Here is a 57,671-nt window from a genome sequence, read left to right on the forward strand (position 1 = left end):
GCAGGTCCAGCAGCGCGAGTCGATCTGGATCTACCAGTGCCCGATGAGCCCGGTACTGGGCACCGCGCGCTGGCTCTCGCGCGCCCATCAACTGCGCAATCCCTTCTTCGGGTCGGCCATGCCCGGGTGTGGGGACGAGGTCAAGTGAGAGGACGAAGACTATTTAGCCGCAAATGAACGCAAAGGAACGCAAATAGGGAATGCTTATCGCGTCGTTGTCGTTGTCGTTGTCGTGGTCGTGGTCGTAATCGAGGTTATCGTAACGCCCCAGATGCTCTCGCACGCCAAATAGCATCGCTTCTCCGACAACGACAACGATCGTGTTGTGTTTAACTTGTTCGTGACTCGTTACCGAGAGGCTTATTCGCGTTCATTTGCGTTCATTTGCGGCTAAACCCTCTTCTTTGAAGCAGCGCCATTCATGATTAACCGCATCATCCACTGGTCCCTGCACCACCGCTTCCTGGTCATCGGCGCACTGGTCGCCCTGTGCGCCTGGGGCGTTCTGGCGCTCGGGCGGGTGCCGATCGATGCCCTCCCCGACCTGTCGGAGAATCAGGTCATCGTCTACGCCGACTGGCCGGGCCGCTCGCCCCAGGAGGTCGAGGACCAGATCACCTATCCACTGTCGGTCTCCCTGCAGGGGCTCGCCGGGGTCCGCACGGTGCGGGCCAGTTCCATGTTCGGCTTCTCCTTTCTCACGGTCATCTTCGCCGACGAGATCGACCCCTATTTTGCCCGCACCCGGGTGCTGGAGCGGTTGAATTCACTGGGCGAGCTGCTGCCCCAGGGCGTGACGGCGCGGCTCGGACCGGACGCCACCGGGCTCGGCTGGGTCTATCAGTATTACCTCAAGGACGCCTCCGGTACCCAGGACCTGGGAATGCTGCGCACGCTGCAAGACACCTATATCCGCTATCAACTGGCCGCCGTGCCGGGGGTGGCCGAGGTCGCGAGCATCGGCGGCTTCGTGCGCCAGTATCAGATCGAGGTCTCATCGCTCAAGCTCAAACAATACGGCGCCACCCTGGGCGAGGTGATGGACGCGGTGACCGCGAGCAACCTCAATGTCGGCGGCAAGACCATCGAGGAGAACGGCGCCGAGTTCATCGTGCGCGGGGTCGGCCTGGTGCAGGGGGTGGCGGACCTGGAGCAGGTCCCGGTGCTGCCGCGCGACGGCGCGCCGCTGTATCTGCGCGATGTGGCGACCATCCGGATCGGCGGTGACTTCCGCCGCGGGGCACTGGATGTCGATGGGCGCGAGGTGGTCGGCGGCATCGTGGTGATGCGCTATGGTGAGAACGCCTACCGGGTCATTAAGGACGTCAAGGCCCGGCTCGCCGCCCTGGCCCCCGGCCTGCCCCCGGGCGTCACCCTGGTCTCCTTCTATGATCGCAGCGACCTGATCGGGCGCGCCATCGGGACCCTGAAGGAGACCTTGGCCGAGGAGATCGCGCTTGTCATCCTGATGCATGTCCTGTTCCTGTGGCATTTCCGCAGCATCCTGATCGTCACCCTGCCGCTGCCGGCCTCCATCCTGATCGCCTTCATCCTGATGGACCAGTTCGGCATCGCCGCCAACATCATGTCGCTGACCGGCATCGCCATCTCCATCGGGGTCCTGGTGGATGCCGGTATCGTCATGACCGAGAACGTCATTCGCCACTGCGAGCGGGCCGAGGCGGCGCTCAAACGCCGGCTCAATGCGGCCGAGGTCTTCGCGCAGACCCTCACCGCCGCCACCCAGGTGGGTCGACCCCTGGTCTATTCGATGATGATCATCATCCTCGCCTTCGTGCCGGTGTTCCTGCTGACCGGGCAGGAGGGCAAGCTCTTTCATCCGCTCGCCTATACCAAGACCTTCGCCCTGCTCGGGGCGACGCTGTTGGCGGTGACCGCGGTGCCGGTCTTCTGCACCATGCTCGTCCGCGGTCCGTTGAAACCGGAGGCGGAGAACTGGCTGATGAAGGGCCTGCTGCGCCTCTATGAGCCGGTACTCGACTGGGCGCTGGGGCACCGCAAGTCGGTGCTGGGGCTCGCCGCCGGCCTGCTGGCGGTCTGCATCGTCATTGCGCTCGGGCTGCCGCGGGCGGTCAACGACCGGCTCCCGGAGTCCGTCGCGCGTCATACACAGGGGTTCGGCAGCGAGTTCATGCCCACCCTGGAGGAGGGCTCCCTGCTCTTCATGCCGGTGCTGCTGCCCGCTACCTCACTCACCGAGGGCAAGCGCATCATGGCCTGGCAGGACCAGGTGATCCGCGCCCATCCCGCGGTCGCCGCGGCGGCCGGCAAGCTCGGGCGCGCCACCACCGCGACCGACCCGGCCCCGGTCGAGATGATCGAGACCACCATCACGCTCAAGCCGCGCGACCAGTGGCCGCCCGGGACCACCAAGGCCTCGATCGTCAGTGACCTCTCGGCGCGCCTGATGGATCTGCCGGGCTCGGTCCCCGGCTTCCTCCAGCCGATCGAGAACCGCATCCTGATGACCAGCACCGGCATCCGTGCCCAGGTCGGGGTCAAGGTCTTCGGCGATGATCTCGACGCGCTCCAGCAACAGGCCTTCGCGATCGAGCGCGTCATCCAGCGGGTGCCGGGGGCGGTGGGCGTGGCCCCGTCACGGGTGCAGGGCAAGCCCTATGTGGAGATCGAGGTGCGGCGTGACCTGCTCGGGCGCTATGGGCTCAGCGTCGCCGAGGTCTTCCGTCAGGTGGAGGCGGGGATCGGCGGGGTGACGGTCGGCACCACCATCAAGGGCCGCGAGCGCTGGCCGCTCCAGGTGCGGCTCGCGCAGGAGGAGCGCGGTGACATCGACCGGCTCGGCGAGATTCCGCTCTCCACCCCCGCCGGGGCCCGGGTCCAGTTGCGTCAGGTGGCCGACGTGAAGCGGGTGGTCGGCCCCAACGAGATCCAGAGCGAGAATGGCCGGCTGAGGGTCTTCGTCCAGGCCAATGTCCGCGACCGGGACCTGGGCAGTTTCGTCGAAGACATCAAAGGGCGCATCGCCAAAGAGATCACCCTGGCCCCCGGCATGACCATCGAATACTCGGGCCAATACGAACAGCAATTGCGCGCCCGCCAGACGCTGCTCTATGTCTTCCCCACCGTGATCCTCATCATCTTTGCGACCCTGGTGATGACCTTCCGCTCCATCGGGGAGGCGGCGCATGTGATCCTGGCGGTGCCCTTCGCACTCACCGGCGGCGTGCTGCTCCAGGCCTTCCTGGGCTTCAACTTCAGCGTCGCCGTCTGGGTCGGTTATATCGCCCTCTTCGGCACCGCCATCCAGACCGGCATCATCATGGTGACCTACCTGGAGGAATCGGTGCAGGAGGCCGGCGCACGCCTGGGGCGGGAACTGACCCGCCCTGAGTTGATCGCTGCCGTCAAGGCCGGCGCCCGGCTGCGGCTGCGCCCCAAGGTCATGACGGTCGCCACCACCATCGCCGCCCTGTCCCCGATCTTCTGGCTCCAGCGCACCGGGGTGGAGATCATGCAGCCGCTCGCGACCCCGGTCGTCGGCGGCATGATCTCCAGCCTGGTGCATATACTGATCGTCACGCCGGTGATTTTTTTGTGGCTACGGGAGCGCGGGCGTCCCGCCCGCGCGGGGTTGGCTGCAACCGGGGCATGAACGGGAGGGCCGCCGGGCCGTCAGGCGAGGACCCGGTGGGAGCGGCTTCAGCCGCGACCCGACCTCGCAAGCTGTCGCAGCGTCGCGGGTTGCCCTGGTTACCGAGCGGGGCTTGGTAACGAGGGGAAGTCCCGTAGGGTCCGCTGCGCGGACCGCTCGGCGCGCGCGGGTGGTTGCGACGTCTGGGGACTCTTACCGATCCGGGTCCGCGCAGCGGAACCTACGGGACTCCGCGCGGGCGGGACGCTCGCGCTCCCTGGTCACGCTACCCGTGCGGTTGCGCGGATATGCATATCCACATGGATGTCCCCAAAGGGCACAGTACTCCGCCGCGATCCGAACGCTCGACCAAGCCCAATTCAGCCAGAACCGCAATGTCCTCATGGACGCGCTTCACGTCGCGCCCCAGGTGTCGTGCCAGTTCCCGCAACGGCATCTCTCCGGCCCCTAACAGTGTCTGCACCAGCGCCCATCGGCGCGCGGAAAGCCGACCCAGAAAGGTGCCCGGCGACTCGAAATTCAGGGTCTCGCCCTGGTAGTGCTCCGCGCTGGCCAGGCGCCCCGCCTCCCTCAGGGCACCGCGCCAATCCGGCGAAACCGTGATGGTCAGCGTGCGTTTTTCCATCGCTTTGCCTCCGCAATGACACTCCATCTTGGTAATGAGGGTAAATTAGGCAAACTGCCCCTGGAACTTGCGATGCAGCATGCCGCCCTGCAACAGGACCTCATGGGCCGACCTTGCGCGATCCCCTCCTTTTGAGCGACCCGCTCGAAGCTGGCAAGATAATGCATACGTCTTTCCTCCTCAAAATTCTGGATTTCGGTCCACAACTGGTCTTCCAGACCGGCCGGTAAGGTCAGGACCCAGTCGATGAACCGGAGCAGTTCCAGTATATCTGCGCGTTGGTATCCGCGCCGATAGAGGCTGCGGATCAGGGCCAGTTTAGCCCGGTAACGCGCGGTGTCGGAGTCGGCGGTGTCCTGGGCCTGGAGGTGGGCCTGGGTGATGACCGCGAAGGGGTTGGGCGAGGCCTCGAGGGCCGCCAAGTCCTTCCGATAGGCGCCGAGGCTGACGACCGGATAGCGCAGGCCCATGCGGCAGCCCCAGCGTTCATAGGCGAACTCACCGAAGCCAGCGGAAAACGGGTCGGCGAGCACGGTGAGGCTGACCACCGGGCGGTCGTGGACATCGTAGATCCGGTAGTTGTAGACAAACATTCGTTTCGGGAAATCCGGTTGGTTCTGGCCCTGGATCTCGACATGGGCCAGAATCCAGTCTTCCTTGCCATCCCGGGCGGTGACCCGCACCAGTGAGTCGGCCCAGCGGCGGCCCAGGGTCGCGTCCCGGACCGCCTTCTGCAACTCCTTGTCCAGCATCGTGTAGCCCTTCGTCCAGTCGATCCCGGCGTGGGCGGCGGGAAAGAAGAAGGCGAGGAAGTCGGGGAAGTAGCGCTTGAGTGCGTTTTTCCAGGGGGAGTCGTAGTCGGTCATGGCGCCTCCGGGGGTGGGTCGTGCAGCGGTCAGGTCGCGCTCGCGGCGCAGAGCGCCTGACACCTGCGTGACATCGGCTGGACACCGGGCAAGTAGTCGCCCGGGACCGGCTCCACGCCGGATCTTTATCGGCGCCGTCGGTGGGCGCAAATGATGGGTTTCGCTGCGCTCTACCCATCCTACGGGGTGCCGCGGGCGCTTGGGCTTTCCCGGACCTGGTGCCCCGTTATTTCGCGGCGTCGCGCGCTGCCTGGTCCAGGGCGCGCAGGCGCTCCAGCTTTTCGCGGATACGGATCTCCAATCCCCGGTCGGTGGGCTCGTAGTAGCGCCGCTCGCCCAGTTCTTCGGGGAAGTAGCGTTCGCCGGCGGCATAGCCGCCCGGCTCGTCGTGGGCGTAGCGGTAGGCGCGGCCATGGCCCAGGGCCTTCATGAGGCGGGTGGGGGCGTTGCGCAGGTGGGGCGGGACTGGCGCGGTGCCGCCGCGGCGGGCGTCGGCCAGGGCGGCGTTCCAGGCGAGATAGACGGCGTTGCTCTTGGCGGCGCAGGCCAGGTAGACGGCCGCCTGGGCGAGGGCCAGTTCGCCCTCGGGTGAGCCCAGACGCTCCTGGGTGTCCCAGGCGTCGACCGCCAGGGCCAGGGCGCGGGGGTCGGCGTTGCCGATGTCCTCGCTCGCCATGCGCACCAGGCGGCGGGCGATATAGAGGGGGTCGCAGCCGCCGTCGATCATGCGCGCCAGCCAGTACAGCGCGGCGTCCGGGGCCGAGCCGCGGATGGACTTGTGCAGGGCCGAGATCTGGTCGTGGAAGAGGTCCCCGCCCTTGTCGAAGCGGCGCAGGGCCCCGGCCATCACCGCGGCTACGGTCTCGGCCCCGATCACCCCGCCGGGGCTCAAGTTGGCGGCCAGTTCCAGCAGGTTGAGCGCGCGGCGGGCGTCGCCGTCGGCGGCTTCGGCGAGCAACCCGGCGCCCTCGGCGGAGAGTGCCAGGTCGCGGGCGCCGAGCCCGTGGACGGGATCGGCCAGGGCGCGCCGCAGGACGGCAGTGAGGTCGTCGAGGCTCAATGGCTTGAGGACATAGACCCGGGCGCGGGAGAGGAGCGCGTTGTTGAGTTCGAAGGAGGGGTTTTCGGTGGTGGCGCCGATGAAGGTCAGGGTGCCGTCCTCGACATGGGGTAGGAAGGCGTCCTGCTGGCCCTTGTTGAAGCGGTGCACCTCGTCGATGAAGAGCACGGTGGCGCGGTCCTCGACCGAGCGCCGGGCGCGCGCCTCGGTCACCGCCTCGCGGATGTCCTTGACCCCGGCGAGCACCGCGGAGAGGTTGATGAAATGGGCCCCGGAGCGCGCCGCCACCAGCCGCGCCAGGGTGGTCTTGCCGGTCCCGGGCGGGCCCCAGAAGATCATGGAGTGCAGCCGGCCGGTGTCGATCGCCTGGCGCAGGGGCTTGCCGGGGGCGAGCAGGTGCACCTGGCCGGCAAAGCCGTCGAGCCCGCCGGGGCGCATGCGGTCCGCGAGCGGGGTCTCGCTGGCGTCGGCGCCCATCAGTCGAAGGACAGGAAGTCGCCGCCGGCCTTCTCGTCCAGCTTGAACAGGCTAAGGTCGAGGATCGGGTTGCGCTTGGTCTGGCCGAAGTTCAGCCGCGTCTCCTGCCCGAAGCTGTCCTCCATGATCATGCTCTCCAGGCCCGTGGACCCGAAGCCCAGTTCGATTCGCACGATGTCGGTGTCCTTGGCCTTGGGGGTCAGTTCCACCCAGTCGCGCCCGTCGGTGCTCTCGATCGGGCGGGTATTGAAGTCCCGCTCGATCGGGGCATCGTTCGCCAGCAGCAGGGCCGGGGTGCCGCGCAGGGCCTTCTCCTCGCTCTGGTGGGAGACCTGATCGAGATCCAGGTCGTGGAGATAGACCCGCTTGCCGTCGGCGATGATCACCTGCTTGTTCGGGGCGTCGTACTCCCAGCGGAAGCGCCCCGGGCGTTGCAGGTAAAGGGTGCCACGCCCCTGCGTCACGCGGGTGCGGTCGGCATTGAAGGTGGTCTGCTCGAAGCTCGACTGGAGGCTGGTCAGGCCCTTCAGGAAGGTCTCCAGGCGCGCCCGCCCGTCGGCGGCGGCGGAGTCCAGGCCGAGCCCAAGGCCGATGAGGCCGGCCAGCAGCAGGAGGGTGAAAGGACGCCGGCGTCGGCCTGAGGGCGCGGCGCCGCGGTGGGTCTGGGGCATGGGGATCATTCCTCGCGGGGTGGGGGTGCCAGCACCTCGCGGTTGCCGTTGGTCTCCGCGGGGCCGACGATGCCGATGCGCTCCATCTCCTCGATCATGCGCGCGGCGCGGTTGTAACCGATCTTGAGTCGGCGCTGTACCCCCGAGATGGAGGCGCGGCGCCCTTCCACAACGATCTGTACCGCCTCGTCGAACAGTGGGTCGGTGTCCTCCACGTCGCCGCGGGGTTCCGGATCGATCCCCGGCAGGACCTCCTGGGGCTCGCGCAGGACGTCCTCCAGATAGTCCGGGCCGCCCTGGGCCTTGAGGAAGTTCACCACGTTGTGGACCTCGTGGTCGTCCACGAAGGCGCCGTGTACCCGCTGCGGTATGTTGCCGCCGGGCGGCAGATAGAGCATGTCGCCGTGGCCGAGCAGGGTCTCGGCGCCCATCTGATCCAGGACCGTGCGCGAGTCGATGCGCGAACTGACCTGGAAGGAGATGCGGGTGGGGATGTTGGCCTTGATGAGCCCGGTGAGGACGTCCACCGAGGGCCGCTGGGTGGCGAGCATCAGATGAATGCCGGAGGCGCGCGCCTTCTGGGCCAGGCGGGCGATGAGTTCCTCCACCTTCTTGCCCACCACCATCATCATGTCCGCCAGTTCGTCGATGATGACCACGATGTAGGGCAGGTGACCGATGGTCGGCACCTCGACCCCCGGCTCGGCGGCGAAGGCCGCGGCCAGGAGGGGGTCGCGCAGCGGGGTCCCGGCGGCCTCGGCCTCCGCGACCTTGCGGTTGTAGCCGCCGATGTTGCGCACCCCGAGCGCGGCCATCAGCCGATAGCGGCGCTCCATCTCCCCGACACACCAGCGCAGGGCATTGGCCGCCTCCTTCATGTCGGTCACGACGGGGGTCAGCAGGTGGGGGATGCCCTCGTAGATGGAGAGCTCCAGCATCTTGGGGTCCACCATGATCAGGCGCACGTCGCGCGGGCCGTCCTTGTAGAGCAGGCTCAGGATCATTGCGTTGATGGCCACCGACTTGCCGGAGCCGGTGGTGCCCGCGATCAGGGCGTGGGGCATCTTCGCGAGATCCACCACCACCGGCTCACCGGAGATATTGCTGCCCAAGGCCAGGCTCAGCGGCGACTTGGCGTCCTGGTACTCGGGGGCGCCCAGGATCTCGCTCAGGAACACGGTCTCCCGCTCCTCGTTGGGGATCTCGATGCCGATCACCGACTTGCCCGGGATCACCTCCACCACCCGCACGCTGATCTTGGACAGGGCGCGGGCCAGGTCCTTGGACAGGCCGGAGATCTTGCTGGACTTGGTACCGGGGGCCAGTTGCAGCTCAAACAGCGTCACCACCGGCCCGGGATAGGCCGCCACCACCTCGGCGACGACGCCGAAGTCCTTTAGTTTCACCTCCACCAGGCGCGACAGGTCCTCGATCTGGGCGTCCGAGTAGCCCTTGCCGGTCTTGCGCGCCGGGTCCAGGAGGGAGAGCGGCGGGCGAGCGAGCGCCGCGGTTTCGGCATCGAGCGCGTCCCGCGCGTCGGCCGGGTCCTGCGTATCCGCCAGGCGCAACGCATTCGGCACAAAGCGCGGGTCCGGCAGGGGCGCCGGGTCCGGGTCCGAGGCCGGCGCCGTTGGCGGGGCCACGGGGGGCGCTACAGGGCGGCGCAGCGCCTGGACCCGGGGCGCATCCTTGGGGACCGGCCGCTGGTGCATCATCAGATCGGAGAGGGTCATGAGGTGATCGGATGCTTGCGGCGCGGGCGCGGGGTCGGTGCCGGGGTCGGACGCCGGGTCGAAGTGGGCGTCGCACTGGGGTTCGAGATGGTGCGCGGGTGTCGACGCGGACAAGGGCTCGGCCGCGGGCTCCGGCCAGTCGTCCCGCGCATCCGCCGCGGCGCGCTCCTGCGCCAGGTCGGCGGGGTCGATCAGGTTGAGGTCGGCGGGCAGTTCGCCGCCGCGGGAGCCGCCCCGCCGCCGGCGCAGGGACTGACCAAGGGACGACAGGGCGCCGGTGCTCAGGGTCCCCAGGTTACGCGCACCCTGCAACAGACCGTCCCCCAGCCAATACAGGATGGTGAGCCAGGAAACGCCGGAGAACAGGGTGACGCCCACCAGGAGGACCCCGGCCAGCAACACCTCGGTCCCGGGGCCGAAGCGCTCCTGCATCAGGCCGCTGACCGCGTGCCCGAGACCGCCGCCGGGGCCGTTGGCCAAGTCGGCGCCCAGGGCCGTCAAGTGCATGGCGGCGAAGCCGCAGCCGGCCGCCAGGGTGAGCAGGAAGCCGATCCAGCGCAGCGCCAACAGCCAGGCGCGGGGCCGCTCGTCGTCTGCGCGTCCGCGAAACACCACCCAGGCGCTGAAGGCGACCATCAGGGGCAGCAGATAGGCAAAATAGCCGAAGAGATAAAGACCGGCATCGGCAAACCAGGCCCCGGTGCGTCCGCCCGCATTGGTCACGCCGTCCGTCTCGCCGACATAGGACCAGCCGGCATCCTGTGGGCTGTAGCTGGCGAGCGACAACACCAGGTAGAGGGCGACGCACATCAGCGCCCACATGGCCCCCTCACGGAGCGCCCGCTCGACATAGTCGCTGAAGGTCAACTGTCCGCTACGCGTCGCCTGAGCCATAAGCACCTTCCGGAAATCTGTTCGACAAACTTGCTCGACATTATAGCCTTACGAAAAGTTTCTCGGGTACTTTACTAGGGTTCGGCAGGGGTGTAGCGGCCGCCGTAACGCAGGCGCGCGCCCGGTCCGGCCCGGCGCTGTCCGGATCAGGCGTACTTACAACAGGCTTGACCGCCGTGCGCCCGAACCGGCGCAATCAGGTGCCGACGAAAAATTTTTCGGTGCAATTAGGATACATGTGCTAATTTTGCACTGCGTGCCTGGCCGCACCCGAAGATCGCCGCCCGGCATTTGCGCATCGATCGTGTTTTTCCCATCCCACCTCGGGGGAGTAATTTTCCATGAAAACCTTAGCAATCAGCACTCTGTCGGCACTCGTTCTCGCCGCACCCCTCACCGCGATCGCCCAGGCCGACTACCAGGCCGCCGGGCCCGGCTTCGACGACCGCTGGTACATCGCGCCCTTCGCCATGTACACCTGGGCCGACAACGACCGCGAGGTCAACAACGGCTGGGGCGGCGGTCTGGCCGTCGGCAAGCCGCTGAGCCAATGGTTCAACCTGGAACTGCGTGCGACCTACACGGACCTGTCCAACAGTTGGTACTACACGCACGCGGACAACAACATTACGAAGATCGACGGTACGAACAAGATCTTCGACATCGGCGTGGATGGGCTGTTCTTCTTCAGCCGCGGCAAATTCCAGCCCTTCCTCCTGGCCGGCATCGGTGCCATCCAGGACAAGGTCGAACTCTGCGCCCACGGCTACTACAATAACGGGCTCTGTATTTCCGAGAGCCAGTGGAGCTTTATGGGCGAGGTCGGCGCCGGCTTCATCGTCCCGATCACCGACTGGATCTCGTTCCGCATGGACGCCCGCTACCGGATCGATGCCGGCTTTGACTACAACGACGTGACCGACCGGGTGGTCAACAACAAGACCCTCGGCGACACGATTGTGACCGCCGGCGTGGTGATCCCGTTGGGTTCGCGCGCGGTCACCAAGGTGAACCGCACCGTGGAGCTGTCCGCGGATACCCTGTTCGCCTTCAACCGGTCGGACCTCTCGCCCACCGGCGTGAGCACGATCAACAACTTCGCCCGCGACCTGGATCAGTCCAACTACGACGGTGTCCGGGTCGCCGGCCACACCGATCCGATCGGCTCGGAGGAGTTCAACCTGGCCCTGTCGGACCGCCGCGCCAACACCGTGCGCCAGCAACTGATCACCGATGGTGTCGCCGGTGATCGCATCACGGCCCAAGGCTTCGGCAAGACCCAGCTCAAGGTGACCCCGGCCGACTGCGCCGCCGCCAAGTCCAGGGAGGCCCTGATTGCGTGCTACGGACCCAACCGTCGGGTCGAGGTCACGGTGGAAGGGATTACCCCGAAGGAGTGATGGATCGGCATCGGCGGGCCGGATGACCCATAACGTCGTCCGGCCCAATCCGCGGCGGTCGTGCCGTCGTTGTCGTGGTCGTAATCGCAATCGAAGAATCGCTGCAATTTGGCGTAGGTAGGGAATCCGGGGCGCTACGATAACCTCGACAACGACAACGACAACGACAACGACAACGACAACCACCGGCAACCCGCTCTCAGTCCACCGTCGGCCACAGTGCGTCATACAGGCCGGAGGAGCGCTGCACCTGCCGGTGCACCGCCGCCGCCAGACGTTGCGCACCGGCCACCAGGGTCACCTGGCGACGCGCCCGCGTCACCCCAGTGTAGATCAACTCCCGGGTCAGTACCCGGCTGTCATGGGGCGGCAGCACCAACACCACCTCATCGAATTCAGACCCCTGGCTCTTGTGCACCGTCATCGCGAACAGCGTCTCGAGCGTCGGCAGGCGATGGGGTGAGAGCCGCCGCAGGCCCTCCGCGGTCTCGAACCAGGCGCGCAGTTCGCCCCCGGCCGCGGGGTCCGGCAGCAGTATCCCCACATCGCCGTTGTAGAGCCGCAGGTCATAGTCGTTGGCGGTCACCAGGAGCGGTTGGCCGGCGTAGAGTCCGCCCGTGGGCCGGATGAGACCGGCGGCGGCCAAGGCCTGCTCGGCGATCCGATTGAGCCTTTGCAGTCCCGCTGGTCCGTCATGCACCGCGCACAGGACCCGATAGCGGCCGAGCGCGGCCAGGGCCGCGGTCGGGTCGGCGGCGGCCATCACCAGGCGGTGCCGGGGCACCACGAATCCGGCAATGAAGGCCGCGAGATCGGCGCCGTCCAGGTCCAGGCGTCGGGCGTCGGCGTGGTCGGCCGCGCAGGCCGCCACAACCCCGGCACCATCGCCCCGCTGGATGGCGGCGGAGACGGCATGGATTCCACTGCCGGGCAGGAACCGGTAGCCGCGACGCAGCAGGGCGATGGCGTCGCCCAGACCCGGGTGGCAGCACGGGTCAGGGTTGGCCAAGTGCCCGGCGCCGACGCTCCCCGCGGTCGGTGTGGCACCCACCTCGGCCAGGGCCGCGGCCAAGGTCGCGGACCACCCGGGCTCGCGCCCCCGCCCGCAGAGGTCGGCCAGCACCGCCCCGGCCTGGACCGAGGCGAGTTGCTCCCGATCACCCAGCAGAATCAGGCGGCAGGCCGCGGGCAGGGCGGCCAGGAGCCGGGCGGCGAGCGGCAGGTCGAGCATGGACGCCTCGTCCACCACCAGCAGGTCCAGGTGCAGCGGGTTGTCCGGCCCGTGACGCGGCGCGGCGCGGCCCGGCCTGGTACCGAGCAGCCGATGCAGGGTCGTCGCCGCCTCGGGGATGGCGTCCGCGCTCCCCGCGTCCAGTGCGCCGTCGCCCAGCAGCGCCGCCTTGGCCTGGCGGATGGACTGCGTCAAGCGGGTCGCCGCCTTGCCGGTGGGTGCCGCGAGTCCGATCCGCAGGGTCTCGCCGCGGGCGCGGGCCTGGTCGATCAGGAGCGCCAGACAGGCGGTGACGGTGCGGGTCTTGCCGGTGCCGGGACCGCCGGAGATCACACATAGGGGCCGCAACACGGCCATGGCCGCCGCCACCCGCTGCCGGTCGAGGGTGCCGTGCGGCGCGGCCGGGAACAGGCGCGCGAGCCCCGCCGCCAGGCGTTCGCGATCCACCCCCGCCGCCAGGCCCGCGGCGCGCGCCCCGATGGCCTGTGCCACCCCCCGCTCGAAGTGCCAGTAGCGCCCCAGATAGAGCCGGTCCGCGGCGTCCAGGATCAGGGGCGAGTGCGCGCCCCCTGCCAGGGCATCCGCGGCGCCCTGCACCGCCGGCCAGGCCAGCAGCTCGGCCCGCCACTGCGCAAGCGGCGGGGCCAGCAGCCACGGCAACTCCGGGAAGGGCGGGCGCCCCGCCAGCCCCGGCAGGTCCAGACACAGGTCCCCCGCGCCCACCTGCCGGCTGACCAGGGCCGCGGCCAGCAGGCGCGGTCCGGTCGCCTCACCGACCAACTCCGCCACTTGGCGGGCGAAGTGCAAGTCGAGTGCCCGCAGCCGCCGCAGCGCCACCGCCTGGCGCAGGCTGTCGATAAAGGCCCGTTGTGCCGGGTCCGTAAGGGCGTGGGGGAGGGGGCAAGCGTCCGGGCAGTCTGGATTCATCAGCATTGTCTTCTCCGGTCACACAACATGCCGCGCCGCCGTGATAGGCCGGACGATAATGCGCTCGCTCTGCATCTATGCGTCAGTCATCTCAGCAATATCTCACGCAGGGGCGCGCAGACGCGGCCCCCCCTTCATCCTTCATCCTTCATCCTTCATCCTTCAGACGCGGTCCCTGGCTCAAGGGCGGCGCGCAGCGCGTCCAGCAGGGCGCCCAGGGTCTCCTCCAGGCGCTCGATCAAGGGCTCCAGCTCGGCGCGCGAGCGCGCCTCGCGCAGTGCCAGTTCCAGGTCCAGCGCCTGGGCCTGGATGGCGGTGGCGCCCAGGGTGGCGGCGGCGCCCTTGAGGCCGTGGGCAATGCGGCGGGCGCCGTCGCCGTCGCCGCAGTCCAGGCGCTCGCGCAGGCGGGCCGGGGCCTCACGGTGGCTGTCGGCGAAGACCCGCAGCAGGTGCGCGAGGCGCTCGACCCGGCCGGCGAGGTGGCGCAGTGCCAGGGCGGTGTCCAGGCCGGGGATCGCGGCGAGGCGGGCCAGTGGCGCGGTGCGCTGCGGCGTCGTGTCGGCCGCCGCTCTGGGCCCGGCCGCCGGGTCCGCGCCGGCGTCCGCTGCCGGGATTGGCGGGGCCGCCCCGGGCGGCAGCCAGCGCAGCAGGGCGGCGAACAGCACGGCCGGGTCCACCGGCTTACCCACATGGTCGTTCATCCCCGCGGCCAGACAGCGGGCGCGGTCTTCGCCGAAGGCGTTGGCGGTCAGGGCCAGGATCGGGGTGGCGGCGTAGCCGGGGAGGGCGCGGATCAGCGCGGTCGCCTCCAGGCCGTCCAGAACCGGCATCTGCATGTCCATGAGGATCAGGTCATAGGGGGCTGCCCGCGCCAGCGCCACGGCCTGCGCGCCGTCGGCCGCCAAGTCGGCATGGAGCCCGGCCCCGCGCAACAGTTCCAGGGCGACCTCCTGGTTGATGGGGTTGTCCTCGGCGAGCAGCACGCGCGCCCCCGGGTGCGCGCGGCGCAGGGCCAGCTCCGCCGCGTCCGTGGCCTGTGCCGCGGCGGCGCTCGGCTGGTCCCCGGCGCCGCCCGACGCCCGCGCCCCCCGCCCCAGCCGGGCGGTGAACCAGAAGGTACTGCCCGCCCCGGGCCGGCTCTGGACCCCGACGGCCCCGCCCATGCGTTCGGCCAGGCGCCGGTTGATGGCGAGCCCCAGCCCGGTGCCGCCATGGCGGCGGGTGGTCGAGGGGTCCAACTGCTCGAAGGCGTCGAACAGGCGCCCCTGGTCCGCCGGGTCGATGCCGGGTCCGGTGTCGCGCACGGCGCAGCGCACCAGGCGCGCGTCCGGGCCCTCCGTGATGATCCCGGCCTCCAGGGCGATGGTCCCCCGCTCGGTGAACTTCACCGCATTGACGAGATAATTGAGCACCAGTTGGGTGAGCCGGGTGGGGTCCCCGCGCAGCATCGGGTCGGCCGTCAGGGCGGGGTCCAGATGCACCGCCAACTCCAGACCCTTGGCGCGCGCCTCATCCGCCACCAGCGCGGCGGCGTGCGCGAGCACCGCGGCCAGGTCGACCTCGCACTCCTCCAACTCGAGCTTGCCCGCCTCGATCTTGGAGAAGTCCAGGATGTCGTTGAGGATGGCGAGCAGATGGTTGGCCGCCTTGGCGATCTTGCCGAGCTTGTCGTGCTGGTCCGGGTCCCGGGTGCCCCGGTGCAGCAGGTGGGCGAGCCCCAGGATGGCGTTCATGGGGGTGCGGATCTCGTGGCTCATGTTGGCCAGAAAGAGGCTCTTGACTTGGGCCAGGTGCTCGGCCGTGGCGCGCGCCTCGGTGAGGCGGGCGATGAGATCCAGGTTGGCGAGCCCCACCGCCGTCGCGTCCGCCAGGGCTTGGGCCAGGTCCACCGCCTCGTCGCGGGTACGATGGGGTTGCGCCCAATAGCAACCGATGGCGCCCAGGGGTTGGGTGCGGCCGACCGGGACCACACAGAGGCCCCGCACGAAGGTCCCTTCATAGAGGTCCGGCGGGACCCGCGGGTCCTCGGCGATGTCGTCCAGGGTGAGGGGCGCGGCGTGGCGGATGACCCAGCCGGCGGCGCTGGCGTCCAGGGGGAAGCGGCGGCCGGCCCAGAGTGGGCCGATGGCGTCCTCGCCGACATAGTGGCAGGTTTCCCCGTCGCGCAGCACCAGGCAGGCCCCGTCGGCCCCGGTGAGCCGACGCGCCGCGGCGCACACGATGCCCGCCAGCCCGGCCAGGTCCCGGACCCCGGCGATGCCCTCCACCGCGCCGGCCAACCGGCGCAGCCGCTCCTCCAGGCGCCGCCGCTCGGTGATGTCGAGAAAGCTCACCACGGCGCCGACGGTCACGGTGTCCCGGACCATCGGGTGGGCGGAGTAGATGACCGGGATCGCCTGACCGTCCGCCCGCCAGAAGACCTCGTCGTCGACCCTGACCGTGTGGCCGTCGCGCAGGGTGGCACCCATCGGGCACTGCGCCGCCGGGTAGGGGCTGCCGTCCGGCCGGGAATGATGGACCAGGTCGTGGAGTGCGGCGCCGACCAACGCCTCCGCCGGGTAACCCAGGAGGCGGCAGGCGGCCGGATTGGCGAAGCTGATGGTGCCGTCCGGGGCGAGACCGCAGAGGCCGCTCGCGCTGGACTCCAGGATCAGGCGTTGTTCCTCCTGCGCGGCGCGCAGGGCCGCGGTGCGGGCGGTGACGGTCGCCTCCAACTGGTCGCGCTGTTGCGCCAGGGCCAACTCCGCCGTGTGTTCCGCGGTGATGTCCCTGACGGTGCAGATCATCCCCAGGTAGCCCGCGGCCCCGAACCTGGGCAGCAGCCAGCCGGCCTGCCAGGCGTCCCGGCCCTGCGGGGTCACGAGTTGCAGGGCCCAGGGCGTGGGCGTGCGCGCTTCCATGGCCTGGAGAAACAGGGGGCGCAGTTCACCCACCGTCTCCGGCGCAAATCCGTCCAGGGCGTGGCGCCCGAGAAAGGCCGCGGCCGACACCCCCGCGATCCGGGTCATGGCCGGGTTCGTGTAGGTGACGCGCTGCTGCGCGTCGGTCGCCAGGATGCCCTCCTGGACCCGCCCCAGGATGTCCTCGTAGAAGGCCTTCTGGGCCGCGATCAGTGCGTGCGACTCGGCCAGGGCGCGGGAGCGGTCCAGGTTGTCCAGGGCGTAGGAGAGGTCCTGGGCCATCTCCTCGAGCAGGGCCATGACCTCGGCGTCGAAATAGCCCGGACCCGCGGCGCCGACCTCCAGTACCCCGACCGGCTGCCCGCCGCGCCGCAGGGGCAGGCAGGCGACCGCGCCCAGGCCGGTCGGCGCGGACGCTTCCCCGCCGCCCCCAGGCCCCTGGTCGGCCGCCCAATCGTTGCTGACCAGGCTCGCGCCGGCCGCGAGCACGGCGGCGGCCAGGGTGGTGCCCGGCGGCGGGGGCGGGTCGAGCGGGATCGCGAGCGTGCGCAGTGACTGCGCCGCCGCGCCTGCCGCCGCGACCGGGAGCACGCGGTTGTGCGCGCGGTCCGCGAGCCCGATCCACACCAGCCCGAAGCCCGCCAGGCGCAGTGCGATGTCGCACACCTGCCGGAACAGTTCGGTCTCGTCCGGAGTCCGCACGATCGCCTGACTGGTGTCGCTCAAGGTCTGGTAAAGCCGCGAGAGGCGCGCGATCCGCTCCTCCGACTCCTTGCGCCCGGTGATATCGAGCAGGGTGCCGGCCCCGCGTCGCGGCTCGCCGTCCGCGTCCCAGTCGAAGGCGTGGCCGCGGTCGAGTACCCAGAGCCAGTGTCCGGCCCGGTGGCGCACCCGGTACTCGGCCTCGAAACGTGCCCGGGTCCGCCGCGATTGCGTTGCCGACTGTTCCACCCGCGAGCGGTCCGCCGGGTGGATCAACTCCAACCACCCCGCTGCCGTCAACTGCAACTGCCCGGGGGCGTAGCCCAGGAGGTGTTCGTAGCACTCGTTGAAGCGCACCGTGCCGGTCCTGAAGTCCGCGTCGTAGAGCCCCAGATTGGCCCCCTGCACGGCCAGATCGAGCCGCTCCTGCGCCTGGCGCAGGGCCGCCTCGGCACGCCGGGCGCGCAACGTCGCCAGGGTCAGCACCAGGAGCGCAAACGACAGGGACGCGAGCACCGTCAACGCGCCCAGGACCAGTCCGCGGTACTGGGCATAGAGGGTCACGGGGCGATTGATGACCCGGCTGTCCGGCGGCAGGGCGGTCGCGGCGATGCGCAGCCGGCGCAGCTCATCGTCGTCGAACTCCGGGTAGGAGCGGCTCAATTCTACCGGGACCCGCGTCGGGTCCTCCCCGGCCAGCACCCGCCGCGCCAGGGCCGCCGCCTGGGCGCCGTGCTCCCGGCCGTCGAGCAGCAGGCCGCCGACGATGCCGTGGCCCAGGCGGGTCGCATGCATGGCATAGACCGGGACCGGGCTCGCGGCGGCGATCAGGTGGGTGCTTTCTTCGCGGGAAAAGACCCGGTCCGCCGCATCGGTCACATAGGTCAGGATGAGCACCAGGCTGTCCGGGGGCAGGGCGGCGAGTTGCCCCGCCAGTTCCGCAAAGGGGACCGCGGGGGCGAAGTCGACCGCCACGCGCCCGCCCAAATCCGGCACCATGGCCTGCATCGCGCGGCGCATCGCGCGACCGCTGGCGGTGTCGTCGTCGATCACCAGTACCCGCCGGGTGCCCGGATGCAGGCGCAGCGCCAGTTCCAGGGTCCCAGCGATGTCCTCGACCTCGGCGACCCCGGTCGTTGCCGGGCGCTCGTGCAGCCACTCCGGGTGAAAGCCGTTGACCCCGGCAAAGACCACGGGGACACCGGGAAACAGGTCTTGGGGATAGGTCCGCAGCAGGTCGAAGGCGGGGTTGTCGAGGGCGATGACCAGGGCCGGGGGGCGCTCCCGGTACTTGCGCGCCAGGGTTTCCTGCAGGAACGCCAGGTGTCCGGGGTCGGGGAAGCGCTTGGTGTCCAGGTACTCGACCATCGGCACCAGGGCCGGGTCGGCGGACTTCAGGCCCGCCAGGAGACCGGCGACTTCCTGGTCCGTCCAGGCGTCGCCCTGGTGGTAGGAGGCCAGCACCACCACCAGGGGGGCGGGCGCCGCGACCGCGGCGGTACCGGTTTCGGCCTGGGCCGCGCCGGTACCGGTCAAGACACCCGCCAGAGCGCTGGAGAGGCCGATGAGCGCACTGAGCAGGACCGCTGCCGCGAGCCGTAGTAACACCGTCGAAATTCCCCCTGGGCCAAGGGCGCGCGCCTAAAATGCAGCCAGGCGCCCGCTGCTAGTATGGCAGAAGCGGCGCCGCGGCACGTCGGCGTTGCGACCATCCGGGATGCCGGTGGTCCCGATCATCCCGCCGCCGGGCGCGGGCGCCGGGCCGCGGCACACCTCGTTGCGAACGCCGATAGCGATGGTCCAGCCGCGCCTAACCTCCTCAAGATCCGGGCGCCCGCTGCCGTTGCCCGCCCCGGCCGCGGGTTGCTTTCCGCGGGGCCAGGCGCACCTTCTTTCTAAAGGTTGGTGCCGTCCTGACCGGAGGCTATGTGTCTCGTGTACTGCTGAACTTTGTCGCCTATCAGATTGCCTGGTTCGCCTGCGTCCTCGGGGGCGCCCATCAGCTGCCCTGGGTCGGCGTCGCCGTGACCGCGGTGGCGGTGGCGATTCACCTGGTCCTGGTGCCCGCGCCGGGGCGGGACGCGCTCCTGATCCTGACGGTCGCCGCGATCGGCGCACTGTGGGACGGGCTTCTGGTCGGACTCGGCATACTCGAATACCCATCGGGTGTCGTCCTGCCCTGGCTCGCCCCGGTGTGGATCATCGCCATGTGGGCGGGGTTCGCCACCACGCTGCATGTCTCCCTGCGGTGGCTGCTCGGACGCTGGCGCCTGGCGACCCTGTTCGGGGCCCTGGGCGGGCCGCTCGCCTACTACGCGGGGATGCGGCTCGGGGCGGTGAACTTTCCCGACCCCGTCGTGGCGCTCGCCGTGCTCGCGGGCGGCTGGTCGATCCTGATGCCGCTGGCCTGCTGGATCGCCATCAAGCTGGACTTCGACCCGCCCGGGCTGGGTGATGAGGTCGCGACAGGTCCGTAGGGCCCGCCCGGCGCCAGGGTACGGCGCCGTTGGTCGGCGTGAGGGAAAAGGGGCCGGGAGTGCCTGGGTTACGCGCCAGAGGACAGCTTGAGGCCGATGATGCCGCCGACGATAAGCCCCAGGCTGACCAAACGCCCGGGGCTCGCCGACTCGCCCAAGAGCATGATGCCAAGGATTGCAGTGCCCACCGCGCCCACCCCGACCCAGACGGCGTAGGAGGTGCCTACGGGCAAGGACTGCATAGCCACACCCAAAAGCCCGAGACTGATCATCATTGCGGCGATAGTGCCAACCGTGGGCCAGAGTCGCGTGAAGCCTTCTGTGTACTTGAGCCCGATGGCCCAGCCGATCTCGAAGAGGCCAGCCAAGACGAGAAGAAACCAAGCCATGGGCGCTACCGATGTTGTGGACGAGGGCATGATGGTCGCGGATATCGAGCCGTGATGACTCGCAAACCCGCGGATTAGGTCGGCCGCGTTCTTACCGAGGATAACGGGAGCCGGGTCGATAGAGGGATGGGCCATGACATGAATCTCGGCTCCTAAGGTAACGGGCTCGCATCTCTTTTCTTGCCTATTTCTCGTCATTGCGACGGGCTGCACCCGCCGGACGACTCATTGAAGGTCTGTGCGAACGGTTCGGTGGTGCTGGTAAACGTCGCGAGTACCTGGTTACCGTGCTGAGGGCTCACAAACCGGATCTTGAAATGCCGCTTGAAATCGTTGTACTCAGTGGTTACAGTACGAGTGAAACGAGTACCTTGAGGCGCGGTGTGGAGCCTGTTCGCATCTGTCGATTGCCTCGTGTCGGCTAGGGAGGTAGCGGGTTCCGGGGACAGTTTACTCGATCACGTCTGCCGCAGAGCGTGAAATAATTAAACTGCCCCCGAGGCCCCATAATGGGGTTCGTTTCGTTTCCTGGGTACAAGTCAAGACCTGCCCCTATCCTCTGCCGCCAATCCTACAAGGTTAGGGGCAACTCACCTTCTAAATCGGCTCATGATCGATTTCATACGCCTTCAAGAGATCACCAACCACGGAGACGAGCGAGTAAAGAGGGTGCCTGGGATCGTCTCGGATGACATCGAGCAAGTCATTGAGGAAAGGCGTGACCTGCTCATCATCAAGTTCTGACTCGATTTGAGAAATAGGGGCAGCCGAGTTCAGCGCTTGCCGGACGGGAATGAGCTTTTCAACATCGAGCGCCGCGTTCATTTCTTTCTCCAGGCATTGCTATCGTACTCCAAGCTGAGATGCGCCTGCGCTTCACCGGGATCGAGACCGGCCTTGCCTCGCTTGATCATCACCTAGCCGCGTTCCACGCAGTCGACGCCGCCCGCGCCGATGAGATCGCCGACCTGCGGCGCCGCCTGGAGCGCGTGGAACGGCGGCCGGAGTTGGGTGACGCCGTCGAGGCGTGGTCCGCGGGACCTGGGACAGTGTCCGCGACCACAAGCCACGGGATCAAGGCAGCGAAGGGTCGGGCAGGGAGCTAAGGTTCGGAACAAAGGGGGAAACCGGGGTACGCCCCCGACTTGCCATCCGGCTATAATCCGGCGCGCCTGCATTTTCAACGAACGTGGACGCGCTTCGATGCCACTGATCTCCATCGTTACGCCATGCTACAACGCAGAGCGTTATATCCAGGATACCATTGACTCAGTATTTGCCCAAACCGAGGGAAATTGGGAATGGATCATCACCGATGATCGATCGACGGATCGCTCGGTTGAGATTATCAGCGCGATCAGCGACTCTCGCGTCAAACTTATTACCTCCAAGATGCATCGGGGCGCGGCAGCGTCTTATAACACATGTCTCACTACTGCGCGGGGTCGCTTCGTCACCTTCATCGATAGCGACGACCTGTGGGAACCGGAATTTCTCCGAGTCATGTCGCGATTTTTATTAGAAAAAAGAGAAGAAGCTGCGTACTGCGGTTATCGCCGCACGGACCAGTACCTTGCGCCATTGCTCTCTGACTTCCGGGCAACGCGGGACGTAACGTTCCGCTCGCTTCTTTACACGAACCCGCTTTCCACTTTGAGCACCATGTACGACGCCCGACGAATCGGTAAGGTTTACTTTCCTTATGACAACAAACGCGAAGACCATGCGATGTGGCTCACCTTGATGCGGCAGGTCGCCGTGTGCCGCCCTGTCGATCGCGTCCTTGCGACCTATCGTATCCACCCTGGGAGTCTGTCGCGCAACAAATGGGAGATGCTCGGCTGCCAATACGCACTCTACCGGTTCTTTCTTGGATTTAATTACCTTTCTGCCGCTTATTACACCGCCGCGTGGGCAGCCAACGGGGTGCTGAAGTATGCTCGTTGACCGCGAGGAGCGGGTGGCATCGAAGGGAGATCAGCAGGTGATAAAGTGGCAGATGTTCGAGCTTGCAAACGGACAAATCGCGGCACTTTTCGGTACCGCTGTCGCAGCGCCTCCGCCGGGGTGGCGCGACAGAAGAGCGGAACCGGGAACAGGCCACGGTATACCACTCCAGCCCGATCTCGATCAATTCGACCCATCGATTCCAAATCGGAAATTTTTGTTCCTTCACGATTTCCGCCCGATTTCCACCTTCCCAGGTTTCCGCCCTTCAGCAACAGTCTTAGCATTCTTATCACGCGGTACCAGCACCCCGTTCAGGCTTTCATCTTGCGTACCGACCCCAACGGGATCGAACATACCAGCCCAAGGCAACGCCCTGGGACTTTAATCGGCCTAGGCTTCCTTATACCTCATACCCAGGGCGTTGCCCTGGGCTGGTATGTGACGCCCCTTCGGGGCTCAAGACAACCGCAAGATCAGGCGGAACAGGGTTCCAGAGAGGTAGCGCGTAGGTCGGGCTAGACGCGCGCGCCGGGCCTTGCTGTCATCCACGATAGCGGACGCGCCGCAACCCGACAGGCGGCAAGCGGCGCGTCGGGTTACGCTTCGCTAACCCGACCGACGGACTGGTGTTGAGGTGTTTGAGTTGGACCGGTATAAAAAAAAGGGGACGGTGCAAAACCGCCGGGCCGGCGATTTTGCACGTCGAACCTCCCTGTCCCCGATCTCCTTGTCCCGAACGTCCCTGCCCTGAGCGTCCCTGTCTCCAGCCTCCGTGTTTTCACCCTCCTCGTCCTGGACGTCCCTGCTTCCGGCGGATATACCTTGAACGCTTGTCGGTCCTTCTAACCATCCAAGGTGGTCTGGGTGCGGTGCGCGGCCTGTCCCGGGCTCAGCGACATGGACAAATTGTCATGGAACCCCCGTTGCGCGTAAATCCTATCCCGAATGTTTCATAAGGGCGCCGCGAGCCCCAGTACCCGAGTGCGGAACTTGGAGAATAACCCTAGCGACGAGCCCGGCAGCCACCAAAACGGCGCGCAGGAGATCAGCGGGAATCGCAGGCGAAGGCGTTTCGCTGCCGTTCGGTCCATCATTTCCGCCCAAAGTGGACCGACGCGCACAGGTCATCCTGCCCGGGTGAGCATCAGCAATACGAAGACCGAATGGATCGGTGGGGTCAGGAGATGAGCGGTCCCGGCGGCCGGGCCAAGAACAAGAGTTCGGTCACCCGATGCAACAGATCCTTGACCGGGCAGTGGGTCGGCAGCTGGAGGCGGATGCGGTCTTTGTATTGCACCACGCGCACGGCGATCTTGAACAATTTGATGATGACCGTGGCGGGCTGGGCCTGGGCCAGTTCGGTATGGACCAGGACCTCGGTGCGTAGCGCTTGGTGCAACACATAGGCGCCGCAGGAGAAGAACAGGCGCATATGATTGGCCAGAAAGCTGTGGTCGGAGGTGCGGTCGCTGGCCAAGTCGTTTTTCATCTTCTTGATGAAATTCTCATCCTGGCCGCGCGCGCAATAGAGATCGCGATAGAGGTTCTCCGGGGTGGGCAGGCGCAGGGAGGTGACGACGAAGCGGGGATTGTCGTCGAAACCCATGACCTCGGCCTTGAGCACGACCCGGAAGGGTTGCGGCCAGGAGCCGGCCGCATAGTCCAGTTCATGGTAGGTGCGGGTATGCACCGGCTCCGACTGGCCCAGGCGTTCGGCATTCTGACACCGGATGGCATGCGTGCGGCGATTGGCCTCCAGATACGGCTGTGCGAAGCGCGCTAACACCTTGTTATTACTGAGGCCGAAGATGAAGTCGGCGTGCGGGTCGTCAAGCGCCAGCTGCATCAGCTCCGGGTTGGAGAAATGCCCATCGCCGCGCAGCACGATGTGGGTCTGCGGCCAGGCCGCCCGCAAGCGTTTGAGCACGCGCCGGATGATCATGGCGTTTTCGGCCCCCGTCGGGCGCTTGCCGGGACGCAGGGCGGCGGTGATGAAGTTCCCGGAGAGTCCCTCGAAGAGAAACAACGGCAGGTAGCAATGACTGCCGTAGTGGTGGTTGTAGAAACTGAACTCCTGCTGACCGTGCGTGGCGTCCTCAGAGTGATCCATGTCGATCACGATGATGCTCGGCGGCGTGGCATAACTGGCGATGAATTGATCGACGTAGCCCTGGGCCATGCGGTAGATGTCTTTGGTGGTGGCCGCATTCTCCAGGCGTGAGATCGTCGGGGCGCTGGCCAGATCGTTCTCGCGGTCCAGGGGCCGACGCTCCAGTGCGAGCTTGAACATCGGATCACTCCGCAGCGCGTTGGCGTCGTTGCCATCCTCATAGGCGCAGGCGATCTGATACACGCGTTGGGCGATGAGGTCACGCGCTGGATGCGTGATGTAGCTGGGGTGACGCTGGTCGTCAAAGGCGGCGGCCAGGCGCTCGGTCAGCCCGATCTGGCGGTCGACACCGCGCAGGATCAGGGGGCCGAAATCCGACGACAGCGCTCCGCCATCGAAGTCCCCGCGCACGGTCAAGCCGTCGATGGGAGGAAAACGCAACTGGACTGGGGTAGACTCTGCCATGGGGCGACCTCGTTTAGCTTCTTCCGAAGCGTTATTGGCGTAACACCAATTATATCAATTGGTTGAACGAGTGTCGCCCCTCTTTGTGAATAATCCGGGCTATATTCATGGGTGAGGGCACCCCATCGTGGCAGGTGCGGCGCGTCACGCAGCCCTGAAGCATAACCGCGCCACCCCAGTCACGGCGCGGGCTGGCGGGGGTTAGAGAAAGTTAATGTTCGCACAAGGGGGTAGACACCGCGCGGCGACTCTGGCAGGATTAATGGCAGGGTAATCGGTCTGCCGTTCCGCCGGGGGGTGGCGATGGGTGCGATGAGTCCAGGACCGTGGGTGCACTGTGGTCGCGTCTTCAGCGTCGAGGAGATCGCCGGTATCCGCCAGACGGTGGCGTGGCTGCCGCGGTTGGGGCGGCGCGAGTTGGCGGCGACGCTGTGCGAGCATTTGCAGTGGTATACCGTGACGGGGGCGGCGAAGGTTCACGCCTGTCGGGAGTTTCTGGAACGTCTGGAGGCGGCCGGGTTGGTGGCGCTGCCCCCGTTGCAGGTCGCGCGGCGTCCCCGCCCGGTCCCCCCGGCGCCGGTGGTGGCGGCGCCGATGCCGATTCACGGCCCCTTGGCCGCGCTCGGCCCGGTGCGCCTGGCGCCGGTGCGCGCCGACGCCGCGGCGGTGGCGCAATGGAATGCGGCGGTCGCGCGTTGGCACCCCTTGGGCTACAAGGGTGCCTTCGGCTACCGGCTGCGCTACTTCATCACCGCGGGCGAGCAGCACCTGGGCTGCCTCCTGCTGGCGGGCGCGGCGCGCGCGCTGGCGGTGCGTGACCACTGGATCGGGTGGGACGCCCAGACGCGCCGGGCCAACCAGGTGCGGGTGCTCAACAACAGCCGCTTTCTGATCTTTCCCCACGTCCAGGTGCCGCACCTGGCCAGCCATGTGCTGGGACAACTGGCGCGGCGGGTGCGCGCCGATTGGCTCGAACACTGGGGGTTTGCGCCGCTGTTGCTGGAGACCTTCGTCGACCCGCGCCACTACGCCGGCACCTGTTACCGTGCCGCCGGGTGGGAACTGCTGGGGGAGACCAGCGGGAGCGGGCTGGCGCGACCGGGCCGGACCTATCACAGCGCCCCGCGCCAAGTCTGGGTCAAGCCCTTGAGTGCACAGTGGCGCGAGCGCTTGTGCGCCGCGTCCGGGGGGACGACGCCATGAGCAAACCCTGCCGCCGCCTGTCACGCGCGGCCATCAAGGAGCAACGCGCGCACAAGAAACAGCAGGAACAGGCGCTACGCCAACAGCAGCGCCAGGACGGACTGATCCCCCGCGTACCCGCGCCGTTACCCAATCGCTGCTCGGCGTACGCCACGCTCGCCGAGGAACAGCAGGCCCGCGAGGCGGCGGTCAGCGGCCAGGTGCGCGTCCTGCGCCGGGAACTGCCCGCGTTGCTCGCCGCCCTGGGACAGATTCCCGAGCCCCGCAACCCCAAGAAGTGTCGGCATCGGCTCACCGTGCTGCTGCTCTACGGGCTGCTGATGTTCGTCTTTCAGTTCGCCTCCCGGCGCGCGGTCAACCGCGAACTGACGCACCCCCAGTTCGAGGCCAACCTACGGCTCCTGTTCCCCGAACTGGAGACCCTCCCGCACGCCGACACCCTGTTTCGGCTGCTGCGCGACATCGACGTGACCCACCTCGAACAGGCGCACATCGACCTGGTACGCCGCCTGATCCGCGCCAAGACCTTCCGCCGCTACCTGATCAACCACGCCTATCCCATCGCCATCGACGGCTCCCAGAAATTCACCCGTGACCACCTCTGGGATGAGAATCTCCTGGAACGTCAGGTCGGGGCCGAGGACGCGCGCCACACCCAGTACTTCGTCTACGTCCTGGAGGCCAGTCTGGCCTTTCACAACGGGCTGGTGATCCCCTTGCTGAGCGAATTCCTCGAATATGCCAAGGGCGATACCAAGGCCGACAAACAAGACTGCGAACGGCGCGCCTTCACGCGGCTCAGCGCCCGGATCAAGACGCTGTTCCCGCGCCTGCCGATCTTGCTGTTGCTCGACGGTCTCTATGCCGACGGACCGGTGATGCAGTGCTGCCATCAGTACCACTGGCAGTTCATGATCGTTTTCAAGGACAAGGACTTGCCTACGGTCTGGGAGGAATTCCACGCGCTGCACGCGGTGCAGCCAGCGGGTTGTCAGCGCGACTGGGGGGAGCGCCACCAGCGCTTTTCCTGGGTCAACGCGATCGACTATGCCTTCTCAAACAACACGCGCCGCCACCTCAGTCTGCATGTGGTGGTCTGTGAGGAGACCTGGGAGACGATCGATGAACAAGGCGCGCGCCTGACCAAGACCGCGCGCCATGCCTGGCTCTCCAGCCAACCACTCAGCCGCGCTAATGCGCATGAGCGCTGCAACCTAGGGGCCCGTTACCGCTGGGGCATCGAGGCCGGCTTCCTGGTGGAGAAACATCAGGGTTACCACTACGAGCACGCCTTTGCCCTGAACTGGAACGCCATGAAGGGCTATCACTACCTGATGCGCCTGGCGCACCTGTTCAACACCCTGGCACGCTTTGCCCGCCATCTGCGCGAGCTTTATCGCACCCTGGGCGTGCGTGGCGCCATCGCCTTCATCCGCGCGTCCTGTGCCGGCCCCTGGCTCGACCCCGCGCGGATGCGCCGCCTGCTCGCCCAGCCGCTGCAGCTTCAGCTCGAATAACCGCCGCCGGGAACGGCGCCCGACCCCGGCACGCCGGCGACCACCGGTGCTGGCAACCGCTGGCCTGGCGAGCGTGACGCATGCCCGAGTACCGGTCCGACAACCCTCCCGGCACCTGCCAAACCTTCTGCCGCAACCCCCGGTCAGGGCCAACGCACCCCGCAGCGGCCAACGCCAGCGCCCAACGGCGCCGACGCCGCCCAATGTCAGCCGGCGGCAGGGTTATGCTTCAGGGCTGCGCGTCACGCTGGACGCTTGCCAGGCAATCACTGCCGTCCTATGATGAATAGCGTATGAACCAGGCCCCGGCGGCTGATCAGCTACGACCCCAATGAACCGGTGATACGGTATCCGGCGAGCACACAACCATGCCTTCAGCGATCCCCTTTTCCGCGTTGCGACAGGTATTGGTCGTCGAGGACGATCCTTACTTCCAACGCGCCGTCGGCGAGGCGGTCGTCCAGGTGGGGTCCCCCTGGCTGGTGCATGGTTGCAGCACCGGGACCGCGGCCCTGGCCTTCTGCAAGGCCCCCGCCGCGGGCCTGGACCTGGCCCTGGTCGATCTCGGGTTGCCGGATCTGGACGGCATCGAGGTCATCCGCGCCGTCCATGTCCGCTTTCCCGCCGTGCCGATCATGGTGATCTCGAGCGTCTGCGCCGAGACGCGGGTGCTCAGCGCCATTCGTGCCGGGGCGCTCGGCTATCTCCTGAAGGGCGACTCGGGCATGTCGATGACGCGTGCCATCGAGCAGATCCTGGCCGGCAACTATCCGATCAGCCCGAAGCTGGCGCGTTGTCTGTTCAAGCTCGCCGGGCAGGGGTCGGCCGCCGACGCGGGCGCGCTGCCCCGGCTGACGGGCAAGGAAACCGAGCTGCTGGGGCACCTGGCCGACGGCAAGTCCTATAGTCAGGCGGCGGAGCGGATGGACGTGGCGCTGTCGACCATTCAGTCCTATATCCGCAACCTCTATCGCAAACTCGATGTCCATTCGCAGACGCAGGCGCTGTTGCGGGCGCGCGAGCATGGACTTCTGTAGCAGGGTAACGAGTCAAGAATAGGCTAGACGCATTCGTTGTCGTTGTCGTTGTCGTTGTCGTAATCGGAGAAGCGATGCAATTTGGGCAGCGAAAGAATCCGGGGCACGACGACAATCTCGATTACGACAACGACAACGGCGCGGAGAGCATTCTCTAATGGACTTGTTTAATCTATCAGCCTAGAAAAAGAAGTTCTCACACAAAGACACAAAGATCACAAAGATCACAAAGATTTTCAAGGCGATATGTAGGTCAAGGAGATCACCCGGGCGGTGATCCGCCCAACGCCTTCAATGATCTGTTTTACTTTGTGTTCTTTGTGTCTTTGTGTGAGCAATTGCCGGTTCTTGGATCAGCGAACCGTTCCTCAGCCAAGGTCAAGGATACCCGCGTCCCCCGCGCCAGCCGGCTTACGGTCAGTTCGCCCCCCAACTCGCGCGCACGGCTTTGCATGTTGCCCAGGCCGCGCCCCTGCGCCACCGCTTCCGGGATGCCGATGCCGTCGTCCGTAACGGCGATATGCAATTGCCCGTCCGCGCGATAGATGGCCTGCAGCGCGATATGACCGGCGCGGGCATGTTTGAGCCCATTGCTCAATGCCTCCTGCATGATGCGCAGCAGCTGCAGGATCAGGCGTTGCGCAAGCGGCGGGCAGGCGTCCAACTCGATCTGCCAGTCGACGCGAATAGGCTGCTCGGCCAGGCGCCGCTCGCAGCGATAGCGCCAATCGACGATGGCGTTGCGCAGGCTGCCCGCCTCGTTGCTCATGGTGTCGACGACCAGATAGAGATCATCGAGGCATTCCTGCAGCAGGATTGCGACCTGCCCTTGGGTCAGCTCGCCGTGCTCGATGCGCAGGCGCGCCCCGGCCAGTTGCGAGCCGAAGCCGTCGTGCATGTCCTGCAACAGGCGTTCGCGCTCGGCCGTGCGCGAACGCTCCACCTCGGCGGCGGTGAGCCGCTCATACGCCTGTTTCAATGCCTGCTCGCGCTCGGCGACCCGCTCTTCGAGCGACTGGTAGAGTCGGGCGCTGTCGATGGAGATCGCCAGTTGACCGCACAGCAGCGACAGGGTTTCTACCTGGCCGACGGGAAAGGCGGCACGATATAACCGATTCTCCAGGATCAGGAAGGCGCCGATCCGACCGTGCAGCAGCACCGGCAGGCCCAGCAGCGAACACACAGGCAATGCGGCAAAGTGTGGATCAGCCTTGAACCGGCTGTCGATCACCGCGTCGTCGCAGATCACAGGCGCCTGGGTGCTGAGGCCCAGCCGCAGGACGCCGGCGGGCAGGACCTGCCGCTCCTTGGCCGTCTGCAGCGTTATCCGTTCCAGCCGCTCGGCGCCCCGCAGCCCGCCTTCCAGATACCAAGCACCCGTCTCGTCGCGCAGCAGCAGTTGGACATCGGTGGCCCCGGTCAGTTGGCCCAAGAGCGCCGTCACGCGGGCCACCAGTTGCGGCAGTGACCGTTCCGACGCCAGCGCCTGTGAGGCCCGCAGCAACGCCTCCTGGTTCAGGGCGTCGTGGCGTCGCTCCCCGGCGCCGACCGCGCGACTAGGCCCCAAGAAGGGCAGTTCGTCGAGCATCGCCCGGGCCTTGCAGGTGGCGCCCCACGCGCGATAGAGGGCCTGGGCCTGCGCGAGCAGCGCCCGCGCGGCGTGCTCCAGCCCGTGTCGCAGGTAGCAGTGTCCAGCCCGCTCGGTGATCAGGGCCTGGTGCCAGGGGCGCCGGTGGGCCTGCGCCTGGCGCATGGCCTGCTCGAAGGTCTCGAATGCCAGGGCGCTGTGCCCCAGCGCGTCCAGCCGTTCGGCCTCTACCAGGGCGTGAAGATGACCGAAATTCATGGGCGCCGCCGCGGCACGGGCCGCCAGCCAGGCCTGGTTGATGGCGAGCCGCTCGAGCAGGGGCGCACGCGCGGCGGCGCTCGTCTCCCGGACCCGCCGGGCGAGCGTCAGGGAGTGCAGCAGGTTGATCAGGGCCGTCGCATAATCAGGGTGGATCGCCAAACCGAGTTCCAGGGCCGTCTCCACATGGTGGGCCAGCGCCCCATGGTCATTGAAGAGACAGGCCGCCAGCGCCCGGTGAATATGGAAATAGGCGAGCGGGATCGGGTCGCCCCGCAGGGCCGTCTGGTGTGCCTGCTCATCGAACCCGGCGTCGTTGAAACTGCCCGGGGCAGTGGTCTCGCCCCTGAGCGTGCGGACCAGTTGTCGGTAAGGCAGATAGGATTTCTCGGCCGTGGTACTCCCGGTCTTGCGCGTGAAGCGCAACGCGGCGGCGGTCTCGGCCTCAAGCTCGGCGAGTTGGGCGCCGGTGTCCAGTAAGGCCGCCTGCGACGCATAGAAGGTGAACGAGGCAATTTCCAGGTCGCCGGCGCGCAGCAATTCCGCGAACGCCTGGTGCGCGTAGGCGACATCCTCTTCCAGCGGGTTGCACCAATGCCCGATATGATTCGTATAGACGAACAGGCCGCGCGCCGTTTCGCGGCTGCCTTCCCGTGTTGCGCCCACCTGCAAGGCGATCCCGGCCAGGCGCTCGGCGGTCGTGAAATCCCCGCGCAGGATAATGATGGCCACGCAGGCGCAGACCAGGCCGTAGATGTTCTCGGCACAATAGCCGTTTTCGATCCAGAGCCGCGCGACCCGCAGCGCCAACCAGGTGGTCAGGACCGGATGACTGGAACTGCAGTGGGCCGCGGGGATCATGTGGTTCAAGAGTTTGGCGGCACCCGCGAGGCGTTGATCCGTCAGGTCGCGACCTTGCAGCAGGTGCTCCAGCGCACCGGCGGCGACCTGCCGATAAAAGGACTCGAGCTCCCGCGTAAGCGCGCTCCCGGTGGCGGCGGGGGTTCCCGGGTCAGCGGTGCCCGCCCGGAAGATATCCGCCGGCAGGTCGCGGTAGTGCCGGAGGGTCTGCTCGAGGTCGGCGCGCGGGACCGGCATACCGAGTCTGGCCAAGAGTTCGCATCCCAGGGCGATGGCTTCATCGTAGAGTGCGCGATTGAGCAGATTCGCGATCTGGGTGGCGGTTGGATCGACCAGCAGCAGGGGGGACGAGGTATTGGCGGCGAGCTGGGCATAGATTGCGTCGGCCTCGCTCTGACGGGCTTGACTGAATAGCACGAGGTGTAACTCGGCATGGAGGCCGAAGGCGGCGCCATGCTCGCGCTGCCAGGCGTCCGCGGCCAGCAAGTCGACGCCTAAGCGCAGCAAGCGCTCGCCGGTGGCGTAGTCACCGGCCTGGCGGGCCCCGACGGCCGCCGCGAGCAACAGGTCCCGGGCGCGGGCCCGCTCCACGGGCTCGACGATCAGCGGCGCCGCGGCGGCATAGTGCAGGGCGGCGTCGAGGCGGCGGGGCGGGTCCTTGTCGGCCTGGGCAAAGCGCCGGGCCATGGCCAGATGCAGGCGGCTGCGCCAGGCGTCATCGCGCCTTTGCTGGACCGCCTGCTGCATCCGGTCGTGACAGAACCGCAGGGCCGCCGCGGGGTCGCCCCGCTGCACTGCGAGCGCGCTGGGCGTGATGAGAATCCCCCGTTCCAGCGCGGGCAGGAGCCGCCCGCTCAGGGTTTCCGGGTCGGTGCCGGTCGCCAGCGCGAGCCTGCCCAGGGTGCAATCGGTGCCCAGGCAGGCGGCGGCCACCAGCGACTCCGCGGTCGCGCTCGGCAGGTCGCTCAACCCGGCGGCGAGGAGGTCCACCACATTGTCGCTGACCGGGCGGGCCAGGAGGGTCGCGGCGTCCCAGTGCCACCGGCCGCGTCGCGGGTCGGGACGCAGGGCCCCGCCGCGGTGCAGTTCGTTCACCAAGGCGATGGTAAAGAAGGGGTTGCCGTTGGTCTTGGCGAACAGGGCGGTGGCCGGCGACCGCGCCTGCGCGGGTGCGATGTGCAGCATGTCGGCGAGCAGCGCGTCGAGGTCCGGCGCCGTCAGCCCGGCCAGGGTCAGCACCACCGGCGGCGTCCCCGCCGCGGTGGGTTGGCGCAGCCGGTGCCGCAGCGGATGGCTGCCATCCACCTCGTTGTCGCGATAGGCGCCGATCAGGAGCAGGCCCGCCAGGGCCGCGTCCTCCAGCAGGGCCCCGAGGAAGTCCAGCGACGGCGCATCGGCCCATTGCAGGTCGTCGAGAAACAGCACCAGCGGCCGCGTCGGCGCGGCCACCTGGCGCACCAGGGCCACCAGCAGGGCGCGCAGGCGCCCTTGCGCCTCCAGTGGGCCGATCCGCGGGGCGGGCGGTTGCGGACCAAGCAGGGCCTCCAGTTCCGGCAGGACCTCCAACAGCGCGCCCGCATCCGGGCCCAGGCCCGCCAGGATCCGCTCGCGCCACGCCGCCACCGCCGTCTCGGACCCGGCCAACAGCAACTGACACAGGTGACGCAGGCACTGGGAGGGGGCCAGCAAGGGCCGGTCCCGCTGGAACTGCTCGCACTTGCCGCTGATGAAGAGGCCGTTGGCCAGGGTCGCGGGGCGGTGCAGCTCACGGATCAGTGCCGTCTTGCCGACCCCCGCATAGCCCGCGACAAAGAGCCCCAGGGTAGCGCCGGCGACGACCCGGGCGAAGGCCGCGGTCAGCGTCGCCAACTCCGCGTCGCGTCCGTGCAGGCGCCGGGGCGGGCGCGGCGCCAGCGGCAGGTCGCGCGCGCGCAGCGGCACCGCGTCCAAATCCGCCCGCTCGCGCAACGCCCGGCGCAACCGCGCCAGATCGTCGGCGAGGCCCGCCGCACTCTGGTAGCGCTCCTCGGGCTCCTTGGCGAGCAAGGCCAGGATCAGTTCGGACAGACGCGGTGGCAGCCAGGCCGCCCGGTCCCGCGGCGGCGCCGGGGAGCGCGCCAGATGGGCATGGATCAGGCCCAGGGTGTCGGTCTGCGCGAATGGCGGGGCGCCGGTCGCCAGGGCGTACAGGACGGCGCCAAGCGAATAGAGGTCGGTGCGGTAATCCACCGGCCGGTTCATTCGCCCGGTCTGCTCGGGCGACAGGTAGGCGAGCGCTCCGGGCAGGCGATCCAAGGGATCGAACCCCGAGCGGTCCTCGGCAAAGGTGGCGGCCAAGTCGAAGCCGATGATCTGCACCCGCAGGTCATCGGCCCGAATCAGGATCTTGGCGGGGTTCAGATCATGGTGGATGACACCACGCCCATGGCACCGCGCCACGGCGCGCGCCAGGGCCAAGGCCAGCGTGAGAAAACGCCCCAGGTCGGGGTTTCCCATGAGGCCGGACCTTCCCAGCGGCACGCCGCCGAAGTCGGCGACCCTGGGTACCGGGGCACCCGGGTCGCCGGGCAGCAGGCGCGGACAGCCGGGCAGGCCTTGCAGCCGCTCCAGGATGCGCCACTCGTTCGGCCGCACTGGGCGGGCGGCGAGCGCTGCGCCGTGGCCCTGGCCGCCCTGGGTTCCCGGCGCGTCGGCCGGCGGCTCAAGCACGCGCGGCACCCGAGCCCGCGCCCGGCGCCCCCAGCAGGGTCCGATTGCGCCCGCGCATCGTGGCGCGGTAAAGGGCTTCAGGCAGCATTCTACTTCGGTGTCGGTTTACGAGCCGGGAGTGATACCAGCTCAGGCCCGCTATTGACCTGTTTAACCTGGAGGTCTCTGCAAATGGCGTCGAGATCGAAGCTAAATTGCCGAGCGTATTCTTCCGGTACCTTGTCGATCTCATCGACGATAGGGTCGCGCGTCACAACGAAGCCTCCAGGGGGAACAGGCGACAAACCATGTTGAATGGCTGGCCGACGCAGGCATCGGCCGCTCAGGTCGCAGGACAGGGACCCGGGGCAGGCTTCTTGAAATATCCGTAGACCGCCTCCCAGGCCGACTGCTTCAAGAGTTGTTTCTGTTCCGGCGTGAGATTGAAGTCGAGCTGCTCGATACCCTTCGGGTCGATGAAGACGGTCTGATCGATGCGCCGCTGATCATGGAAGAGCTGCATGGTCCCCTGGTTCAGCACCGCGTCGAACAAGGCGCCCAGCCAGTCCCAATGGCCATTGAGCGGTTTGGGACGCGGGTTTGCCACCGCGTCTTTCGTATTGAGCATCAGCCCCAGGGTATTGTTGGGGCGGAACGGGTTCGGCTTCTTCGGGTCGTCTCGGATCAGAAAGTCCATGTCGAGCGGCATGTCCTTGGTGGTGCCCCCGTCGAGGTAGGTCTTGCCGGCGACGCATCGCGGCGAGAAGATGAACGGGATCGACATGCTGGCGACCACCGCATCGACGACCCGCACGTCAGGGGTGTCATCGGGAGAAAAGACGGCGAATTTCCGCGTGTTGAGCTCGCAGCCGAGTACAAAGAGACCCTTGCCCGTTTTTTCCTTCAATTGCTTGAACGAGCACTCGGACCCCACGCCATACTTTTCTTTCAGCTTGTTGCTGACCACGCCCTCGAGCCACCGTTCCACGACGCGGCCCCGACAGATGCCGTCGAATATCCACACGCTCAGTGGAATCAATAGCCAGGGTATCGTATCGCACAGCCAATGGCACCTCCCGCGGCCACTGATCGTCTTGATCAGGTTGAACCGCAGCCAGGTGTCCAGCAGCTTGCGGAAGTCCATCTTCTGCATTTCCTGGTTCAGTTCGTCCGGGGTGTAATCGAGGGCGCCGAACAGCGCGTTGATGGCCCCGGCCGAGGCACCCGCATAATTTTCGATGTGCTGCCGGACGTGAAGTCCATCCAGCGCCATCATGGCCCCCACATAGGCGATACCCAGGATACCGCCGCCGGAGAACACCAGGTTTGTGATCTGATCCTCCTTCAGCGGGTTCTCATACGGGAGCGGATCGGTCGTAAACATGACTTGAACCTCACTCAAAAACAAGGGGCCGTGATGCCGCAATGCCGAAATGCCCGGAGACAGGGTGAAAAGCCTCGGCAGGTCCCGCTACGCGACAAGCATCGATCTTTCCGCACTCTCCCCTGACGGTCTCGGCAAGCGGGGGGATGCAATCGACGCGCGCGTTATTCTCCTGAGGCCAAGCGTCTGAATTGCCCTTGTAGCATAACAAAATTCGCGAGAATCTTCGTGATCCATCGCGTGTTTTTTGCACGGGCGGGTTCAGATTCTCATGTCGCCTGTCCGCCTGCAGGGCGCGGCGCACCCCGTCAGGATCGCGCGCAATCACGCTCAAGTAGGCCCGTGCCGGTTGATCCGGTTCCGAGCGGCCTTGCTCCCAATCGCGCAAGGTTCCAAGCGGTACCTGATAACGGGCCGCAACTTCTTCCAGTCTTGTTCATGTTTTTCCGCCCTTCCGGCCGAAATCACGCGGGTGCGATTGTCGCGCTCGGTATAGGTCACATGGAGAAGAACGCCCTCACACGGATCGTCCTGCATGACGGTACTGATTACCCGTGTTTCCGTCAACCTGGAAAGAGCGTTTATCCACAGATGAACACAGATGAACACAGATTATTCATTGACTTACACTTAGCTGGGAACTCACTTTGTCGGTGATTGTGACATGAGCGATAAGCGCATGACAAATGAAAGAAAATCTGTGTTCATCTGTGTTCATCTGTGTTCATCTGTGGATTCGTGTTCATCTGTGGATTTTCGGATCAATCACGCCGCACCCCCGCCCATACCCGGCGCCCCCAGCACGGTCCGATTGCGACCCTCGGCCTTGGCGCGGTACAGGGCCTCGTCCGCCAGGCGCAGCAGCGTCTCGGGCCGCGTCTCGGGCGTGGGCGCCAGCGCGGCGACCCCGATGCTGACGGTGACCCGGCCCAACGGCGCTGCGGCATGGGGCAGGGCCAGGGCCTCCAGGGCGGTGTGGATCGACTCGGCGAGGCGCAGCATGCCCACGGCGTCGGTGTCCGGGGCTATGACCGCGAATTCCTCGCCCCCGTAGCGCGCGGCCAGGTCGCTGATCCGCTGGACCTGGGCACCCAGCACTCCGGCGAGTGCGCGCAGACACTCGTCGCCGGCCTGGTGGCCGTAGCGGTCGTTGTAGTGCTTGAACCAATCCACGTCCAGCATCGCGAGCCCCAGGGGCCGCCGCGCGCGTGAGGCCCGCCGCCACTCGGCGGGCAGCGCCTCATCGAAGCGGCGGCGATTGGCGATGCCGGTCAGGCTGTCGGTGGTGCTCAGGGCCGCGAGTTTGCGGTTGGCGGCCTCGGCCAGGGCCCGGGCGCGGTGCAGTTCCTCGCGCGCGCGCCGGTTCGCGGTGATGTCCTGGGCGCTGGTGCGAAAACCGAGCGAACGGCCATCGGCATCGAGGATGGGTCGCCAGGAGACCGTCACCCAGAATTGCGAGCCGTCTTTGCGCAGACAGCGGATCTCCAGGTTGTCGCCGCGGCTACCCTGGAGCGCCTCGCGAAATCTCCGCAACACCGGGGGCCGGTCCTGCGGCGTGGTGAGCATGGCCAGGAAGTCGTCCGCGGCCAGATACTCTTGCGGCGTGAACCCGGTGAGTTCCAGCGACAAGGAATTCATCCACAGCAGCCGTCCCTGCGGACTGAACCAGGCCTCCCAACTGGCCGCGTAATTGGCGATGGCCTTGAATCTGGTCTCGCTCTCGCGCAGGGCCTCTTCTGCGCGCGCGCGCTCGTCCAGGGTGCGCGCCAGCTTGAGATTGCTGTAGCTCAGCGTCGAGATGAGCATGGCGAATCTTGAATAGAAGGTCATCACCCGCTCGATGGTCGCGCGGCTGAAGCGCGGCACCCGCTCCAGCGCCGCCAGGTAAGCGTCCTCGTCGAATCCGAAGGCCCGCGCCTGGCGGCGGAAGGTCTCATAATCGGGCACCTCCCCCTCATAAAAGAACTGCCCGAGGAAGATGTTGCCCAGGAGCTTGCCGCCCACCACGATCGGCGTGGCGATATCCCAGAGATGGTTCTTGCAATTGTAGGCTTTGAAGCTCCCCGGCTCGCCCCCCAAGGACAGCAGGGTATCGCTCTCGATACAATTGCGGCGGGTGTCCGGATGAACACGATGATACCTGACGCAGATGTCCTGCCAGCCGGTGGCGACCAGCACCTTGCCGGCGCGGTCGATCACCCCGACGCCGATCCCGGTCAGATAAAAGAAATCGTCCATCAACGCCTGAATCGCTTTGGTATCGATGATGTCGGCCAGTTCCAGGGTGCCGATGTCGCCCTCCGGCAAGAGGATCGCGGCCAGCTTTTCCCTGACCGCGGCCTCGCTCTCGCGTAGTGCCTCTTCCGCCCGTCGGCGCTCGGCGATTTCCGCCTCGGAACGCCGGATCGCCTCCGAGAGCAGCCGGTTGGCCTCCGACAACTCGCCGGTGCGCTGCGCGACCTTGTGTTCGAGTGACTGGTAGAGCCGGGCGTTTTCGAGCGAAATCGCCAACTGCCCGCACAGCATGGACAGGGCCTCGATGCGCCCCGCGGAAAAGGCGGCGCGCAACAGCCGATTCTCCAGGATCAGAAAGGCCGTGGCCCGCCCATGGACGGACACCGGCAGGGCCAGCAGCGAACAGAGCGTAAGACCCGCGAAGTGTGGATCGGCCGCAAAGCGGCTGTCGCTCACCGCATCGTCGGACACCACGGGCGCCAGCGTCTTCAGGCCCAGTCGCAGCACCGTCGCGGCAATGCCGCATTGCGCCTCGGCCGCGGCGCGCGTCATGCGCGCCAGCGGTGCGTCCCCTCGCAGTCCGCCCTCCAGCACCCAGCCGTCCGCCTCGTCCAGCACCATCAGTTGCACATCGGTGGCGCCGGTCAATTGGCCCATCAGGTCCACCACCCGCGCCCGCAAACTGGCCTCGGAGGTCTCCGCGGCGAGCGCCTGGGAGGCGCGCAGCAGGGCCTCGTGGTCCAAGGCATCACCCAGGCCGGCCCCGCGGCCGTCCGGCGCGCCCGGCGCACCGGCGTCGATGAAGGGCAGGGCCGAGCGCATGGCCCGCGCCTTACCCGCGGCGCCCCAGTGCCGATAGAGGTCGTGGGCACGCGCCAGGAGCGCCCGGCCGGCGTGCTCCTGCCCGTGCCGCATGGCGCACTGCCCGGCGCGTTCGGTGATGAGTGCATGGTGCCAGGGGCGCTGGTGGGCCTGGGCGGCGCGCATCGCCTGCTCGAAGGTCTGGAGCGCGGCCCAGGGTTGGCCCAGGGCGTCCAAGCGCTCGGCCGCTACCAGATCGAACAGGTGGCTGAAGTTCATGGGCGCATCGGCGGCGCGCCCGGCGAGCCAGGTCTGGTTCTGGTCCAACTGCCCGAGCAGCACTGAGCGCGCCGCCGCGTCGGCCGTCCGCAGGTGCGCGATCAGTGCGAGCGAATGCAGCAGGTTGGCCAGGGCGGTCGGGTAGAAACCGCTGATGTGCCGGGAGAGCGCGACCGCCGCCTCGGCATGACTCGACAGCGCCGCTTCATCGTTGAACAGACAGGCACCCAGCGCCCGGTAGGTATGGTAATAGGCCAGCGCCATGGCGTTGCCCTGGCTGGCCGCCAGGTGTGCCTGATCGTCGAAATCGGCATCCGCGAAGCCCCCGCGGTCGTGGGTTTGGCCCGCCAGGGCCCGCACCAACTGGCGATAGGGCAGGTACGCCTGCTCTGAATGGGTGCTCGCGCTCTTGTGCGCAAAGCCGATGGCGGCCGCGGTCTCGGTGTCCATCTGCGTGAGTTGCGTACAGGTATCGAACAGGGCCCCCAGCGTGGTGAAGGCGGTGAAGTTGGCAAATTCCAGATCGCCGGCCCGCACGAGCCCGGCGAACGCCGCCTGGGCGTGCCCCAGATCGTCCTCCAGCGGCTGAAACCAATGACAGGCGAAGAGCCCGAAACTGTGCTGGGCGCGGGCCGCCTCAAGGCTCCCTTGGTGGCGTGCGAGTGCGGTCTGAAGCGCCGCCCGGGCCGCCCGGTAACCGGTGGCATAGTCGTCGCGCAGGGCCACGGTTACCATCGTGATACAACACATCGGGTAGCTCAGGAACTCGCAGTAGCCGGCCTCGATCCACAGGCGGCTCATACGCGCCATCATCCAGAAGCCGAGCAGCGAACCGGAAAACAGCGCGGCCGGGATCAGGCGATTGAGCAATTGCGCGACCATCAGCAGGCGCGCGTCGTCCATGTCGGGCTGCGCGGGCAGGACCTCCAGCGCGCCCGCCGCCGCATGGCGGTAAAACAGATCGAGCTCCTGCTCCAGCCGCGCGCGGGTGTGCTCCACCGGCAAGGTGATGCCGAGCCGCTCCAGCAGGCCGCCCCCCAGACTCACGGCATCATTGTAACGGGTGCGGTTGGACAGACTGGCAATCTGGATGCAGATCGGTGCCAGCAATTGCCGCGGTGAGCGCGCCCGGGTGGCGAGCAGGGCGTAGACCTCGTCGGCCTCGCGGTTGCGCGACTGGCTATAGAGCACCAGGTGCAGTTCGGTATGCAGAATGAACGCCGCGTCGTGATCCTCCTCCCAGGCGTGCGCCGCCAATTGCCCGATGGCCAGCCGCAGGAACCGTTCGGCCATGGCAAAGGAACCGGCCTGGCGGGCCTGTACCGCGGCCTTGAGAAAGAGCGTGCGGGCGAGCAAGCGCTCGGCCGGTTCGATGATCAGCGGCGCGGCGATCGCATAGTGTTCGGCGGCGCGCAACGCATCAACCGGAGCGGCCCCGGCCTGGGCCAGGCGCCGGGCCATGGCCAGGTGCAACAGCCCACGCCAGGCATCGTCATGCAGCCGGTAGACCGCCTGCTGCATCCGGTCGTGGCAGAACGCCAGCGCGGCGCCGGGCTCGGCCCGATGCAGCGCCAGCGCGTTGGGCGTGACCAGGATCCCGCGCTCCAGGGCGGGCCGCAGCCCCAGGGCCAGGTCGCCGGGGTCCCGGTCGGTGACGAGCGCCAGGAGCCCCAGGGTGCAGGCGTTGCCCAGACAGGCCGCGGCGACCAGGGTGTCGGCGGTCTCGGGGTCCAGGTCGCACAACCCGGCGGCGAGGAAATCCACCACATTGGCGCTGGCGGGGTGGGCGGCGATGGCGCCCAGGTCCCAGTGCCAACGCCCCCGTTGCGGGTCCGGCCGCAGCGCCCCTTCGCGGTACAGGGCCTGGATGAACTCGATCGTGAAAAAGGGGTTACCGCTGGTCTTGGCGTACAGGGCGGCGGCCAGCGGGCGCACCGCGGGGGGGCGGCAGGTGCAGCATGTCGGCCAGCAGCGCGGTGGTGTCGCCCGCCGTCAGGCTGGCCAGCGTCAGCACCCGGGCCGGGGTGCCGGCGGCCGTCGGCCGTTGCAGCAGGCGCCGCAGCGGGTGGGCCGCGTCGACCTCGTTGTCGCGGTAGGCACCGATCAGGAGCAGGCCCGCCAGCCCGGTCTCCTCCAGCAGCGCGCCGATGAGGTCCAACGTCGGCTGGTCGGCCCATTGCAGGTCGTCGAGAAACAGCACCAGCGGATGCGCGGGGGCGGCGATGGCGCGCAGCAGGGCGACCAGCAGGGCGCGCAGGCGCACCTGCGACTCGTGCGGCCCCAGCGGGGGCGCGGGGGGCTGGGCGCCGAGCAGCGATTGCAGTTCCGGCACGACCTCGAAGAGTGCGCCGGCGTCCGGCCCCAGGGCCGCGAGGAGCCGTGAGCGCCACCACGCGACCCGCTCCTCGGGCTCCGCCAGCAGCAGTTGGCACAACTGGCACAGGCCCTGGGCCGGGCCCAGAAAGGGGCGTTCGCGCTGGAATTGCTCGAACTTTCCGCTGATGAAGAGGCCCCGCCCCAGGGTCACCGGCCGGTGGATCTCGGCGATCAGGGCCGTCTTGCCGACCCCCGAGTAGCCGGCCACGAAGAGTCCCTGGGCGTCGCCCGCGGTCAGGTCCGCAAAGGCCGCCATCAGCGTCGCCAGTTCCTGCTCGCGCCCGTAGAGCCGGTGCGGCGGGCGGGGCGCCAGCGGCAGGTCGCGTTCCTTGAGCCGCACCCCCGCGAGCGGCTGATCCATCGCCAGCGCCGTGCGCAACTGGTCCAGATCATGGGCCAACCCCGCCGCGCTCTGATAGCGCTCGTCGGGCTCCTTGGCGAGCAGCGTCAGGATCAGTTCCGCGACCGGGGGCGGCAGCCAGGGCGCGCGTTCCTGCGGCGATGGCGGGGCGCAGGCCAGATGGGCGTGAATCAGGGCCAGGGTATCGGTCCCCGCGAACGGCGGCTGGCCAGTCGCCAGGGCATAGAGGGTGGCGCCCAGTGAATAGAGGTCGGTGCGGTAGTCGACCGGCCGATTCATCCGCCCGGTCTGCTCGGGCGACAGGTAGACCGGGGGGCCCGGCAGACAACTCAGGCGGTCGAACCCCGGGCGTTCCTCGGCAAAGGTGGTGGCCGACTGGACCTCGCTGAACTGCACCCGCAGGTCGGAAGGACACACCAGACAGCCGGCGGGGTTCAGGTCATTGAGGATGACACCGCGTCCATGGACCCCCGCCAGGGCCTGCGCCAGGTTTTCGGCCAAGACGAGGAAGGGCTCCAGATCGATGGTGCCCAGGAGTCCCGAGGCGTCGAGCGCGACGCCGCCGAAGTCCGCCACGGCCAATTCCGGTATGGCCGGGTCGTAGCGCACCAGGTGCGGACAGCCCGCCAACCCCCGCAGACGGTCCAGGATTTGCCGCTCGTTGTGCAGCGCGGACCTGGCGGCATCCAGGTCACCGTCAGGGCAACCCTGCTTGACGAGCAGTGGGCCGGCCGCCGGATCGCTCACGCGCAACACCCGCTGGTCGCGCCCCCGGTGGATCTCCGTCTCGTTGGCATCAGGGTTCGACATGGGTCAGGCGACGGCCAATGGTGGTGTGGTCACAGCGGCACACGCTCATACATTTCGCGCAGGAAGAGCCGACAGCCCGCCGCGGGCAGGTCGATCGTGTCGTCGCGGCCGCGGTATTCGGTCAACAGCCAGCGGCCGGCGGCCTCACGCGCGTAATGCTCCACCCGGCATTCGGTTTGCGCGACCAGCAGATAATCCTGCAAAGACGCCACGGTGCGGTAATGCCGGAACTTGGCACCGCGATCGTACTGTTCGGTGGAGTCGGACAGTACCTCGATGATCACCACCGGATTGAGCAGCGTATCGACCTCAGCGTCCTCGAATCGGGGTTCGGCGCAGGCGGCCACGATGTCCGGATAGGTGTACATGCCGGTCTCGCTGACCTTCACGCGCATATCATTGTTATAAACCTCGCAGGGTTTCCCACGCAGTTGGGTATGCAGACTGGCGGCGATATTGAGGCACACCAGGTTATGTTCCCGGCTCGCCCCGGTCATGGCGAAAATCTCGCCGTCGAAGAACTCGTGGCGGGTTTCCTGTCGGCGTTCCCAGGCCAGATAGTCCTGCGGTGTGAGACGGGGTTGCGGCTGTGGGTTCATGGAGACGGTCTCGTAAATACGTGCGACGATGTTCGTGGGCTTGCCCACATGCGGGTGGAAGTCTGATGCTGCCTCATCATGAACCACTATCGTCTTCAAAAAGGATTTAAGACCGGAACACCAGTGCGCTGCATATCGCCGACGTTGCGCGTTACCATCAGGAATCCCACGCTTCACTCCCACGGCCTAGGTCCTGACGACGGGCGAAATCCTCATCGGTACCGACATACGGCATCGCCATCAACAACTCCTTGATCCCTGGCCGGGGGGGTGTGGCGGCGTCGGATAGATGATCGCCAAACGCACCGGACCTACGGGAACGTCAGCGGGTAGATCCAGAACGAGGCGATGGTCAGGGGAAATCACCGCCTCGGTTTCATAGCAGGACTGAGGCAACGACGCGGAACGCTGCGCAACCGCTTCGATATGAGAATTATCGACAGCATTAGTGGTGCCCATCAAGTCTACTCCGGTGCAATCAGTTGGTGTATATCTTCCCGGCTTCACAGTCAGGTTTCACTGAGCCGCTACCGTGCGCCGCGCCGCTCGCCCTGACGTTCCACCTGTCCGCCGGCCGGCAGGGCCTTGATTGTGGCAGTTCAACGGTCGTCGGGGAAGCCGGTCGCGGCGAGGATGGCTTCTTTGCGGTGCCAGCCGGGGTGGGCTTGCAGGCAGGCGAGGATCGGCGCGGGTCCGTCTGGTGGGGCGGGCGGCGGCTCGAACTGATGACGCGCGCCTGGTTCCACTGACCACCGGGGCGCAGGGTCTCCTTCAGCCAGTTCTGAAGTTCCTCGCCGAGGCCGTCGTCTTCGACCCAGGAGAGCTTGATCAGGGGCGAGCCCGCAAAGCGGCGCCTGCGCCATCCGCAGCAACGCCGCCACCCCCCGCGTCCAATCCCCGCCCGCGGTGCGCGGCGACATCGCCTGCATCATGCTCTATGCGGTATATTCGCCGTACCGACGCAGCAGCCCAACCGGATTGAACCCGACCCATGGCCGACGCGAACACCACCGGCACCACCCGCAACGGCGGCGACCTAGGCTTCGAGGCCGACCTGTTCAAGGCCGCGGACAAGCTGCGCGGCAACATGGAGCCCTCCGACTACAAGCACGTCGCCTTGGGGCTCATCTTCCTCAAGCACATCTCCGACAGCTTCGAGGCTAAGCACGCCGCGCTGCTGGCGCAGTACCCGGACGGCGCCGAGGACCCCGACGAGTACGCCGCCGAGAACGTCTTCTGGGTGCCGCCGGACGCGCGCTGGTCGCACCTCAAGGCCCAGGCCAAACAGCCCGGCATCGGCAGGCTGATCGACGCGGCGATGCTCGCCATCGAGAAGGTCAACCCCAGCCTCAAGGGCGTGCTGCCCAAGGAGTACGGCCGCCCGGCACTCAACGCCGTGATGCTGGGGGAGCTGATCGACCTGATCTCCCGCATCGCGCTGGGTGAGTCCCAGGACCGCGCCCGCGACCTGCTGGGCCGGGTCTATGAATACTTCCTGGGCCAGTTCGCCGGCTCCGAGGGCAAACGCGGCGGTGAGTTCTACACCCCGCGCTCGGTGGTGAGTGTGCTGGTCGAAATGCTGGAGCCCTTCCCGGACCCCGCCCGCAAGGTCCTGGGGCGCGTCTATGACCCCTGCTGCGGCTCCGGCGGCATGTTCGTGCAGACCGAGCGCTTTCTGACCGCCCACGGCGGGCGCATCGGCGAACTGGCGATCTACGGCCAGGAGTCCAACTATGTCACCTGGCGGCTATGCAAGATGAACCTCGCCGTGCGCGGCATCGACGCCGACATCCGCTGGAACAACGAGGGCAGCTTCCACAAGGACGAACTGCCGGATCTCCGCGCCGACTTCATCCTCGCCAATCCGCCCTTCAATATCTCCGACTGGGGCGGGGCCAAGCTGCGTGAGGACGCCCGCTGGAAGTACGGCACCCCGCCGGTGGGCAATGCCAACTTCGCCTGGCTGCAGCACATCCTGCACCACCTGGGACCCAACGGCACCGCCGGTGTCGTGCTCGCCAACGGTTCCATGTCATCCAGCCAGTCAGGGGAGGGCGAGATCCGCCGGGCCATGGTCGAGGCCGACGTGGTGGACTGCATGATTGCGCTCCCGGGTCAGTTGTTCTATTCCACCCAGATCCCCGCCTGCCTGTGGTTCCTGGCGAAGAACAAACGCAACGGCGGCCTGCGCGACCGCCGCGGTGAGACCCTCTTCATCGACGCCCGCAAACTCGGGCATCTGGTCGACCGCACCCGGCGGGAGCTTGCGGATGAGGATATCGAGCGGATCGCCGGCGCCTACCATGCCTGGCGCGGTGAGATGGACGCGGGCAGGTACGCCGACGTGGCGGGCTTCTGCAAGGCGGCGACGCTGCCTGAGATCGCCGGGCATGGCTTTGTGCTGACGCCCGGGCGCTTTGTGGGCGCGGCGGAGGTCGAGGAGGACGAGACGCCCTTTGTCGAGCGGTTCGCGGCGCTGCAGGAGACGCTGGATTCTCAGTTTGCGCAGGGGCAGCGGTTGGAGCAGGCGATTCGCGAAAATCTCGGGCGGGTAGGCTTGCAAGCCGGGCGGTCGACGCGGAGAACATCATGAACTGTGCGATATGCAGGAACGGGGAGACGGCTCCCGGGAGTGTTACCTTGTCCCTGAATCGAGGTGAAACCGTGGTCGTCATCAAAGACGTGCCGGCCGAGGTCTGCGTCAACTGCGGCGAATATTACCTGGACTCAGCCGCTGCGCAGCGGGTCTACGTACAGGCGGACGCCGCTGTGGCTCGCAATGCCGAGATCGAGGTCTTGCGCTTTGCTGCGTGAAGCGCAGTCTTTCGGCTTTCTGGCTCCCACGCTCCAGCGTGGGAGCAAGTCGCGACGCTCCAGCGTCGCGTGGCCTACCCACTGCGCAGCCCGGCCAACCGCAAGCGGCTGATGGATGCGATTGCAAATGTTCGGCAAGGTCAACTGGTTCAGACGTCATGATCGACTATGATAAGCTACGAAAATCGCTCAAGCACCTGGAATTGCAATATGCCAATCACCATGCGGCAGCCGCGCGCCCAGAGCTCTCCATCATCGACCGCGAGGCTATTGCGGAGTCGGTGATCCAGCGCTTTGAGACGTGCTATGACACCCTGTGGAAGACCCTCAAGCAATATCTTATCAATGAATTGGGATTGCCGGAAGTCCCCAATAGCCCGAAGCCGATACTCAAGTTGGCAGGCCAGAATACTATTCTCCCCTCGCCGGTCGGGCAATGGCTGGTCTATGCAGATGCACGCACCGCCACCGCCCATGACTACAGCGGCGAGAAGGCACAACAAACGCTGTTAATCATGGGCGCGTTCATCACCGACATGATCGCACTTTACCAGACGATGACCGGAGAACCCTGGGAATGAGTGCCACGCTTTCGATCGACCCGCAGCAGCGTGAACTGTTGCTCACACTCTTGCGCCAATGGCTGCCCGGAACCGCGGTCTGGGCCTATGGGTCCAGGGTGAACGGCACCGCCCGCCCCAATTCCGACCTCGACCTCGTTGCCTTTGCCCCGCCGACCCGGCGCCAGTTGCTACCGGCGGCGCGCGAGGCACTGGACGAGAGCAATCTGCCGTTTCTTGTCGACCTCCATGGGTGGGATGAATTACCGGCACGCTTTCACGACAACATCCGCAGCAACTATGTCGTGCTGCAAGCAGTGGGACCCCCGGAGTTGCAACGACAATGACTGATAGCCGCATTGCCATCGTGGATCGCATCTACGATTCAGACAGGTCCGAAGAACCTTTCGGTAAGCGCTGGCGAGACGAATGCGTGACGCTCGACGCGGCAACCCTGGCGGCCTTGCAGCAAGGCAAGATCCTCGCGCTCGATGTCCAGGGTGAATATGTGATCTATGTTCGTGCCGGGGAAATCGCAGGACCGGCGGGCGGCAACCAACCGGCAGACAGCGACGACGCGCAAGCGACGGGCAGGGGTTCGGATTGAAGAATCTGCCGCTGCGGACCAACCCTTCCGGCTCCCACGTTTCTGGCTCCCACGTTTCTGGCTCCCACGCTCCAGCGTGGGAGCAAGTGCCGACGCTCCTGCGTCGCGTCGGCATGCGGGAAGCTGCCGCGGCCAAGACTTCATTTCCACGCGGAGCGGGGGAACGAGAAACGGCGGCGACTCTGAAAAGCCCAGCGGGGATTGCGGTCAATGGATGAGTGGTACAGGACGACCCTCGGCGACTTATGCGCGGTTGGGATTTGCGAGCTACAAACAGGTCCTTTTGGCTCGCAGTTGCACGCCCATGATTACTTGCCTGATGGCGTAGCAGTGGTGCCGACCGAGGCGATTCGGGCGCGACGTATCGACCACTCGGTGCTGCCAAGAATCGCTGAAGAAAAGGCGACTTCGCTTGCTAGGCATCGACTCCAAAGCGGTGATATTCTGTTTGCCCGCAGGGGTGTGCAGGCTACCGGGCATATCGGCGTCATACGCGAAGCAGAATCCGGTTTCATTTGCGGAACAGGTGCTATCCGACTTCGGGTTGAATCAAGAAACGACAAGATAAATACCGAGTTCCTCTCACATCTTCTCGCTGATCCGGCTGCAATCGAGTGGTTTAAGTTCCATGCGATCGGGGCGACGATGCCGAACCTGAACGAGGGGATCATTCGCTCTTTCTCAGTCTTGCTTCCGCCGCTCCGTGAACAACGCGAAATTGCTCGGGTGCTCAGCGCCCTCGATGACAAGATCGACCTGAACCGCCGCATGAACGAAACGCTGGAGGCGATGGCGCGGGCGCTGTTCAAGGACTGGTTCGTCGATTTCGGCCCGACCCGCGCCAAGCAGGAGGGCATGGAGCCGTACCTCGCTCCGGATCTGTGGTCCCTGTTTCCCGAGCGACTGGATGTCGAGGGAAAGCCGGAAGGGTGGCAAGCGTTTCTCTTAGAACATATCGCCGAACACTGTAAGGGAACGGTATGTCCTTCTGATCGCCCCGATAACCTCTTCGAGCACTACAGTTTGCCTGCCTTCGACAAGGGGCAGAATCCAGCCATGGACCTTGGGCAGACCATCAAGAGCAACAAGACCCCCGTCCCCAAAGGCGCTGTCCTGCTTTCAAAACTAAATCCGGAAATCCCTCGGGTTTGGCTGCCGGACGACTTGACGGACACGCCGCAAATTGCATCGACTGAGTTTCTGGTCTTCCTACCGAAGGCCCCATCTGGACGGGCGACCCTGTATTGCTTGTTCCGAGATGCAGGCTTCAAACGGATGCTTGAGGGGATGGTTACCGGCACCTCCAAGAGCCATCAGCGTATATCGCCTCCGGCCTTGCTGAAGCGGCGTGTACTCTGCGGATCGAACTCGGCACTTGCCGCACTGGAGTCGGTACTGGCTCCAGCGCTGTCTCGCTTGCGATCGAATAGAGCGGAATCCCGCACCCTCGCCCAAACCCGCGACCTCCTCCTCCCCAAACTGATGTCCGGCGAGATTCGCGTAGAGGATGCAGAGAAGACCATGGAGGCCCACCTATGACTCAAGATCATCTGCTAGCAGCGACCGACCGTGAAGAGGCGCTGTCGCGTGCCTATGTCCAGGCAGTCGCAGCCGGTGCCGGCTATCTGGTCGCAACCCGCGACTTCGACCGCGACGGGATCGACTGCGAGATCAAGGCCGGCGGCCACATGCGGCCGGCGCTCGGCATCCAACTCAAGGCGACGGTGAATCTCGGCGAGTGCCGCGACGGGTGCTACCGCTACCCCCTCAAGCGCCGCAATTACGATTGGCTGCGCGGTCCCAGCCAGGCACCGCGACTCCTGGTGGTGCTGGCCCTGCCCGAGCAGGAGACCGATTGGCTCAGTGTTTCCGCGGCGCAACTCGTCATGCGGCGCTGTGCCTATTGGGTCTCGCTGGCGGATGCACCGGAAACCACGAACCAGACATCGGTCACCGTGCTGCTCCCCGAGGTCAATCGACTCGATATCGCGTCACTGCGCAAACTGATGGATCAATCCAGAACAGGTTTCATTCGATGAACATAAAGATCGTCGACGCTGCGGCCCTGCGGGCCATTACCCCGGCGGCATTGGCCGCCTACGCCCGCGGCGAGGGTTGGATACGCACCGGGACCTATGGAAAGTTCGCGGATGTCTACACCGCGGCGGAGCGTCCTGAACTCTTGATTCCCCGCACCGACCTGGTGGCAGACTATGCCAGCGTGGTGTTGGAACTGATCACGCTCCTGGCCGCATCATGCGGCCGGGACCAGTTCGCCCTGTATCGCGATCTGATCGGCGCCGATCGCGACCTCGTGCGCGTTCGTGCCCGCGGTGCGGACGACCACGGAAGCCTGAGTATCGACGCGGGTGTGGGGCTCGTCAGCTACGCCCGTGAGCTGCTCTTGGCCGCCGCCTGTGCGGCGAGCAATCCGCAGTCGCTCTACCGGGCGGGGGCCAACAGGGAGGCCAGCGACTACATGAACCGCGTGCGGCTGGGTCAGACCGAGCAGGGCAGTTTTGTCGTGACCCTCCTGGCGCCGGTGCCGCCCCTGTTGCAGGCCCCGCTCGATGCGGCCTGGACGGATTTCGAGGACGAGCCCTATGACCGTAAGGTCACACGCCGGTTGATGGATGGCTTGGAGGCGTGCCGATCCGCGGCGGAATTGGCGAGCGCCGGCAACGGTATGGTCGAGTTCGAGCGGGGGGTCGACCGCGGGGTCAGTGCCAATCTATGCGAGGCGGTCGCCAAGTTGGTCGAATACTCGGCCGGCCTGGAAGTCGGCGTGACCTGGGCGCGGACTCGCCCGGGGCCGCAGGTGCACCGCAAGGTGAGCTTTTCAACCAGTGACGCCGAGATCCTGAAAGAGGCGGCGCGCACCTTTCGCGCGCACCGCTCGCGTCAGGATGTGGAACTGTTCGGAACGGTGTATAAGCTCCAGCGTGACCAGGCGCAGTTGGCGGGACAGGTGACACTCAAGGCGCTGGTCGACAAGCGAATCCAGTCCGTCAAGGCGATGCTGGATCAGGCAAGTTACAGTCTGGCCGTGCAGGCTCATGACCGCAAGCTGCCGGTCGTCGTGCGCGGCGATCTGGAGCGGGTGGGCCAACGTTGGCAACTGAGCGGTGCGGAGTTGCTGAATGTGGGCACGGAGGACGAGAACGAGGACGACGCTGTCGGCGAGGTGACCTGAATGAGCTATCTCTCGGAAGCCGATCTGGAGGCTGCCCTGCTGGACCAGTTGCACGGCCTGGGCTATACCCGCACCACCGACGCCCGGATCGGCCCGGACGGCAGCGCCCCCGAGCGCGAGGCGTACTCTGAGGTACTGCTGCTGGGGCGCCTGAGGACCGCGATCGACCGGCTCAACCCGCAGATCCCCGCGCAGGCCCGCCACGATGCCTTGATGCAGGTGGTGGCGACCAAGTCGCCCTCGCTGATCGAGGAAAACCGGCGCCTGCATAGGCTCATGGTCGAGGGGGTCGGGGTGGAGTTCTACGCCGAGGATGGGACCATCCGGGGCGACCGGGTGCGACTGGTGGACTTCGCCGACCCGGACGCCAACGACTGGCTGGCGGTCGCCCAGTTCACCGTGATCGAGAACGGGATCAAGCGGCGCGCCGATGTGGTGCTGTTCGTCAACGGCCTGCCGCTGGCAGTGATCGAATTGAAAAACGCCGGGGACGGGCAGGCGACACTGCACGGCGCATTCAATCAACTCCAGACCTACAAGGCGCAGATTCCCTCACTGTTTCGCACCAACGCGGTCCTGGTCACTTCCGACGGGCTGAGCGCGCGTCTCGGCTCGCTGACGGCGAACGCGGAACGCTTCATGCCCTGGCGGACCACCGATGGGCGCGGCATCGCGCCGAAGACGGCGCCGGAACTCCCGGTCCTGATCGAGGGGGTCTGCGAACGCCGCCGCTTCCTGGACCTGCTCCAGTCATTCATCGTCTTCGCCGACACCGGCGGCGGCCTGGTCAAGATCATCGCCGGTTATCACCAGTTCCATGCCGTGCAACTCGCCGTGGCATCCACGGTGCGGGCCATTGCCCCGGCCGAGCCGGGCATCGGCGAAGACCCCGAAACCTATGGGCTGCGCGGGGTGAGAGACTACCGGCGCGGGGATCGGCGGGTGGGGGTGATCTGGCACACCCAGGGCTCGGGCAAGAGCCTGCTGATGGTCTTCTATGCCGGGCAACTGGTGCGCCGCGTGGAATTGGAGAACCCGACCATTGTGGTCATCACCGACCGCAATGACCTGGATGACCAGTTGTTCGGCACCTTCGCGCAGTGCGCCGAGCTGATCCGCCAGACGCCGATTCAGGTGAACAGCCGCGAGGACCTGCGCGCGGCGCTGAACCGCGCCTCGGGCGGCGTGATCTTCACGACCATTCAGAAGTTCGCGCCGGCCCCGGGGGAGACGGCCTATCCGCTGTTGAGCGACCGGCGCAATATCGTCGTGATCGCCGACGAGGCGCACCGCAGCCAATACGGTTTCAAGGCCCGTCTGGACCGCCGGAGCGGTGAGATCGGCTACGGCTTCGCCAAGTACCTGCGCGATGCCCTGCCCAACGCCTCCTTCATCGGCTTCACCGGGACGCCGATCGAACGGGACGATGTCAACACCCCGGCGGTGTTCGGCGACTATATCGATATCTACGACATCAGCCGCGCGGTCGCGGACGGCGCCACGGTGCCGATCTATTACGAGAGCCGCCTGGCCCGCATCGAACTGCCGGAGGCCGAGAAGCCGCGCATCGACGCCGAGATCGCGGACCTCACCGAGGACGACGCGGAAACCGAGCAGGAGCGCCTGAAGCGCAAATGGTCCACGGTGGAGGCCCTGGTCGGGTCCGAGCGGCGGCTCGCGCTGGTGGCCGCCGACCTGGTGCGGCACTTCGAGGACCGGGTGGCCGCCCTGGACGGCAAGGCGATGATCGTCTGCATGAGCCGGCGGATCTGTGTCGCACTCTACCGCGCCCTGGTCGCGTTGCGGCCGGACTGGCACGCCGACGACGACCAGGCCGGGCTACTGAAGGTGGTCATGACCGGATCGGCCGCCGATCCGCTCGACTGGCAGCCGCACATCGGCAACAAGGCCCGCCGTGACCTGCTCGCCAAGCGCATCAAGGACCCGAATGACCCGCTGCAACTCGTGATCGTGCGCGATATGTGGCTGACCGGTTTCGACGCGCCCTGCCTGCACACCCTGTATACGGACAAGCCCATGCGCGGCTCCGGGCTGATGCAGGCCATCGCGCGGGTCAACCGGGTCTTTCGCGACAAGCCCGCGGGCCTGATCGTGGACTACATCGGCATCGCCCAGAATCTCAAAGAGGCCCTGGGCCAGTATTCCGCCACGGATCAGGGCCAGACCGGTATCGACGAGGCCGAGGCGGTCGCCGTACTGCTGGAGAAGTACGACGTGGTGGCGGCCATGTACAACAGTTTCGACTATCGCCGGGGTCTGGCGGGGACGCCGCACCAGCGCTTGGTGGTGATGGCCGAGGCTATCGAGTGGATTCTGGCGGGGCAGCACCAGGCGGCCGAGCGGGAACAGACCGCGGAGGCCAAGAAACGCGCCCACCGCCGCTATCAGGACGCCGTGTTGGCACTGTCGAAAGCCTTCGCGCTGGCCGCGGCGAGCGATGAGGCACGCGCCATCCGCGACGAGGTTGCGTTCTTTCAGACTATCCGCGCCGCCTTGACGAAGTCGGCCGGCGGATCGGGCCAGGGGGGCGGGGCGGATCGGGATTTCGCCATCGCCCAGATCCTCGACCGGGCGGTGGTCTCCACCGAAATCGTCGACATCCTGGCCGCCGCCGGGCTGACCACGCCGGACATCTCCATCCTCTCGGAGGAATTCCTCGCCGAGGTGGGGCAACTGGAGAAGAAGAATCTGGCCCTGGCGGCGCTGCGCAAGCTCCTGAACGATGAGATCCGCGCGCGTTCCCGCTCCAACCTGGTCGAGACCCGGCGCTTCTCCGAGCGCCTGGAGGCGGCCATCGCCCGCTACCACACCAACGCCGTCAGCACGGTGGAGATCCTCCAGGAGTTGATCAACCTGGCGCGCGACCTCCGCGAGGCGCGCCAACGGGGCGAGGCCGCGGGCCTGTCGGCGGATGAGATCGCCTTCTATGACGCCCTGGCCGAGAACCAGAGCGCCATCGAGGTCATGGGCAACGATCGGCTCAAGGTCATCGCCCACGAACTGCTGACCAGCCTGCGGGGCAGTGTCACCGTGGACTGGTCCCACCGTGAAAACGCCCGCGCCCGGATGCGCATCCTGGTCAAGCGCATCTTGCGCAAGTATGGCTACCCGCCGGACCTGGAGAGTGCCGCCGTGCAGACCGTCCTGGCCCAGGCCGAGGCCCTGTCGGCGCAGTGGGCGGCCTGAGGCGAGCGTTGAGTTAGCCGCTCGGGTCTTGATCATAACCGCGGCCACGCATCCTGGCGGCAACCCGTCGCGGCCGGGGGCCGCTCCTACGCCGTAGGAGCGGCCCCCGGCCGCGACGGATGTCACGCGCGTGCCGGATGCAGCTGGCAGCCCTCCGCGGACGAGGCCGTCACGCACTTGGCCAACCCGGCCTGGAGCGGCAGATCCCCATCTGACCGTTCGCTGACGATCCCGCTCAGCTTGTGCCTAACCGCCCGGCCTTACGCTGTGCCCAAGGTCGCAATCGTCCGCGGCCTGGTCACGCCAACACAGCGTCAGGAGTATCAGTAATGTACAGCTACCCAATCCACTGCCGGAACCAGCGTACCATCTCCAAGGTCCGCGCCCGGCGGCCGTCCCGGTCGGCTACCCGCTACCGCATCGAGCGCGACCTGAAGGTTGCCGATATGATCGCCCGCGCCATTGCGGACAACGGGTCCCAGCTCTATCGCGGTGCCTGATCCTGACTTCTGGACGGGCGCCCTTCAGGCGCCGGTGCCCGGCGGCCCCGGCGGCTCAATCGAGGAACAGGTTGTCGCCCCCCGGGCGGCGCGGGGCCGGCGCGGCCTGGCCGCCCGGCGGTGTGCCGCCGGTGCCGCGGCCCTGGCCCGCCCCCGACCGCGCGCCCCCCGCGAAGGGCTCCCAGCCGAGCCGGGTCAGTTCCGGCTTGGTCCAGGGGCCGGTCATGCGGTACTGATAGCTGGCCAGGCGGTCGAGGGCGCCGCCGCTGAGCCGGTCCACCAGGTAGACCGCCGCCCCCACCACTGGGCCGCCGGCGACACCGCTTGCCAGGGCGACACTGGTGCCGATGCTGGGGACGACGGTGACCGTCTGGTCATAGGTGCGGGTGCGCAGGTCCGCGAAGCCGCTGACGCGGATGTCGCTTGAAGGTCCCGCGATCTCAAAGGTCTGCAGGCGGGCCTGGCCGCTGCCGACCGCGATGCGGCCGGTGATGCGCTCGAAGCCGAACCCCTGCTCATAGAGGTCGGTGAAGTCCAGGGACAAGCGGCGCCGCAGTTCACCCAGGTTGAGGAACCCGAGCACCCGGCCCATGCCGGGGTCCACGTCGAGCAGCCGCCCGGGTCCCACGTTCAACTCGATCCGGCCGGTCGCGCGCCTCAGGGCAAAGGCGGCGAAACCGCCCGGCCAGGTGAGCCGCAGGCGCGCGTCCACCGGGGCGCGGCTCAACAGCGGGGCATAGTCCAGGGCGCGCAGCAGGGGGCCGGTATCCGCGGACTTGAGATCGAGGGCGAGCCGCCCGCGCCCGCCGCCGGGCGCGGCCAGCCAGTCGGCGTCCCCCGTGAGCCTGGTGTCGCCGGGGCCTTCGAGGTTGATGCGGGGGACCCGGACCCCGGCGGTGTCGGAGCGGACCTCCAGGCCCAGGCGGCCGAGCCCGGCCGCGCCCCAGCGCAGGTCCGCGACCCGCAGATCGAGCGACGGCGGGCGGCGGGCGGGGGCGGCGCGCGCGGGGGCGGGGGCGGGGGCGGCGTCCGGGTCGTCGGCGACGGGTACCAGGGCCTTCAGGTCCAGACGCTCCAGGTTGAGGTCCAGGGGCGAGGCGGGGGCGCCGCGGCCGGGCAGCCGGACCTGTCCCGCGAGCTCGCGCGACGCAACGCGCAGGTCCCAGCCGCCGCTGTCGGTGGGGGCGGCCTGCACCCGGGCCTCGGTAAGCGTGGCCCCGCCCAGGTCCAGGCGGCCGATCCGCAGGTCCGTGGACACCGGACCCAGGGTGTCGCCGGGGGCGCCCGGCGGCCCAGCGCCGGCCCCCAGCCGGACCGCGACGCGCTCCCACCAGTCCGACCAGGCCGGCAGGTCGAACGCCGGCAGGGCGCCGTCGATGACCAGCCCGGGCGCCGTCGGTGGCGTCGCCCGCGCCTCCCCCAGGGTCACCCGGGCGCCCTCCAGGCGCGGGCGCGGCCCGGCCAGATCCAGGTTCAGGTCCCAGGCCAGGGGCTCCATGCGGCCGGTGATGGACAGGCGGCGGCCCGGGACCAGGGCGCCGGTCAGTTCCAGGGGGCGCGGCGGCGCCGCGGTCTTGCCCAGTGGGGCCGGCAGGTCCAGGGTCAGGCCGCGCAGGTCCGAGCGCAGGGTGAAGCCGAGCGGCAGCGCGGCGGTCTTGACATCGGTGTTGCGCACCTCGATCCCCAGGTCCCAGTCCAGGTCCCCGCTCGCCAGCCGCCAGAAGGGCGAGGGGAAGCGGGCGGCCAGCAGCGCGGCCGGCATCCGGGCGCGGGCCTGGATGCGGGTCGCGGCGGACTCCGGGTCGCCGGGGTTGCTGGTACTGATGGCGAGTGTGAGCGGCCGGCCCCAGAGCTTGGCGCGGATGGCCGGCGCGCTCACTGAGTCGAGCGTAAACCGCAGGTCCCCCGCGAGCCCGGTCAATTGCACCGGCGTGCCCCGCAGGGTGAGGCCGGCGGGCGCGGGCCAGGACAGGCGCCCGTCCAGGCCCAGGGTCCCGCCCGGCTCCAGGGGTACCTCCAGGTCCAGGGCCAGTTGCGAGTGACCCGTGACCTCCAGTGACCGCCCCAGGGGTCCCAGGTGCTGCGCCAGCGGCGTGTCCGTGAGGACCTTCAAACCGTCGGCAAAGGGGCCGCTCCCCTGGGCGTGGATCGCGAGCCGCCGCGGGTGCCAGAGGTCGGGGATGCCGGCCCGGCCCTGGCTCAGCGTGGTCTCGTAGATGCGCCCGCGGTCCAGTTGGATCTCGAGCCCCTCATCGAGGAACCGCAGGTGCCCAGTGGCCGCCGTGATCGGCGGCCAATCGGGCAGGTAGTCGAGCACCATGGTCCGGTAGTTGAGCAGCAGCTCGAAGATTCCTTCCTGGGCGCGAAAGGGATAGTGTTTCAAGGGGCCGCGCAGCACCAGGTCGCCCCGGGTCACGGTGCCGGAGACCAGTGCCCGGGTAAGCCAGTCAATCAGTTGCGGGTGCAGCACCCCGACCGGGAGATAGCGCCGGGTGGCGGCGACATTGGCGTCCTGGATGCTCGCCCGCAGGTCGATGACGGGGCCGTCGGACGCCGTGTCCGCGGGTCCGGGCAGCACCAGGGTGAAGCGCGCCTGCCCGGTGAGGTCCGGGTTGGCGAGGGTCAGGTGCGTGCCCGTCAGGCGCCACGCGCCGGTGGGATCGCGCACCCAGGCGAGTTCCCCGCCGAGGCGCTCCAGGCGCAGGGGTGGGTCGAACAGCGGGCGCAGATCCAGTTGCAGCCCGGCGCTGCCGAGCGTCATCAGGCCCCCGTCCTGATCCGCCCGCAGTTGCGCGTCCAGGCCGGTGAGGCCCGGGAGCGGCGCGTGCCGCTCCAGCGCGAGCCCGCGGACCTGGGCCGCGACCTGCCAGGTCGGCGCCCCCGCGGGGGGCATCAGCACCAGTGCCGCCAGGCGCTCGACCCGTCCGCGCGGATTCAGGGCGGCGAGCAGAGTCGGGTCCAGCGGCCCGGGCGCCGCCAGTGACCGCGGCCAGGCGCGCAGCAGCGGGCCGGTCACGGCCTGCAGGTCGAAGCCGGCAGACCCAAAGGCCAGGGCGCGCGGCCGCCGGTCCGCGGACAGGCGCAGATCCAGTTCCAGGTCCGGAAACCCGGCCCCATCCACCGCGAGCCCCAGTTCGGCCGCCTGGAGCCGCCAGCCGCCGTCCTGCGGGGTGACGCGGACCAGGCCGTCGAGGCGGTCCAGGGAGAGCGCGGCCGTGGCGGCAGTGGCCGGGGCCGCGGCGGGCGCCGTGGCTGGCCGGCCCGCGCCCCCCGTCGCCGCGCCGCCGCCGGGCAGGCGCAGGGTGACGGCGCGCATCCCGACCCGGTTGAGACTCTCCCGCAGCACCCCCTGCTCCACCTGATTCCAGCTCTCCAGGTGGACGCTGCGGCTGCGCAGCAGGTCCGGATCGAGCAGGGTCCAGGGTACCAGGGGGGCCAGGTCCGCACCGTTGAGACTCAGATAGACCTGCCCGCCCCACTGACGCGTATCGGCCGCATCGCCGCGCAGGTCGGCCAGCACCCGCAGTCGGGTGTCGTCGGGTGCGGCCGGTGTCGGCGTCGGCGTCGGCGTCGGCGTGGCCGCGGGCACCGGGTGGGCGAACAGCTCGAACTGATGCAGGGGCCCGTCGTTGTGCAGGCGCAGGCGCACCTGGGTCAGCCGGACCACCGCGCCGCCCGCGGCGTCGTCGATGATCAGGATGTCGCCCCCGGTGAGATTGAGCTGGCCCTGGCTCAGGAACACCCGCAGGGCGTCCGGGTCATCCGGGCGCAGCGCGCCGAGTCCGACCAGGCTCAGCCGCCCGTCCAGGGCACGATGCACTGCCAGGTGGGCCCCCACCAGGGTCAGGGAGCGCAGCCGGGGCTGCCAGGCAACCAGGGAGGCGATAGGGTCCAGGTCCAGTTCCAGGGCGTCGAGGCGCAGGAGATCGGCCCCGGTCTGCGGGCAGGAAATGACCACATTGTCCAGCACCAGGCGCGGCGACCAACCGGCGAGACGCAGCCTCAGGGTGGCGACCTGGAGCGGGTAGTGGAGCTGCCCGGACAGGGCCCGGGTCAACTCGTCGCGATACCGGTCGGCGACCGGCAGGGCCAGGCGCAGCACCGTCATGAGGACGGCGAGCAGGATCAGGCCGAGCAGGCCGAGCCGCAGGAGCCAGGCGAACAGCCGGCGCGTCAGTAATTTCATTGCAATGGGGAAATGGACAGGATTAACAGGATTTACATGATTTTGGATGGCTTGCAGCGCGACGTCTTCATCCTGTTGATCCCTCAGGGCCGGACG

Annotated in this window: 34 protein-coding genes (1 of these 34 running past the window's edge); 18 read left to right on the forward strand and 16 right to left on the reverse strand. The window is 67.4% G+C overall.

Annotation, left to right across the window (positions count from 1 at the left end; genetic code table 11):
• Both THSYN_RS05450 and THSYN_RS05455 read left to right on the forward strand, forming a co-directional pair.
• Positions 1-148: the 3' portion of an efflux RND transporter periplasmic adaptor subunit gene (locus THSYN_RS05450; protein WP_100918240.1), read on the forward strand. Its footprint begins 1,544 nt before the window's first position; only the last 148 of its 1,692 coding nucleotides appear in the window; its start codon lies off the left edge, out of view; it ends in the stop codon at positions 146-148.
• A 273-nt stretch (positions 149-421) separates the two neighbouring features.
• On the forward strand, positions 422-3,634 hold the full coding sequence (locus tag THSYN_RS05455; RefSeq protein ID WP_100918241.1) for an efflux RND transporter permease subunit: 3,213 nt from the start codon (positions 422-424) through the stop codon (positions 3,632-3,634).
• Positions 3,635-3,899: 265 nt separating this feature from the next.
• Here THSYN_RS05455 and THSYN_RS05460 read toward each other — a convergent pair whose 3' ends face one another.
• The 5 genes from THSYN_RS05460 to THSYN_RS05480 form a co-directional block, all read right to left on the reverse strand.
• Positions 3,900-4,259 carry an HVO_A0114 family putative DNA-binding protein gene (locus THSYN_RS05460; protein WP_216644683.1) on the reverse strand — a complete coding sequence of 120 codons (360 nt, stop codon included), beginning with the start codon at positions 4,257-4,259 and terminating at the stop codon, positions 3,900-3,902.
• Positions 4,241-5,125, reverse strand: coding sequence for an RpnC/YadD family protein (locus THSYN_RS05465; RefSeq protein WP_216644684.1), 885 nt, complete (start codon positions 5,123-5,125; stop codon positions 4,241-4,243). Before THSYN_RS05465 ends, THSYN_RS05460 begins: the two co-directional genes overlap by 19 nt.
• Positions 5,126-5,351: 226 nt before the next feature.
• Complete coding sequence (locus THSYN_RS05470; RefSeq protein ID WP_100918242.1) at positions 5,352-6,662, reverse strand: replication-associated recombination protein A; 1,311 nt, start codon at positions 6,660-6,662, stop codon at positions 5,352-5,354.
• Positions 6,662-7,333: an outer membrane lipoprotein periplasmic chaperone LolA gene (gene lolA, locus THSYN_RS05475; protein WP_100922309.1), complete on the reverse strand. Its 672-nt coding sequence runs from the start codon at positions 7,331-7,333 to the stop codon at positions 6,662-6,664. Before lolA ends, THSYN_RS05470 begins: the two co-directional genes overlap by 1 nt.
• A gap of 5 nt (positions 7,334-7,338) precedes the next feature.
• Positions 7,339-9,960, reverse strand: a complete 2,622-nt coding sequence (locus THSYN_RS05480; protein WP_100918243.1) for a DNA translocase FtsK — start codon at positions 9,958-9,960, stop codon at positions 7,339-7,341.
• Positions 9,961-10,301: 341 nt separating this feature from the next.
• Between THSYN_RS05480 and THSYN_RS05485 the strand changes: the two genes are divergently transcribed.
• The gene (locus tag THSYN_RS05485; RefSeq protein WP_100918244.1) at positions 10,302-11,360 is read left to right on the forward strand and encodes an OmpA family protein; all 1,059 of its coding nucleotides are present in this window, start codon (positions 10,302-10,304) and stop codon (positions 11,358-11,360) included.
• 199 nt (positions 11,361-11,559) lie between these two features.
• Here THSYN_RS05485 and recD read toward each other — a convergent pair whose 3' ends face one another.
• Positions 11,560-13,524, reverse strand: a complete 1,965-nt coding sequence (gene recD / locus THSYN_RS05490; protein WP_100918245.1) for an exodeoxyribonuclease V subunit alpha — start codon at positions 13,522-13,524, stop codon at positions 11,560-11,562.
• Positions 13,525-13,673: 149 nt separating this feature from the next.
• Entirely contained in the window at positions 13,674-18,728 is a 5,055-nt protein-coding gene (locus THSYN_RS05495) for a PAS domain S-box protein (RefSeq protein ID WP_100918246.1), read from the reverse strand.
• Positions 18,729-19,048: 320 nt separating this feature from the next.
• Here THSYN_RS05495 and THSYN_RS05500 point away from each other — a divergent pair, with 320 nt between their 5' ends.
• Positions 19,049-19,597, forward strand: coding sequence for a DUF2878 domain-containing protein (locus THSYN_RS05500; protein ID WP_236848801.1), 549 nt, complete (start codon positions 19,049-19,051; stop codon positions 19,595-19,597).
• Positions 19,598-19,665: 68 nt separating this feature from the next.
• Here THSYN_RS05500 and sugE read toward each other — a convergent pair whose 3' ends face one another.
• Positions 19,666-20,121 (reverse strand): quaternary ammonium compound efflux SMR transporter SugE, encoded by a 456-nt coding sequence (sugE, locus tag THSYN_RS05505; RefSeq protein WP_472297474.1) that lies wholly within the window; start codon positions 20,119-20,121, stop codon positions 19,666-19,668.
• Positions 20,122-20,583: 462 nt separating this feature from the next.
• Positions 20,584-20,811 carry a transcriptional regulator, XRE family protein gene (locus tag THSYN_RS05510; protein ID WP_100918247.1) on the reverse strand — a complete coding sequence of 76 codons (228 nt, stop codon included), beginning with the start codon at positions 20,809-20,811 and terminating at the stop codon, positions 20,584-20,586.
• 378 nt (positions 20,812-21,189) lie between these two features.
• On the opposite strand from THSYN_RS05510, the gene THSYN_RS05515 reads away from it, so the two are divergent.
• Positions 21,190-21,933, forward strand: coding sequence for a glycosyltransferase family 2 protein (locus THSYN_RS05515; protein WP_157817472.1), 744 nt, complete (start codon positions 21,190-21,192; stop codon positions 21,931-21,933).
• Between the two features lie 1,180 nt (positions 21,934-23,113).
• On the opposite strand, the gene THSYN_RS05520 is transcribed toward THSYN_RS05515, so the two are convergent.
• Positions 23,114-24,511, reverse strand: a complete 1,398-nt coding sequence (locus THSYN_RS05520) for an IS1380 family transposase (RefSeq protein WP_100918249.1) — start codon at positions 24,509-24,511, stop codon at positions 23,114-23,116.
• Between the two features lie 312 nt (positions 24,512-24,823).
• Here THSYN_RS05520 and THSYN_RS05525 point away from each other — a divergent pair, with 312 nt between their 5' ends.
• From THSYN_RS05525 to THSYN_RS05535, 3 genes are all read left to right on the forward strand, one after another.
• Positions 24,824-25,714, forward strand: coding sequence for a Druantia anti-phage system protein DruA (locus tag THSYN_RS05525; protein WP_157817396.1), 891 nt, complete (start codon positions 24,824-24,826; stop codon positions 25,712-25,714).
• Positions 25,711-27,231 carry a transposase family protein gene (locus THSYN_RS05530; protein WP_157817397.1) on the forward strand — a complete coding sequence of 507 codons (1,521 nt, stop codon included), beginning with the start codon at positions 25,711-25,713 and terminating at the stop codon, positions 27,229-27,231. Before THSYN_RS05525 ends, THSYN_RS05530 begins: the two co-directional genes overlap by 4 nt.
• A gap of 368 nt (positions 27,232-27,599) precedes the next feature.
• A complete protein-coding gene (locus THSYN_RS05535) occupies positions 27,600-28,268 on the forward strand; it encodes a response regulator transcription factor (protein WP_100918250.1) in 669 nt (222 codons plus the stop codon).
• Positions 28,269-28,572: 304 nt separating this feature from the next.
• On the opposite strand, the gene THSYN_RS05540 is transcribed toward THSYN_RS05535, so the two are convergent.
• The 5 genes from THSYN_RS05540 to THSYN_RS05565 form a co-directional block, all read right to left on the reverse strand.
• Positions 28,573-33,684, reverse strand: coding sequence for an AAA family ATPase (locus THSYN_RS05540; RefSeq protein ID WP_157817473.1), 5,112 nt, complete (start codon positions 33,682-33,684; stop codon positions 28,573-28,575).
• Between the two features lie 322 nt (positions 33,685-34,006).
• Positions 34,007-35,089, reverse strand: a complete 1,083-nt coding sequence (locus THSYN_RS05545; protein WP_157817474.1) for a patatin-like phospholipase family protein — start codon at positions 35,087-35,089, stop codon at positions 34,007-34,009.
• Positions 35,090-35,812: 723 nt separating this feature from the next.
• Positions 35,813-40,297, reverse strand: a complete 4,485-nt coding sequence (locus tag THSYN_RS05555; RefSeq protein ID WP_100918253.1) for a PocR ligand-binding domain-containing protein — start codon at positions 40,295-40,297, stop codon at positions 35,813-35,815.
• Positions 40,254-41,909: an ATP-binding protein gene (locus THSYN_RS05560; protein ID WP_100918254.1), complete on the reverse strand. Its 1,656-nt coding sequence runs from the start codon at positions 41,907-41,909 to the stop codon at positions 40,254-40,256. The genes THSYN_RS05555 and THSYN_RS05560 overlap by 44 nt, the downstream gene beginning before the upstream one ends.
• A 29-nt stretch (positions 41,910-41,938) precedes the next feature.
• Entirely contained in the window at positions 41,939-42,508 is a 570-nt protein-coding gene (locus THSYN_RS05565) for a Uma2 family endonuclease (protein WP_100918255.1), read from the reverse strand.
• Between the two features lie 991 nt (positions 42,509-43,499).
• Here THSYN_RS05565 and THSYN_RS05575 point away from each other — a divergent pair.
• From THSYN_RS05575 to THSYN_RS33465, 10 genes are all read left to right on the forward strand, one after another.
• On the forward strand, positions 43,500-45,101 hold the full coding sequence (locus THSYN_RS05575; RefSeq protein ID WP_100918257.1) for a class I SAM-dependent DNA methyltransferase: 1,602 nt from the start codon (positions 43,500-43,502) through the stop codon (positions 45,099-45,101).
• A gap of 47 nt (positions 45,102-45,148) precedes the next feature.
• On the forward strand, positions 45,149-45,322 hold the full coding sequence (locus THSYN_RS05580; protein WP_236848802.1) for a type II toxin-antitoxin system MqsA family antitoxin: 174 nt from the start codon (positions 45,149-45,151) through the stop codon (positions 45,320-45,322).
• A gap of 158 nt (positions 45,323-45,480) precedes the next feature.
• Positions 45,481-45,903: a nucleotidyltransferase substrate binding protein gene (locus THSYN_RS05585; RefSeq protein WP_100918259.1), complete on the forward strand. Its 423-nt coding sequence runs from the start codon at positions 45,481-45,483 to the stop codon at positions 45,901-45,903.
• A complete protein-coding gene (locus THSYN_RS05590; RefSeq protein WP_100918260.1) occupies positions 45,900-46,229 on the forward strand; it encodes a nucleotidyltransferase family protein in 330 nt (109 codons plus the stop codon). The genes THSYN_RS05585 and THSYN_RS05590 overlap by 4 nt, the downstream gene beginning before the upstream one ends.
• Positions 46,226-46,489 (forward strand): hypothetical protein, encoded by a 264-nt coding sequence (locus THSYN_RS05595; RefSeq protein ID WP_100918261.1) that lies wholly within the window; start codon positions 46,226-46,228, stop codon positions 46,487-46,489. Before THSYN_RS05590 ends, THSYN_RS05595 begins: the two co-directional genes overlap by 4 nt.
• A gap of 210 nt (positions 46,490-46,699) precedes the next feature.
• Positions 46,700-48,028: a restriction endonuclease subunit S gene (locus tag THSYN_RS05600; RefSeq protein ID WP_100918262.1), complete on the forward strand. Its 1,329-nt coding sequence runs from the start codon at positions 46,700-46,702 to the stop codon at positions 48,026-48,028.
• Positions 48,025-48,528, forward strand: a complete 504-nt coding sequence (locus THSYN_RS05605; RefSeq protein ID WP_100918263.1) for a DUF4365 domain-containing protein — start codon at positions 48,025-48,027, stop codon at positions 48,526-48,528. Before THSYN_RS05600 ends, THSYN_RS05605 begins: the two co-directional genes overlap by 4 nt.
• Positions 48,525-49,682 carry a hypothetical protein gene (locus tag THSYN_RS05610; RefSeq protein WP_100918264.1) on the forward strand — a complete coding sequence of 386 codons (1,158 nt, stop codon included), beginning with the start codon at positions 48,525-48,527 and terminating at the stop codon, positions 49,680-49,682. Before THSYN_RS05605 ends, THSYN_RS05610 begins: the two co-directional genes overlap by 4 nt.
• A complete protein-coding gene (locus THSYN_RS05615) occupies positions 49,683-52,889 on the forward strand; it encodes a type I restriction endonuclease subunit R (RefSeq protein ID WP_100918265.1) in 3,207 nt (1,068 codons plus the stop codon).
• A gap of 329 nt (positions 52,890-53,218) precedes the next feature.
• The gene (locus tag THSYN_RS33465) at positions 53,219-53,389 is read left to right on the forward strand and encodes a hypothetical protein (RefSeq protein WP_157817476.1); all 171 of its coding nucleotides are present in this window, start codon (positions 53,219-53,221) and stop codon (positions 53,387-53,389) included.
• A 55-nt stretch (positions 53,390-53,444) separates the two neighbouring features.
• Here THSYN_RS33465 and THSYN_RS05620 read toward each other — a convergent pair whose 3' ends face one another.
• Positions 53,445-57,575, reverse strand: a complete 4,131-nt coding sequence (locus tag THSYN_RS05620) for a YhdP family protein (protein WP_157817477.1) — start codon at positions 57,573-57,575, stop codon at positions 53,445-53,447.
• Positions 57,576-57,671: the final 96 nt, after the last annotated feature.

It is taken from the genome of Candidatus Thiodictyon syntrophicum (assembly GCF_002813775.1).
Lineage (GTDB): Bacteria > Pseudomonadota > Gammaproteobacteria > Chromatiales > Chromatiaceae > Thiodictyon > Thiodictyon syntrophicum.

Bases quoted from the DNA above. Each gene is read 5' to 3' on its own strand.
- THSYN_RS05610 (WP_100918264.1), top strand. From the start codon at position 48,525: ATGAACATAAAGATCGTCGACGCTGCGGCCCTGCGGGCCATTACCCCG.
- THSYN_RS05465 (WP_216644684.1), bottom strand. From the start codon at position 5,125: ATGACCGACTACGACTCCCCCTGGAAAAACGCACTCAAGCGCTACTTC.
- THSYN_RS05460 (WP_216644683.1), bottom strand. From the start codon at position 4,259: ATGGAAAAACGCACGCTGACCATCACGGTTTCGCCGGATTGGCGCGGT.
- THSYN_RS05560 (WP_100918254.1), bottom strand. From the start codon at position 41,909: ATGTCGAACCCTGATGCCAACGAGACGGAGATCCACCGGGGGCGCGAC.
- THSYN_RS05515 (WP_157817472.1), top strand. From the start codon at position 21,190: ATGCCACTGATCTCCATCGTTACGCCATGCTACAACGCAGAGCGTTAT.
- THSYN_RS05620 (WP_157817477.1), bottom strand. From the start codon at position 57,575: ATGAAATTACTGACGCGCCGGCTGTTCGCCTGGCTCCTGCGGCTCGGC.
- THSYN_RS05565 (WP_100918255.1), bottom strand. From the start codon at position 42,508: ATGAACCCACAGCCGCAACCCCGTCTCACACCGCAGGACTATCTGGCC.
- THSYN_RS05575 (WP_100918257.1), top strand. From the start codon at position 43,500: ATGGCCGACGCGAACACCACCGGCACCACCCGCAACGGCGGCGACCTA.
- THSYN_RS05535 (WP_100918250.1), top strand. From the start codon at position 27,600: ATGCCTTCAGCGATCCCCTTTTCCGCGTTGCGACAGGTATTGGTCGTC.
- recD (WP_100918245.1), bottom strand. From the start codon at position 13,524: ATGCTGATGAATCCAGACTGCCCGGACGCTTGCCCCCTCCCCCACGCC.
- THSYN_RS05595 (WP_100918261.1), top strand. From the start codon at position 46,226: ATGACTGATAGCCGCATTGCCATCGTGGATCGCATCTACGATTCAGAC.
- THSYN_RS05510 (WP_100918247.1), bottom strand. From the start codon at position 20,811: ATGAACGCGGCGCTCGATGTTGAAAAGCTCATTCCCGTCCGGCAAGCG.
- THSYN_RS05525 (WP_157817396.1), top strand. From the start codon at position 24,824: ATGAGTCCAGGACCGTGGGTGCACTGTGGTCGCGTCTTCAGCGTCGAG.
- THSYN_RS05455 (WP_100918241.1), top strand. From the start codon at position 422: ATGATTAACCGCATCATCCACTGGTCCCTGCACCACCGCTTCCTGGTC.
- THSYN_RS05530 (WP_157817397.1), top strand. From the start codon at position 25,711: ATGAGCAAACCCTGCCGCCGCCTGTCACGCGCGGCCATCAAGGAGCAA.
- THSYN_RS05470 (WP_100918242.1), bottom strand. From the start codon at position 6,662: ATGGGCGCCGACGCCAGCGAGACCCCGCTCGCGGACCGCATGCGCCCC.
- THSYN_RS33465 (WP_157817476.1), top strand. From the start codon at position 53,219: ATGTACAGCTACCCAATCCACTGCCGGAACCAGCGTACCATCTCCAAG.
- THSYN_RS05480 (WP_100918243.1), bottom strand. From the start codon at position 9,960: ATGGCTCAGGCGACGCGTAGCGGACAGTTGACCTTCAGCGACTATGTC.
- sugE (WP_472297474.1), bottom strand. From the start codon at position 20,121: ATGGCCCATCCCTCTATCGACCCGGCTCCCGTTATCCTCGGTAAGAAC.
- lolA (WP_100922309.1), bottom strand. From the start codon at position 7,333: ATGCCCCAGACCCACCGCGGCGCCGCGCCCTCAGGCCGACGCCGGCGT.
- THSYN_RS05600 (WP_100918262.1), top strand. From the start codon at position 46,700: ATGGATGAGTGGTACAGGACGACCCTCGGCGACTTATGCGCGGTTGGG.
- THSYN_RS05485 (WP_100918244.1), top strand. From the start codon at position 10,302: ATGAAAACCTTAGCAATCAGCACTCTGTCGGCACTCGTTCTCGCCGCA.
- THSYN_RS05615 (WP_100918265.1), top strand. From the start codon at position 49,683: ATGAGCTATCTCTCGGAAGCCGATCTGGAGGCTGCCCTGCTGGACCAG.
- THSYN_RS05520 (WP_100918249.1), bottom strand. From the start codon at position 24,511: ATGGCAGAGTCTACCCCAGTCCAGTTGCGTTTTCCTCCCATCGACGGC.
- THSYN_RS05605 (WP_100918263.1), top strand. From the start codon at position 48,025: ATGACTCAAGATCATCTGCTAGCAGCGACCGACCGTGAAGAGGCGCTG.
- THSYN_RS05590 (WP_100918260.1), top strand. From the start codon at position 45,900: ATGAGTGCCACGCTTTCGATCGACCCGCAGCAGCGTGAACTGTTGCTC.
- THSYN_RS05585 (WP_100918259.1), top strand. From the start codon at position 45,481: ATGATCGACTATGATAAGCTACGAAAATCGCTCAAGCACCTGGAATTG.